The 57,671-nt window shown below is 70.8% G+C and carries 34 protein-coding genes and 2 pseudogenes (2 of these 36 only partly in view); 27 read left to right on the plus strand and 9 right to left on the minus strand.

Going from position 1 to position 57,671, the window contains the following annotated elements; all coding sequences use genetic code 11:
* Window positions 1-164, minus strand: the beginning of a protein-coding gene (locus ACZ4AA_RS13800) for an AMP-binding protein (protein ID WP_467600539.1). It extends 1,516 nt beyond the left edge of the window; only the first 164 of its 1,680 coding nucleotides appear in the window; it begins with the start codon at window positions 162-164; its stop codon lies beyond the left edge, outside the window.
* A gap of 102 nt (window positions 165-266) precedes the next feature.
* Here ACZ4AA_RS13800 and ACZ4AA_RS13805 point away from each other — a divergent pair, with 102 nt between their 5' ends.
* From ACZ4AA_RS13805 to ACZ4AA_RS13815, 3 genes are all read left to right on the plus strand, one after another.
* The gene (locus ACZ4AA_RS13805) at window positions 267-1,118 is read left to right on the plus strand and encodes a helix-turn-helix transcriptional regulator (protein WP_467600542.1); all 852 of its coding nucleotides are present in this window, start codon (window positions 267-269) and stop codon (window positions 1,116-1,118) included.
* A 151-nt stretch (window positions 1,119-1,269) separates the two neighbouring features.
* Window positions 1,270-4,116 carry a helix-turn-helix transcriptional regulator gene (locus ACZ4AA_RS13810; protein WP_467600545.1) on the plus strand — a complete coding sequence of 949 codons (2,847 nt, stop codon included), beginning with the start codon at window positions 1,270-1,272 and terminating at the stop codon, window positions 4,114-4,116.
* Window positions 4,117-4,498: 382 nt separating this feature from the next.
* Entirely contained in the window at window positions 4,499-5,290 is a 792-nt protein-coding gene (locus tag ACZ4AA_RS13815; RefSeq protein WP_467600548.1) for a S1 family peptidase, read from the plus strand.
* A gap of 153 nt (window positions 5,291-5,443) precedes the next feature.
* Here ACZ4AA_RS13815 and ACZ4AA_RS13820 read toward each other — a convergent pair whose 3' ends face one another.
* Window positions 5,444-6,550: a winged helix DNA-binding domain-containing protein gene (locus tag ACZ4AA_RS13820; RefSeq protein WP_467600550.1), complete on the minus strand. Its 1,107-nt coding sequence runs from the start codon at window positions 6,548-6,550 to the stop codon at window positions 5,444-5,446.
* Between the two features lie 145 nt (window positions 6,551-6,695).
* Here ACZ4AA_RS13820 and ACZ4AA_RS13825 point away from each other — a divergent pair, with 145 nt between their 5' ends.
* Entirely contained in the window at window positions 6,696-7,925 is a 1,230-nt protein-coding gene (locus ACZ4AA_RS13825; RefSeq protein WP_467600553.1) for a magnesium and cobalt transport protein CorA, read from the plus strand.
* A 121-nt stretch (window positions 7,926-8,046) separates the two neighbouring features.
* Here the strand turns inward: ACZ4AA_RS13825 and ACZ4AA_RS13830 are convergent, their stop codons facing one another.
* Window positions 8,047-11,043, minus strand: coding sequence for a helicase-related protein (locus ACZ4AA_RS13830; RefSeq protein WP_467600556.1), 2,997 nt, complete (start codon window positions 11,041-11,043; stop codon window positions 8,047-8,049).
* Window positions 11,044-11,201: 158 nt separating this feature from the next.
* Between ACZ4AA_RS13830 and ACZ4AA_RS13835 the strand changes: the two genes are divergently transcribed.
* Complete coding sequence (locus ACZ4AA_RS13835; RefSeq protein ID WP_467600559.1) at window positions 11,202-13,790, plus strand: DEAD/DEAH box helicase; 2,589 nt, start codon at window positions 11,202-11,204, stop codon at window positions 13,788-13,790.
* A gap of 111 nt (window positions 13,791-13,901) precedes the next feature.
* Here the strand turns inward: ACZ4AA_RS13835 and ACZ4AA_RS13840 are convergent, their stop codons facing one another.
* From ACZ4AA_RS13840 to ACZ4AA_RS13850, 3 genes are all read right to left on the minus strand, one after another.
* Window positions 13,902-14,504, minus strand: coding sequence for a hypothetical protein (locus ACZ4AA_RS13840; RefSeq protein ID WP_467600562.1), 603 nt, complete (start codon window positions 14,502-14,504; stop codon window positions 13,902-13,904).
* Entirely contained in the window at window positions 14,504-21,244 is a 6,741-nt protein-coding gene (locus ACZ4AA_RS13845; RefSeq protein WP_467600564.1) for an RHS repeat-associated core domain-containing protein, read from the minus strand. The genes ACZ4AA_RS13840 and ACZ4AA_RS13845 overlap by 1 nt, the downstream gene beginning before the upstream one ends.
* A 285-nt stretch (window positions 21,245-21,529) precedes the next feature.
* The gene (locus ACZ4AA_RS13850) at window positions 21,530-25,852 is read right to left on the minus strand and encodes a LamG-like jellyroll fold domain-containing protein (protein ID WP_467600568.1); all 4,323 of its coding nucleotides are present in this window, start codon (window positions 25,850-25,852) and stop codon (window positions 21,530-21,532) included.
* Between the two features lie 244 nt (window positions 25,853-26,096).
* Here ACZ4AA_RS13850 and ACZ4AA_RS13855 point away from each other — a divergent pair.
* The 22 genes and pseudogenes from ACZ4AA_RS13855 to ACZ4AA_RS13960 all read left to right on the plus strand — a co-directional run.
* A pseudogene (locus ACZ4AA_RS13855) lies at window positions 26,097-26,273 on the plus strand (transporter); the annotation flags it as partial.
* A gap of 591 nt (window positions 26,274-26,864) precedes the next feature.
* Entirely contained in the window at window positions 26,865-28,343 is a 1,479-nt protein-coding gene (locus tag ACZ4AA_RS13860) for a sugar transferase (RefSeq protein WP_467600571.1), read from the plus strand.
* 73 nt (window positions 28,344-28,416) lie between these two features.
* On the plus strand, window positions 28,417-29,733 hold the full coding sequence (locus ACZ4AA_RS13865; RefSeq protein ID WP_467600574.1) for a nucleotide sugar dehydrogenase: 1,317 nt from the start codon (window positions 28,417-28,419) through the stop codon (window positions 29,731-29,733).
* Window positions 29,723-30,990 (plus strand): annotated as a pseudogene (locus ACZ4AA_RS13870) (glycosyltransferase family 4 protein). Before ACZ4AA_RS13865 ends, ACZ4AA_RS13870 begins: the two are co-directional and overlap by 11 nt.
* A complete protein-coding gene (locus ACZ4AA_RS13875; protein WP_467600577.1) occupies window positions 30,987-32,354 on the plus strand; it encodes a Wzz/FepE/Etk N-terminal domain-containing protein in 1,368 nt (455 codons plus the stop codon). The pseudogene ACZ4AA_RS13870 and the gene ACZ4AA_RS13875 overlap by 4 nt, the downstream one beginning before the upstream one ends.
* Window positions 32,351-33,904, plus strand: coding sequence for a Wzz/FepE/Etk N-terminal domain-containing protein (locus ACZ4AA_RS13880; RefSeq protein WP_467600580.1), 1,554 nt, complete (start codon window positions 32,351-32,353; stop codon window positions 33,902-33,904). The genes ACZ4AA_RS13875 and ACZ4AA_RS13880 overlap by 4 nt, the downstream gene beginning before the upstream one ends.
* Before the next feature lie 3 nt (window positions 33,905-33,907).
* Window positions 33,908-35,842, plus strand: a complete 1,935-nt coding sequence (gene asnB / locus ACZ4AA_RS13885) for an asparagine synthase (glutamine-hydrolyzing) (RefSeq protein WP_467600583.1) — start codon at window positions 33,908-33,910, stop codon at window positions 35,840-35,842.
* Between the two features lie 25 nt (window positions 35,843-35,867).
* Window positions 35,868-38,051: a bi-domain-containing oxidoreductase gene (locus ACZ4AA_RS13890; protein WP_467600586.1), complete on the plus strand. Its 2,184-nt coding sequence runs from the start codon at window positions 35,868-35,870 to the stop codon at window positions 38,049-38,051.
* Window positions 38,048-40,003, plus strand: coding sequence for a heparinase II/III family protein (locus tag ACZ4AA_RS13895; protein ID WP_467600589.1), 1,956 nt, complete (start codon window positions 38,048-38,050; stop codon window positions 40,001-40,003). The genes ACZ4AA_RS13890 and ACZ4AA_RS13895 overlap by 4 nt, the downstream gene beginning before the upstream one ends.
* 13 nt (window positions 40,004-40,016) lie before the next feature.
* Window positions 40,017-41,537, plus strand: a complete 1,521-nt coding sequence (locus tag ACZ4AA_RS13900; protein WP_467600592.1) for a right-handed parallel beta-helix repeat-containing protein — start codon at window positions 40,017-40,019, stop codon at window positions 41,535-41,537.
* A 1-nt stretch (window position 41,538) separates the two neighbouring features.
* Window positions 41,539-42,771, plus strand: coding sequence for an O-antigen ligase domain-containing protein (locus ACZ4AA_RS13905; RefSeq protein WP_467600595.1), 1,233 nt, complete (start codon window positions 41,539-41,541; stop codon window positions 42,769-42,771).
* 2 nt (window positions 42,772-42,773) lie between these two features.
* Window positions 42,774-44,042 (plus strand): glycosyltransferase, encoded by a 1,269-nt coding sequence (locus tag ACZ4AA_RS13910; RefSeq protein WP_467600598.1) that lies wholly within the window; start codon window positions 42,774-42,776, stop codon window positions 44,040-44,042.
* A complete protein-coding gene (locus ACZ4AA_RS13915) occupies window positions 44,042-45,277 on the plus strand; it encodes a class I SAM-dependent methyltransferase (protein ID WP_467600601.1) in 1,236 nt (411 codons plus the stop codon). Before ACZ4AA_RS13910 ends, ACZ4AA_RS13915 begins: the two co-directional genes overlap by 1 nt.
* Window positions 45,274-46,104: a glycosyltransferase family protein gene (locus ACZ4AA_RS13920; RefSeq protein ID WP_467600604.1), complete on the plus strand. Its 831-nt coding sequence runs from the start codon at window positions 45,274-45,276 to the stop codon at window positions 46,102-46,104. The genes ACZ4AA_RS13915 and ACZ4AA_RS13920 overlap by 4 nt, the downstream gene beginning before the upstream one ends.
* Entirely contained in the window at window positions 46,101-46,751 is a 651-nt protein-coding gene (locus ACZ4AA_RS13925; RefSeq protein ID WP_467600607.1) for a PIG-L deacetylase family protein, read from the plus strand. Before ACZ4AA_RS13920 ends, ACZ4AA_RS13925 begins: the two co-directional genes overlap by 4 nt.
* A 3-nt stretch (window positions 46,752-46,754) precedes the next feature.
* Complete coding sequence (locus ACZ4AA_RS13930) at window positions 46,755-47,780, plus strand: NAD-dependent epimerase/dehydratase family protein (RefSeq protein ID WP_467600610.1); 1,026 nt, start codon at window positions 46,755-46,757, stop codon at window positions 47,778-47,780.
* Window positions 47,768-49,051 (plus strand): DUF4910 domain-containing protein, encoded by a 1,284-nt coding sequence (locus ACZ4AA_RS13935; protein ID WP_467600613.1) that lies wholly within the window; start codon window positions 47,768-47,770, stop codon window positions 49,049-49,051. Before ACZ4AA_RS13930 ends, ACZ4AA_RS13935 begins: the two co-directional genes overlap by 13 nt.
* 5 nt (window positions 49,052-49,056) lie before the next feature.
* Window positions 49,057-50,346, plus strand: coding sequence for a hypothetical protein (locus ACZ4AA_RS13940; protein WP_467600616.1), 1,290 nt, complete (start codon window positions 49,057-49,059; stop codon window positions 50,344-50,346).
* Window positions 50,343-51,290, plus strand: a complete 948-nt coding sequence (locus tag ACZ4AA_RS13945; protein WP_467600619.1) for a glycosyltransferase family 2 protein — start codon at window positions 50,343-50,345, stop codon at window positions 51,288-51,290. The genes ACZ4AA_RS13940 and ACZ4AA_RS13945 overlap by 4 nt, the downstream gene beginning before the upstream one ends.
* Window positions 51,287-52,519 (plus strand): polysaccharide pyruvyl transferase family protein, encoded by a 1,233-nt coding sequence (locus ACZ4AA_RS13950; RefSeq protein WP_467600625.1) that lies wholly within the window; start codon window positions 51,287-51,289, stop codon window positions 52,517-52,519. Before ACZ4AA_RS13945 ends, ACZ4AA_RS13950 begins: the two co-directional genes overlap by 4 nt.
* Window positions 52,516-53,067: a dTDP-4-dehydrorhamnose 3,5-epimerase gene (rfbC, locus tag ACZ4AA_RS13955; protein ID WP_467600628.1), complete on the plus strand. Its 552-nt coding sequence runs from the start codon at window positions 52,516-52,518 to the stop codon at window positions 53,065-53,067. The genes ACZ4AA_RS13950 and rfbC overlap by 4 nt, the downstream gene beginning before the upstream one ends.
* A 7-nt stretch (window positions 53,068-53,074) precedes the next feature.
* Complete coding sequence (locus ACZ4AA_RS13960) at window positions 53,075-54,400, plus strand: glutamate-1-semialdehyde 2,1-aminomutase (RefSeq protein WP_467600631.1); 1,326 nt, start codon at window positions 53,075-53,077, stop codon at window positions 54,398-54,400.
* Window positions 54,401-54,407: 7 nt separating this feature from the next.
* Here the strand turns inward: ACZ4AA_RS13960 and ACZ4AA_RS13965 are convergent, their stop codons facing one another.
* From ACZ4AA_RS13965 to ACZ4AA_RS13975, 3 genes are all read right to left on the minus strand, one after another.
* Complete coding sequence (locus ACZ4AA_RS13965) at window positions 54,408-55,154, minus strand: phosphatase PAP2 family protein (RefSeq protein ID WP_467600634.1); 747 nt, start codon at window positions 55,152-55,154, stop codon at window positions 54,408-54,410.
* A gap of 117 nt (window positions 55,155-55,271) precedes the next feature.
* A complete protein-coding gene (locus tag ACZ4AA_RS13970; protein ID WP_467600637.1) occupies window positions 55,272-57,593 on the minus strand; it encodes an FdhF/YdeP family oxidoreductase in 2,322 nt (773 codons plus the stop codon).
* 13 nt (window positions 57,594-57,606) lie between these two features.
* On the minus strand, window positions 57,607-57,671 hold the 3' portion of the coding sequence (locus ACZ4AA_RS13975; protein ID WP_465560540.1) for a 50S ribosomal protein bL37. The gene runs 13 nt beyond the window's last position; 65 of the gene's 78 nt are visible here — the last part of the coding sequence; its start codon lies off the right edge, out of view — the gene reads right to left on this strand; it ends in the stop codon at window positions 57,607-57,609.

A 57,671-nucleotide genomic window follows, 5' to 3' on the forward strand; every position in this document is an offset into this window, starting at 1 on the left:
TCGTTGTCCCGCGCGATGGCGTCGAACCAGTCGAGGGCCCAGTTGAAGTGCTCCGGGCGGGGCCAGCTGAAGCCCTCGTAGGCCGTGGTGTAGTCCGAGCGGTGCTCCAGCAGGAAGTCCCGTGCGGCACGGAACTCCCCCGCCCTGCCCGTTGTCGCCGTCATGTGTCCTCCTCGTTGCCGGACCGCCGCCTACCATCGTGTATTCCGTGATGCAGGTCTCACCACCCCCGAACGGGGGGTGCCCCGCGATGAAGGGACGAGCAGGTGGCAGCGGACACGGCGGAGTCGGTGGAAGTGCGGGCGGCGCTGGTGCGGCTGCGGCGTGCCACGGGGCTGCCGGTGGCCTTCGGCGGGCTGGTCGATTCCGGCGGCCGGCTGGTGCGCATCAGCGAGCTGAGCGGCACGGCGACGGCGGCGCTGAGCGCGCTGGCGGTGTCCTCGGGCAGCGGTCTGGGCGGCAAGGCGGTGGCCCTCGCCCGGCCCTGCGCGGTGAGCGACTACGAGGCCTCGCGGCAGATCAGCCACGAGTACGACACGGCGGTGGCGGCGGAGGGGCTGTGTTCCGTCCTCGCGGTTCCCGTCGTCGTACGGCGCCGGGTGCGCGGTGTGCTCTACGGCGCCCTGCGGACGGCCCGGCCGCTGGGCGACCGCACGCTGGGAGCGGCCGTGGAGGCGGCCCGGGACGTCGAGCAGGCCCTCGTCGTCCGGGACGCGGCCCACGAACTGCTGGAGGCCGTCCGTGAGCCCGGCCCGGTGCGGGGAGCGACGGGCGAGGCGGCCTGGGAGGAGGTGCGCGAGGCGCACGGGGCGCTGCGGGCGCTGGCACCACGGATCGCGGACCCGGGACTGCGGGCCGAGCTGCTCTCGGTGTGCGGCCGGCTGGCCGGCGCGGCAGCTCCGCCGCAGCGGGTGCCGCGCGATCTGGGGCTGGCCCCGCGCGAGGTGGACGTGCTCGCCTGCGTCGCGGCGGGGGCGACCAACGCGGCCGCCGCCGAGCGGCTCGGGCTGCGTCCGGAGACGGTGAAGGGGTATCTGCGGTCGGCGATGCGCAGACTGGGCGCGCACACCCGTCTTGAGGCGGTCGTCGCCGCTCGGCGGGCCGGGGTGCTGCCTTAGCGCACCGACCGCTTCGGCACCCTTCATTCAATCGTCCGGACCGCGAAATGACGTATGTGCAACATCTGTTATTTCCCTCACCACCCGGACTGTCCGAAATTCAAAGAGACCTTGCCTAATATTGGCCAGGACACGACACACGAGGGGAGCGGTGACCGTGCGAGGGGACTTCAAGGAACCTGCCCGACCGCGCCCCGAGCTGGTCATCGGCCGGGAGGAACTCTTCGCGGGGGCACGCGAGCAGCTCTCCGGCGGCGGCAGTGTGCTCGTGCACGGACCGGCGGGAATAGGAAAGTCGACCGTCCTGCGGGCGCTGGCCGCCGAATGCGCCGAATCGGCGCGGACCGTCTTGCGTTGCTCGGCCACCGAGTCCGAATCCCATCTCCCCTTCCTCGCGCTGGCCGACCTCCTCGGGCTGGTCGTCGACGACATAGCCGACCGCCTGCCCGCTCCGCAGCGCACCGCCCTGGAATCGGCGCTCACCGGACGCGGTGAGTCCACCCTCCAGCGCGACGGCCTGGCGCTGCGGCTCGCGGTGCTGTCGGCGTTCCGCGCCCTGGCCGCGCGGGGCCCCGTGTTGATCGTCGCGGACGACCTCCAGTGGCTCGATCCGGCCAGCGCCGAACTCCTCGGCTTCGCCGCCCGCAGGCTCGGCGGCACACCGGTCCGCATGCTGTGCGCGGTCCGCACGGAGACCGAGCCGCAGGCACAGGACCACGACCGGTTCCTGCGCGCGTCCGTGCCCGAGACCCTGGCCCTGCGGCTGGCCCCGCTGGCCCGTGCCCAGGTCGCCGAACTCCTCGCACAGCGCGGCTACACCGGTCTGCCCCGCTCCACCGTGCGGGACATCCACCGCACCAGCGGCGGCAACCCGCTCTTCGCGCTGGAGCTGGGCCGCGCCCTCGCCGAGTCCCCGACGCGGCCGAGTCCGGGCGAGCCGCTGCCCGTACCGACCTCGCTGCGCGCGCTCGTGCTGAGCCGTCTGGACATGCTGTCCGCCGAGGCCCGCCGCACCCTGCTGGTGGCGAGCGCGGGAGCCCGCCCGACCCTGGCCCTGCTGCACGCGGCGGGCCGGGAGAACGCGGAGGCGGAGACGGCCTCGGCCGCCGCCCTCGGGCTCCTGGCCACCGAACGCGACGCACCGGGCATCCGTTTCGCACACCCCCTGGTCTCGGCGGCCCTGTACGCGGAGGCCGACGCGCAGGAGCGCCGCGCGGCGCACTCGGCCCTGTCCCACGCGGCCTCCGACCCCATCGAGCGGGCCCGGCATCTGGCGCTGGCCACCACCGGCACGGACCCCGCGGTCGCCGCCCGGCTCGGCGAGGCGGCGGCCGCCGCCCGTGACCGCGGCGCCCCCTCCGTCGCCGTCGGGCTCGGACTGCTCGCCGCCCGCCACACACCGGCCGACACCCGGCCCAGCTCCGACGAACGGCGTCTCCAGGCCGCCGAGGACGCCCTGACGGCCGGGGAGACGGACCTCGCCCGGGACATCGCCCGCCAGGTACTGGCACGAGCCACCACTCCCGCCGAGCGGGTCCGGGCCTGGATGGTCGTCGTGGACTCGGCCGGCCAGGCGATGGCCGAGATCGACGCCGTCTTCCCGCAGGCCCTCGCCGACGCCGGCGACGACCCCGGTCTGGTCGCCCTCGTCCGCTACCAGCTCGGCTGGCGCGCCCTGCTGATGGACGGTGAGATGACCAAGGCCCGTGAGGAGGCCGCCCGGTCCGCGCGGCTCGCGGCCCGAGCCGGGGACCGGCGCACCGAACTCCTCGCCCTCGGCTTCCAGGCGCAGATGGAGACCCTGATGGGGCACCCGGACGCGCCCTCGACCATCCAGCGGGCGATGCGCGAGCCGCAGGACCCGCGGGTCGCCTGCGACCACAACGGGGCCGGCGCCGCCCGCTTCCGCTGGCTCATCATGGGCGACCGGCTCGCCGAGGCCCGTACGGCCATCACCGCGCTGCTGCGCGAGGTGCAACGGCGCGGGATGGTCGAGAGCGAACTGCACTTCCTGCGCGGCCTCGCCGAGACCGAACTGCGCTCCGGTCACTGCGGCCGCGCCCTCGACCTGGCCCGGGAGAGCCTCAGGCTGGCCCGCGACACCGGCATAGGCGAGGCGGCCACCGCCATGTTCACCTCGCTCGCCGAGGCGGCCGGCGGTGACGTGGACCGGGCGCTCGCGCTCGCCCACGAGGCCGTGGACCGCGCCGAGGAGGACGGCGACATGGTGTACCTCTCGCGGGCCCTGGGCGCCCTCGGGCACGCCGAGCTGGTCGCCGGGGACGCGTCGGCCGCGGTGCGCTCGCTGCGCCGGGTCCGGGAGCTGGAGGAGGCGCTCGGTGTCATCGACCCGGCCCGCGGCCGGTGGCACGGGGACCTCGCCGAGGCCCTGGTCAGGATCGGCGAGACCGCCGAGGCGCAGGACGTCATCGACGTGACCCGCCGACGCGCGCTCAGGCTGGAGCGCGAGAGCGTGCTCGCCGTGCTCGACCGCGCCGAGGCGCTCGTCCGGGCCGCGCGCGGTGAACAGGGTCCCGCGGAGCGCCAGTTGGCCTCCGCTCAGGACCGTCTCGGCAAGCTGGGCTACGGCCTGGAGGAGGCCCGTGCCGCGTACGCCCTCGCCGGGCTGCGCGTCCTCCCCACGGCTCCCGGCGCCCGGGCGGGCAGCCCGCACGTGCCGGGGCCCACCCTCTACGACGAGGCGGCCCGGCTGTTCCGCCGGTGCCGTGCGCTGCCCTGGCTCCGGCAGGTGGAGACGGCGGCCGCGCTCCCGCCGGCCGCGCCGCCCCTCGCCCCCGCCGCCCTCGACACCCTCGCGGCCACCGAACGCCAGGTCGCTGCCCTGGTCATGGAGGGCGCCACCAACCGCGAGATCGCCGGGCGGCTGTTCATCAGCGTCAAGACGGTGGAGGCCACGCTCACCCGGGTGTACCGGAAGCTGGGGATCCGCTCACGCGTCGACATCGTGCGCCTGGCGGCGGAGCGCCGGCCCGACTGACGCTCCCCCGGCCGCCGGGGAGAAGCGGCCGGACCGGTGAGACTGCGGGCCACAACGGTGACGCTCCGGCCCGCGGCGGTAGAGCTCCGGGCCAGGGCGGTATGGCTGCTGGGTGACTCCTTCGGGTGAACGTGCGCCGGACACGCGGGGCCCCCGGGCCGGGACCAACCGGACGGCGCCCCCGTCAAACACGGCCCGCGCCGTGCGAGGGTTTTCCCTCCCCCGTCTCCACTAGGGGGTTCCCTCATTGGGAGAGAGCGGTCACACCCCCTAGCGTGTGGGCGTGCCGTTCGCTCGGGTCCGCGACACCCCAACCAGGGGCGTCGTGACTCCCCCCACACACACCCGTGCGTCCCCCCACCGGCAACTTTCAAGGAGACCGATGTTCGGGCTCAACCGCGTCAAGAAGAGCGTCGCCGTGTGTGCGGCGACCGCCGCAGCAGCCGCGACCACGCTGCTCGGCGCCCACTCCGCCGCAGCCGTTCCCCAGCCCATCGTCGGCGGCACGACGACCACGACCAGCTCGTACCCGTTCATGATGCAGATCACCGACGCGAAGCAGAACCAGTTCTGCGGCGGCACGCTCGTCGCCGCCGACAAGGTCGTGACCGCCGCCCACTGCATGTCGGGCGAGACGACCGCCAGCATCCGGGTGGTGGGCGGAAGGACGTACCTCAACGGCACCGACGGCACGGTCAGCAAGGTCGGCCGGATCTGGATCAACCCCGACTACACGGACGCCACCGACGGCGACGACGTGGCCGTGCTGACCCTGTCCACGCCGATGCCCTACGACCCGGCGCCGTACGTCTCCGGATCGGACACCGGCCTGTACGCGGCCGGCACCACGGCCCGGATCGTCGGCTGGGGCACCACCTCGGAGAACGGCACCTCCTCCAACCAGCTGCGCACCGCGACCGTCCCGATCGTGTCCGACACGAGCTGCGCGAGCTCGTACGGCAAGAACTACGTGGCCTCCGACATGGTCTGCGCCGGATACACCGCCGGCGGCGTGGACACCTGTCAGGGCGACAGCGGTGGCCCGCTGCTCGTCAACGGGGTGCTGGCCGGCATCACGTCCTGGGGCGAGGGCTGCGCGGAGGCCGGCTACCCGGGTGTCTACACCCGCCTGACGACGTTCTCCAGCCTGGTGACCGATCAGGTCAACTCGTAGGAGAAGAAGATTTCCTGAGTACCCCTCAGGTGAAAGCCGAGGGGCGTTGCGGGCCTCCACGAGCGGCCCGCAACGCCCCTCATCCAAGGGTTCTGCCCCCGAGTACCTGCCGGCGGACGTCTTCCCCGCGTGCCTCAGCCGTCCGCCGGCATCTCAGGGCCCCGCGACCGCGCCGAACCGGATGTCATGCCCCTCCCCGGGGTGCATCGCCGTGAGCACGCGCTCCCCCTCCGCGGAGACCTCGTCCCGCCGCGCCTTCGTGAGCGTGCCGAAGGACTCGACGACGAGCACGCCCTCCTCCAGCTTCCACAGACCGGCGACGAAACCGTCGACGAGCAGGGTGCGGTAGGCCTGATTGCCCCGCCAGGTACGCCCCTTGAGATCCACCGGGACGACCCGGGAGCGGTCGGCGTGGGACAGCAGGAGGTTGTCGAACTCGGGCAGGAAACGGGGCGGGGCGGGGGTGTCCGGGTCGGGCCGCGGGGCGTCGGGGACGTCGAAGAGCTCCACTCCGTTCTCGTCGCGGAACACCGCCAGAGCGGGCCGCAGCCGCTCGAAGACCTCGCGGAGCCGGGTCAGACCGGCCCAGGTCTGCATGTCCTTCACCGAGGCCGGGCCGAAGGCGGCGAGATAACGCAGTACGGTCGCGTCGGGCGCGGGAGCCGGCTCGGCCGGGCGGCCCAGCCAGTGCTCGGCGGTGGTGAGGGCGACCTGGCCGCTGCGCCCCCACAGCCCGCGCGGTGTCACCTGGACCAGGGGCAGGGTGCAGCGGGCCGCGACGGACAGGGCGAACGGGTCGGCTTCCGGCCACACCGCGAGCAGTGCCTCGCGCAGCTGTTTCATGGTGCGCGGCTCGCTCTCGACCAGTTCCCGGCTGATCGCGGCGAGCCGGTCCAGGTCGACACCGGCGAGGCCCTCGCGGAAGTGGCCGAGCTCCCGGTCGCGGGCGGCCTGGACCAGGGGCCGCAGGGTGAGGGCGTCGGCGGCGGTGTGCGTGTGGATGGTGGAGCGCATGGTGACGATGCGGACGACGTCGCGTGCCTCCATGGCCGTCGACAGGTGCTCGGGCCCGAAGCCCTCCAGACGGGCCGCGAGGGCGTAGTACGGCGGCTTCACGTTCTGCGCCTGGAGGCCGAGGAGGTGCTCGACGGCGGCGATCGCGGACAACGGGGAGCGGCGCAGCAGGAGCTGACGGTCGAGGGTCGCGCGGTTGAGGGCGCGGGTGCCGAGCACGGGGGCCGTCGCGGTCGTCTTCGTCATACCCGGCACGCTAGCGCCGGTCGCGGACACCTTCTGTCCGCAACTCTCACCCGATACCCGTCCCGCCCACGGCACGCGGACCGTTTGCCCGTATATCCTGCTCGGAGATCGTCCAGACGTTCGTACGACCCTGGAGGCAGCCGCGATGCCCGAGCGACGCGCCCGCCCGGCCTCGGAGAACCGGCGGGGCCAGGAGGACACGGACGGCTCCACGCGGGCCAAGGGCTCCGGCGGCCCCGAGGGCGCGAAGGAGCGGAAGTCCCTGTGGCGGCGCGCCCTGACCCCGCCGTCCGCGCCGCCCCCGAAGCGCGCCGCGCCGCACGCCCCGCCTCCCTCGCCCGAACCCAGCGAGATCGTCAGCGTCGTCCAGTCCGCGCTGTACCGCGACGGGGTACGGGTGTCGACGCCCGGGTCGCTGGCCGAGACGTTCCGTGAGCTGCGCGAGCACCCGGACGGCATGGCGTGGATCGGGCTGGCCCGGCCCACGGCGGCCGAACTCCACTCTCTGGCCGCCGAGTTCGACCTGCATCCGCTGGCCGTCGAGGACGCGATGGAGGCGCATCAGCGGCCGAAGCTGGAACGGTACGGCGAGACCCTGTTCGTCGTCCTGAGCGCCGCCCGCTATCTGGACGCGGCCGAGGAGGTCGACTTCGGCGAGCTGCACGTGTTCGTGGGCCCGGACTTCGTGATCACGGTCCGGCACGGCGCGGCACCGGATCTCTCCGCGGTGCGCCGGCGCATGGAGGGGAGCCCCGAACTGCTGAGGCTCGGCCCGGAGGCGGTCCTGTACGCGATCCTCGACTCCGTCGTCGACGGTTACGTCCCGGTGGTTTCCGGCGTCCAGAACGACATCGACGAGATCGAGACCGAGGTCTTCCGGGGCGATCCCGCGGTGTCCCGCCGTATCTACGAACTCTCGCGCGAGATGGTCGAGTTCCAGCGGGCCACCCGTCCGCTGGTCGGCATGCTGCACAGCCTGATGGCCGGCTTCGCCAAGTACCGCACGGACGAGGAACTCCAGCGCTACCTCCGCGACGTCGCCGACCACGTCACGCACACCAGCGAGCGGGTGGACGGTTTCCGCCAGGCCCTCACCGACATCCTCACGGTCAACGCGACACTCGTCACCCAGCAACAGAACGCGGAGATGCGGGCGTTGGCGGAGGCGGGCTTCGAACAGAACGAGGAGATCAAGAAGATCTCCAGCTGGGCGGCGATCCTGTTCGCCCCCACACTCGTGGGAACCATCTACGGCATGAACTTCGAGAACATGCCGGAGCTGGGCTGGCGCTTCGGATACCCCTTCGCGATCGGCTTGATGGGTGTGGTCTGCGCCAGTCTGTACGTGATCTTCAAACGCCGGGACTGGCTCTGAACTCCTCGCGTCACTCGGCAGGCGGCGTCCACGCGGCGGATTCCCTGTCGCCCTGTCGACGTGGCCGAGCATCATCACCACCGCGCCGCCTACCCTCCTCGCGATCACACACCTACGCTCTTCAGTCGTAGAAGGGCAGATCGGAGACGCTCAGCACAAGCGCCGCGGTGAGGATCCGCGGCGGCTTCGTCGACATCAGCTGCTGCTGTTCGAGCAGGACGAGACGCTTTCGACGCCGTACATCGAGATCGGCGACCTTGCGGTGGAGGCTTTCGGAGGACTCCTTGGGCTTCTCACCCCTGCGCTCCTTCTCCGAGGCCGCCGCGGCGTCCAGGAGCAGTCGCTCGTTCTCCGAGGTCAGGCGCTCGGTCACGAGCTCCCGGGTCCGGATCAACTCTGCCAGGCGGCGGGGCTGGACCTCGGCCAGGTATGCGGGAAGCTGGTTGGCGATGATCCAGCTGGTCGCCTTGTCCTCGGCGTCCGCGAGCCAGGCGAGTCCGCCCACGATGCGGGTCGCCGTGCCGTCGGGCGCCGCGGCGCAGTCGAGGTAGGGCGCGGGACCGGCCGGGCGCACGGTGCCGTGGCTGTCGACGTAGGCGTAGGCGAACCGTCGGGCCACCGACTCACCGGTGGCGTCCGCGACCTCTTCGACGACCCCGACGAGGAGGTGCGGTTCATCGAGGGTGGCCGAGACGAGGACGGTGCCCCGGTTCAGGGCGCCCCCGAAGTTCCGGATGGTCTCGTCCATGACGGCGTCGTGCAGCGGGTGGCCGGGGGCGAGCAGGTCGGCACGGGCGCGGTCGTCGGGCTGGACGTGGCCGAGGTCGAAGGTGACGCGGTCGTACTTGGTGGCAATCGGTCCGCCGCCTGCCGAGCGGATGTGCTGGGGCACATGGGCGATCTCGTAGCGCCCCTGTTCGCGCCTGACGATCCGTCCACCGAGCCGGGCGAAGGCGTCTTTGAAGGTCGATTCGACGGAGTGCGGCTGAAGACGTCGAGCGCGGGCTTCGTCCATCGTGGCGCGCAGAACGCGAAGATCGGCGTCGGATACGTGCTCCGAAGCGAGCGCACGCTCGTCCAGAAGGCCCTTGAGGCCGTCTCCGACGGTGCTGTCGATGACTTCGTGCAGCCTTTCCTTGACATCGGGCCGTTCACCGTACTGGATGGCGTCGAGCAGTAGATCCCGCAACGGAGTCTCGGCGAACGCCTCCCCCAGGACATCGAAGACCTTCCCGCCGTACGTCTCGCGCATCTGGTCGAGCTTCTCCAGCAGGCGCGTGAAGACCTCGCCTTCACGGGTGTTGGAGGCGACGAGGTTCCAGAGCCGGCAGACCTCCTCCTGGCCGATGCGGTGGATGCGGCCGAACCGCTGCTCGATGCGGTTGGGGTTCCAGGGCAGGTCGTAGTTGACCATCAGATGTGCGGCCTGGAGGTTGAGTCCCTCGCCGGCGGCGTCGGTGGCCAGCAGGATCCGAACGTCGCGGTTCTTGGTGAACTCCTCGGTGATCTGCCGCCGCTCGGCCCGGCGTACGCCGCCGTGAATGGCCCTGACGGCGTCGGGCCTGCCCAGAAGCGACCCGATCTTGCCCTGCAAATACCGGAGGGTGTCGCGGTGTTCGGTGAAGACGATGAGTTTCCGAGGCCGGCCCTGGGCGTCTGTCACCAGTGCGTGGTCCCGGAGAAGGGCGGACAGCTCGGTCCACTTACGGTCCGTACCCGCTTCTCGGACCCGCTGCGCCGTCTTCACCAACTCCCTCAGCTCGGTGAGCTCGACGTCGAGTTCCTCGACCGTCTGCGCCGCCGTCGCGGCGTCGAGCAGTTCCTCCTCGGCTTCCTCGATCCCTTCGGCATCGAGGTCGTCATGGTCGAAGTCGGCGAGGTCGACGGTGGGCGTGCTCTCGCGCCACGTGCCGTCGAGGATCTCCTGCTTCTTGCGCTCCAGGCGCTCGGTGCGCCGCACGAGGCTCTTGTAGATCGCCTCGGGGCTGGAGGCAAGGCGTCGTTGCAGAACGGTGAGCGCGAAACCGACGGTGTTCTTGCGTTTGCCGCCGATGCGGTCGGCGCGGTTCATCCCCTCGCGGACGTAGTGGGTGACGTCCTCGTAGAGGTCGTACTCAAGTGCCGTGAGTTCGTAGGGGACGGTCTCCGCGATGCGCTCGGGGAAGAGCTTCCTGCCCTCGAAGGTCAGCAGCTCCTCCTTGATCATGCGCCGCATGATCCCGCTGACGTCGGCGCTCCCGTGCTGCCTGCCCTCGAACCGGTCACGGTCCAGGAGGGTGAGGAAGAGCTGGAAGTCCTCGTCCTTTCCCGAGTGCGGGGTCGCTGTCATCAGGAGCAGGTGGCGGGTGATCCCGCCGAGCATCTCGCCGAGCTGGAACCGTTTGGTCTTCTCCACCTTGCCACCGAAGTAGTGGCCTCCCATGCGGTGCGCCTCGTCGACGACGATCAGGTCCCACTCCGTCTCCTGAAGCTGCGCCTTCAGGTGCTCGTTACGAGAGAGCTGGTCCATGCGGGCGATCAGGAGCGGGTTGCTCTCGAAGGCGTTGAGATGGAGTTGGGAGTCGATGAGCTGGTTCGTGAGCAGATCGAAGCGGAGTCCGAACTTGAAGAAGAGCTCGTCCTGCCACTGGTCGACCAGGCCTCCCGGAGCCACGACGAGGCACCGCTTGACGTCATCGCGCAGGAGGAGTTCCTTGATGTAGAGCCCAGCCATGATCGTCTTTCCTGCGCCCGGATCGTCGGCGAGCAGGAAGCGCAGCGGCGTACGGGGCATGAGCTCGCCGTACACGGCGCGGATCTGGTGCGGGAGCGGCCGGACGTCACTGGTCGCCACGGCGAGCATCGGGTCGAACAGGCCCGCCAGCGAGATCCGTTGTGCCTCGGCGACCAGCTTGAAGTCACTCGCGTTCGCGTCGAAGGCGCGACTGCCGTTGCGGGCGACGCTCAGTTTGCCCTCGTCCTTCCGGAAGACGACGCGCTGGTCGAGACCGCCCGCGGCGGTCTTGTACGTCAGCTCGACCGCGTTCGCACCGTGCCACTGGGCGGCGATGACCGTGACGACCTCTGCCGGCATGAGTCCGTCGATCCGCAGACCCGGCTTGAGCTCCTCGAGCAGCACGTACGGAACCTCCTGGTCGGCAGCCTGTGAACACCACTCGGACGTTCCGGCGGTTGTGTGATCCCGTCGACTTCGTCAACCGGGGTCGGTAATCTTCGCAGAGGTCATGCGAGTCGGCGGGGGCAATGGAGCGAGAAGAACGTCAGCACCTTCGTGGTGTGGTGGAGGAAGTCGGAGGGTGGCGCAGGCTCGCGGCGGAGATCGTCGGGACACGTGATCCCGTCGAGGCCGCGGCGGAGGACGCCGCCAGGCAGTTCCTCGGCCGACTGGCTTCTCCGGGGACCGGAACCACCACCGCATGGCGCGCGGTGCAGGTCTCGCCGTCCGATGCCGGCCTGGTGACCTCCCTGGCCCGCCGTCAGGCCCTTCCGGCGCTCACGGCGAACGCCCAGCGGGGCATCCATCAGTTGACCGGCGACATCGGTCCGGCGCTGAAGGCCGTCCGGGCGCTGTTCGGTACCCGCCGGATCCTGTCGGGCAAAAGTCGCAAGGATGCGGCGGGGCAAGCCGCGGCCCACCTGACGTCCCTCCATGAATGGGCCGCGAGCATAGGACTCGTAGCCGAGTTGGAGGCCCTGGCAGCCTGGGACGGCAAGGCGGTCCCCGCAGTCGGTCCCTCGGCCGTCCTCGACGACACGGTCGGCTTCGCCCAGCGCCTCGGCGGCCGGGCCCAACTCGTCGGGCGGCAAGAGCTGGACGTCGCCCAGACCGCCATCGGCGCGATCGATCAGGCCCTCCAGCGCGAGGACCGGTTCAGAAAGGCCGTCGATCTCGCCGGCAACGCCGTCCGACAGGACGAGGCCCGCAAGCTGGTCGCCGAAATGCCCGTCGAGCGGCTCAAGGACGCGACCAGCGGCCAACTGCGCATCACGGCGCTGGTCGATGCCGGAATCAGGAACGTGCAGCAGGTCCTCGACCAGAAATCACGGATTCGATCACTCCCCGGCGTCGGTGAGACGACGGGCAAGCGCATGGTCGGCGCCGCCCGGACCATCTGGCAGACCACGCTGGACGAGATGCCGGTCCGCATCGACATCAAGAACCGATCCCGCGCCACTACGAAGCTCCTCCAGACGATGCGGGCCTGGGACGCGGCACGCTCGATCCGCAGCGCGACAGCCGACCTCGCCGCCGCCGACGCGGTTCGGCCGCTCCTCCAGAGCCTCGGATCCCAGACCTCCCACGTGATTGTCGTCCCCCAGGACCGGACCGTCGCCGAGTTGCGTACCGCGCTGGCTGCCGTCGAGCGCCGCGGAGCGGTGCTCAAGGGTGAGGGCGACGCCGCAGGCGGTGATCCTTGGGAGGATTTCATCGCCCGCCCGGCCGACTACTACGCGATGCTCGCGGAGCTCGGATTCCTGGCCGACGACGCCGAGAAGAGCCAAGGCGACCTACCGGCCGAAATCGTCGAGGCGATCAGGGAACTCAAGCTCGACACCAGCCATCTGAAGGCCTCCCTGCGCGGGTACCAGTCGTTCGGTGCCCGCTTCGCGATCGTGCAACGGAAGGTCATCATCGGCGACGAGATGGGCCTGGGAAAGACGGTCGAATCACTCGCCGTACTCACCCACCTGCGCGCCAAGGGCTCCTCCCACTTCCTGGTCGTGTGCCCGGCCGCCGTCGTGACCAACTGGGTGCGCGAGGTCCAGGCCAAGTCCGATCTGCGCGCGTACCGGCTGCACGGGCCCGGTCGCGACGATGCGCTGAAGTCCTGGACCCGCAACGGAGGAGTCGCGGTCACCACCTACGACATCCTCGGTTGGCTGGAAGGCCGGATCCCCGAACACGCCGGACCCGCATGCCTGGTGTTCGACGAAGCGCACTACATCAAGAATCCGGACGCCCGACGAACGCAGCGCTCCACGGCCCTGATCAAACGCTCCGAGCGAGCCGTCCTGCTGACGGGCACCCCGCTGGAGAACCGGATCGAGGAATTCCGCAATCTTGTCGGCTACCTCCGGCCGGACCTGTCGATCAGCGCCTCGGAAATCGCTCCTCGCCAGTTCCGGAAACAGGTGGCACCGGCCTACCTGCGACGCAATCAGGAAGACGTCCTCACCGAGCTCCCGGAACGCTTCGAGGTCGACGAGTGGACGCCGATGTCCGGTGCCGACGAGCAGCACTACCGAGCAGCCGTCATCGACGGCAACTTCATGGCCATGCGCCAGGCCGCACTCCGGGCCGGCGTCAAGTCCGAGAAGATGCGGCGCCTCATCGACATCGTCCAGGAGGCAGAGGACAACGAGCGCAAGGTGCTGGTCTTCTCGTACTTCCGTGACGTCCTCGACGAAGTGGCGTCGGTCCTTCCGGGGAAGGTGTTCGGTCCGCTTACCGGTTCCGTACCCGCCGCGAAGCGACAGAGCATGGTCGACGAGTTCTCCCAGGCCCACCACGGCGCGGTCCTCGTCGCGCAGATCGTGGCGGGCGGCGTCGGTCTGAACATCCAGTCGGCATCGGTCGTCGTGATCTGCGAGCCCCAGCTCAAGCCGACGACCGAATGGCAAGCCATCGGCCGCTCCCACAGGATGGGGCAGCTGGAGTCGGTACAGGTGCACCGCCTGCTCTCCGAGGAAGGCGTCGACCAGCGCATCGTCGAGATCCTGGCGCGCAAGAACCAACTCTTCGCGGAGTTCGCCCGCGTCTCCGCAACCGCCGACAGCGCACCGGAGGCGTTCGACATCACGGACGCCGAGCTGGCGCGGGAGATCGTGGCGGCCGAGCGCGAGCGCCTGCTCGCGGGCGGCTGACGGACCGGCACTTCCGCGGTTCACACGCCGAGGGTCCCGCCGGAACGTCCGGCGGGACCCTCGTTTCGTCTCCTCGCTCAGCCGGCCCCGAAGAAGCCGGCAACGAGGCGATCAGGCGCGGGCATCACCCCCGGGCCGGACGTCTGCCCCGACCACGAGTTCCAGGCCCGGGCCGAACTCTTCCAGCCGCGTACCCGCCGGGAAGCCCGGCGTCTCCCTGGCGACCGACGCCTCCAGGACCAGGATGTCCGGCAGTCGGTCCACTCCCGTGGAATATCCGCTCGCCACCGCGTCCCAGTCGAATTCGGCGGTCCGCCCGCTTCTGTCCACGACGAGGGCGACCGTGTCCGGCGGATTCGCCAGGGCTTGCCGGACGAGTGTCTCCTCGACCGTCTTCGCCTGCTGCTCCGTCAGTCCGTCCAGGTAGTAGGTCTGCTTCTCCCAACCCAGCGGTTCATAGCTGAACTGACACGTCAGGTCCGTGTCGGCGTCGAACCACCACTCGACGTTGAGGGCACCGAGCGCGAGGCCGACGAGTTCGGCGACGCGCCCGGCCGGCATCGGCACCTGGTTGCCGTCGGCGTCGAGCAGGACCGGCGACCCCAGGTTCGGATGCTCCAGCGAGATGCCGGATTCGGCGAAGACCCGCTCAAGGCCCTCAAAACACTTCTTGTCGGTCCGTGTCCGGTACCAGGCGATGAATGCGTCAGACATCACGAGCACATCGGGGGAAGACGGAACAAGTGCACATTTTCGGCTCCGAACGCTTTTCTGGCCTGCTTGATCGCGGATTCGGGGGTTCCCTCGTCAAGGTAGTAGATCGCCGGCACTCCGCGCTGATCGGCCTCGTACTTCGCCACCTTCAGGGCCGTGCCGAACTTCGAGGGGTTCTTGGCCTTGGCCGCGCCGCCGACGAACACGAGTTCGCCGTTGGGACCGATGACGTCCAGGCCCGATGAACCCACATTCGGCATGGTGATCGGAATGTCCTGACCGTTCGCGCCCTTGGCGAGCTCTCCGCCGATCAGGTTCGCGACATACTCCTCACGGCTGAGCCCGAGCCCGTCGCCGTCGTTGTGGACGAGGACGGAGGTACCGCCCTCCACCACGTAGTACGTGTGCAGTTCCTCGACGGTGAGGTTGTACATGTCCGCCGCGCCCGGGCGGTCCCGCGTCTCGACCACGGTGACCCGGCGGTCGTCAGCGGTGACGAGGCCGTGGCCCCGCACCAGTGCCGCAGCCGGAACCCAGGCCCGCAGGGTCTCATCCCGGAACGGATGGTCCGCGGTGGTGTGGAGGACGACCTTACGGTCCTTGCCGTCTCGGACCACGAGGTCGAGGAGGTCGTCATCGCGGTGGACGAGCCGGGCGGTCACCTTCCGGGAGCCCTTGTGCCGGCCGGTCCCCGGGTCGGCGGCCTCGACCTCGTCACCCGGCTCGATCTTGCCGATCGCCTTGGTGCGCCCGTTCTTCATGAGCACTTTGGTCGTCGGCGTGAAGCTGCAGAGTGCCCTTTGGAGCCGAAGCAGCATGCGGGCGATGCGTGACGTCCCGCGGGCCACGACCGGAACCTCGCCCCCGCCATAGGGCTGGGACATCACTTCACCGATGACGTCGCACTTGTCCCGATTGTTGTTGACCATGCACTGGTACGCGGGCTCGATGATGGTCATGTCGCCGAGTGCAGAGAGGAACTGCTTGTCGAGTTCCTTGCTGGCGTCCATCTCCGCCTGGGTGAAACAGCTCAGGGCGAGCGGAGTGTAGACGGTCACGTAGGGGTTGTAGCGGCACTGGTTCGCGGTGAAGAAGTAGTCGTAGAGCTTCTTCGCCTCCTTCTTCCGCTTCTTTGCGAAGTACTCCTGGGTTTCCCGGTTGGCCTTGTCGCCCTTTTCCTTGTTTTTCTTGATGCAGGCCGCTTTGCAGGTGTTGGTGTTGTCCTTCTTGCCGCACAGTTCCGGGTTGACGTCGCACTTGGTGCGGCCGGTCGGGTCGCTGAAGGTGACCGGGTTGTTCTCGGTGTAGCTGTAGCCGTTCATCTGCTGCGGGTCGGCCGTGTTCATGACCGGGTCGACGCTGAGGAAGCGGCCGGTGTCCGGGTCGTACTCGCGGGCGCCCAGGTGGGTGAGGCCCGTCGAGACGTCCTGGGTGCCGCCGATGAAGCCCTTCTGGCCGGGCCAGGAGGTCGGGGCCTTGCCGCGCGGGGCTCCGAACGGGGTGGAGCGACGCTGCTGCATCGACAGGTCGGCCGCGCTCACGGCGAGTTCGGAGGTGCCGTGGTGGTCGCCGAGGAGGAACGAGAGTTTGCCGTCGTCGGTACGGATGGCCTGGTTGCCGCCGCCGAGGTCGTAGTAGCGGGTGGCCTTGGGAGTGCTGCCGGAGGCCTTGGCCAGGGTGATCTCGGTGGAGCCGAGGTAGAGGGTGGTCTCGCTGTCGGTGCGCTGGATCAGGCGGTTGCCGTCGGCGTCGTACACGTACGACGTGCTCTTGGCGCCCTGGGTGACCTTCGCCAGGTAACTCTCGGCGTCCCAGTCGAGGACCTGCTTGTCGCCGCCGACGGTCCGGGTCTGGGTGTTGCCGATCCCGTCGTAGGTGTAGGAGTCGACGGCGGTGGCGTTCGGGGTGGTGGTGGTGACGGTGAGGAGCCCGTGCGGGCGGACGGCCTTGGCGTCGGGGTAGGCGTACTCACGGGTGACGTCCTTGGCCGCGTTGCCCGTCGAGTCGTGGAGGGTCTCGGTGTGCCGGTTACCGGTGACGTCGTAGCCGTAGGACGTCCAGTAGGGCGCCGGGCCGCCGAGCAGTGAGCCGCTGGGCGTCGCGGAACAACCCGTGGCGCCCTGGGCCCACGCCTCGGTGAGGCGAGTGAGGTAGTCGTACTGGAAGCACTGGTTGTCGGTGCCGTCACGGGACACGTCGCTGATGGAGGTGACGTTGCCGGCGTCGTCGTAGCCGTAGGTGGAGGACTTGTCGACACCGGGCACGCCCTCGCGGTCGACCCGCGAGTTGTCCAGGCGCTGGGTGCCCCACTGGTAGGTGTTGGTGACCTGGGTCTTCTTGGCGCCGCTCTGGTAGGTGAACTGGAGCGGCTTGCCCGTGTAGCTGTAGGAGGTGTTGGTGGTGTAGGTGACGCCGCCGGTACCGGTGAGGGCGACCGGTCGCATCAGGTCGTCGTACGTGGGGGTGATGACGTCCGCGGCGAGGCTTCCGGCGGCCGGGTAGCTGCTCGACTGCACGGTGCCGTCGGTGTTGTACTTGATGTTCGACTGGTAGGAGCCGGCCAGCGCGCCGTTCTCGGTCGTCGCCGGGATGCTGATGGTGCTCCGGTTGACCCGGTAGAGGGAGTCGTAGATGTTGAACGTCGTGGTGTAGGCGTTGCCGCTCGCCCCACCGATGTAGCGGGTCACCGAGGCCGGCTGCCCCTCGGCTCCGGACGGGTCCCAGGTGCGCTTGGTGAGCAGCGGTCCACTCGCGTCGCCGTCGTGGACCTCCAGCTCACGGCCGAGGTCGTCGTAGACGTGGGTGATCGTCTGCTTCGGGGTCCGGTCGTCGGTGGTGGAGATCAGCTGGTTGCGGTCGTCGAAGGCGTAGGTCGTGTCGCCCTTGTCGGGGTCGTGGACCTTCTTCGGGTTGCCGCGCTGGTCGTAGCTGTAGGTCCACCGGTTGCCGGCCGGGTCCGTCACCGCGGTGATCCGGTCCACCGGGTCGTAGTCGTAGTGGGTGGTGTCCGCCTCGCCGGTGGGCGTGGCTCCCTTGTACTGCAACAGGTCGGTGGTGCGACCCCTGGCGTCGGTGATCGTGGTGGTGGCCGTGCCGCCCGCCGGCGGGGTGACCGAGGTGCGGTCGCCGCCGTAGCTGGTGCTGGTGGTGGCCAGCACCTTGCCGCCGTCGCCGTTGCCCGCCACCTGCTGGGATTTCACGACGCGGCCCATGCCGTCGTAGGTGTTCCAGGTCTGGGTCTCCACCGCCAGCGCGTCGTCGAGCTTGAGCAGTTCGGTGGAGGGGGCCGCGGTGTTGTAGTACGGCGCGAACGCCTTCGCCGTCAGACCGCGCTCGTCGTAGAAGGTGTCGCTGACCAGCCGTCCGCCGCCTGGGCCGGGTGACTGGCTCTGCCGGGCCCGCAGGAACCCGTCGTACAGCACGAACGAGGCCCGCTGGGAACCGTCGCTCTTCAGCGTCTTCGTCGTGACCGCGACGGGCTTGCCGTCGGCGATGGTGTAGACGAACTCGTAGTTCGGGGTGTCGCTGTTCGCCTTGGAGCGGTTGGGCAACCAGATCTTGAGCTTGCGGCCCAGAGCGTCATAGGTGGTGTCGGAGCGCTTGGCATTGGTGTCGAGCACCGTGACCGGCAGGCCCCGCGTGGTGTCGTACGTGGTGGTCACGGTCTGCGCCGTGGTGCTGCTGCCCGCGGTGGCGGGCGGCGTGGTCACCTTCATCGTGGTCGGGAAGCCGGTCGTGGGCGTGTAGACCGTGGTGGTGGTCCGGCCGTCGGTCCGGTCGGTGCGCACCGGCGCGGTGCCCTCGGTGGCGGTGACGGTACCCGTGATGTCCGTGCTGGTCAGCTGGCGGCCATAGGTGGTGTCGTAGGTGGCTCCGGACTCTGTGTAGGTGGCCGTGGTGCCGTTGTGCGACTTCAGGGCGGTCAGCCTGGTGGGATCGCCCTTGGTGGGCGCCGCGTTGTAGGCCTGGCCGTCGTAGGCCGTGCGGATGTCGGTGATGACGTCGGCCTTGCGGTCCGGCGTGGCGTCGCACTTGACCGCGACGGTCTCCACCCGGGACGGCTTGGTCAGGATCCACGCGGTGGCGTTGTCGACGTACGTCGTGCGGGTGCACTGGTCGTCCGTCGCCGTCGAGATGTCACCGAGGTCCTCGCTCTGCACGACCCGGCCCGCGGTGTTCTCGAAGGTGCTCGACTCGGACGTCTTCTGCCACTTCTCGCCGGCGCCGTCGTCCAGCGAGGTCCAGGTACGGGTCGCGGCGGTGCCGGTCAGGTTGGCGGTGGTGGTGCCCCAGGAACGCACGCGCTTGGCCGTCTCGTGGTGCCAGGGCGTACTGACGGTCTTCTCCAGCACCCGGCCGCCCGGACCGCTGTACTGCTCGGTCTTGTACTCGAAACCGGCCGCGGAATCGTGGTCGGTGATCGAGCCGCCGTTGTCGTCGGACACCGTCACGGACTTGGTGCCGTCGTCGGGGGACGTGCCCTTGCGGTCGCCGTCCATGCCCCGCAGGAACCAGTGATCGTCCTGCGACTTCATCCCGACCGGGTCCTGACCGCCGGTGCGCACACGGACGTGGGCGTAGCCGCGCCACTGCGACCAGGTCTTGTACTTCTCCTTGGTCAGGCCGTCGTCGTCGGTGTAGTGCCAGGCCGCGCCGTCCAGGTAGTCGTAGCGCGTGACCTGGTCGGGGGAGGACTTGGTGCGGTCGGTCTGGGTGACCGCGTCGACCACGTACTTGTTGAACCACTGCACCGACGGGTCGGCGTCACCGGACTTGGTGAAGTAGACCGGGTAGCAGCGGGTGGTGTTGGTCTGCGGGGTCGGCAGGTTGCCGGCGTCGCAGGCCGAGGAGGAATAGGCGACGTCGAGCCGGCCGCCGGACTCGTCGGCGATGGTGGACAGCCGCTCCTTGATGAACGGGGCGGTGTCGTCACCGGCGATGTCGAGGCGGTTGGCCCGCTGGTCGTAGCCGAAGGTGACCTTCGGCAGCGTGATCGCGGGGGTGGCCGACTTGCCGGTGTGCTGGATCGAGTCCAGCAGCAGCTGGTAGTCGATGTCCGCCATGCCCCAGCGGTAGCCCAGGGCCCAGGTGTCGATCGGCGTGTAGGTGCCGTCCGACTTCAGCACGTCGGTGGTGACCGAGGACAGCTTCTTGCGGGTCCAGAAGCTGGGCGACGCGGACTTGGTGCAGTCCTCGCCGGACTTGCAGTTCAGGTCCCAGGGGGTGTCGTACCAGGAGAACTTCTTGTCGTCGATGGTCGACGGATCGCAGGTGACCCCGGTCTCGGGCAGGCAGCGCTCGGTGTTGGAGAAGTCCACCCGGGCCAGGGCCTTGGCCGAGTAGACCGTGTCCTTGCGCAACCCGTAGTCGATGTGGTCGACATAGCCGCCGCGGTCGTAGACCGTCTCGTCGGCGGCCTTGAAGTTGCGGGCGTAGTAGTTGGATTCCTTCTTGTAGTAGTACGCCATCGCGTTGCCGTGCACGTCGACGACGTAGTCGAGGTTCCAGCGCCACGCCTGCTGGCACCAGGAATCCTCGAACGACGCCTGGTGGCAGGGCTCGCCGGCGTCGTCGCCGTAGACCGGGACCGTCCAGGTGGAGTCGGTGGTGTCCTTGCCGGACGCCCAACCGGGGAGGCGGTTGTATCCGAAGAAGTACTGGGTGCCGTCGGTGGTCGTCACCTTCCAGTACTCGTCGTTGCGGGCACCGTTGGAGCGGACGTCGGTGGTGGAACCGTAGACCCGCTCGACCTTGGTGCCGTCGTCGCCCTTGATCCTGAACTTGTCGGTGCCGTCCGGGATCAGCTCACCCGCGTGACCGTTGAACGAGATCGTGGCGTTGTCGTACGCCCAGCACATGTCGCCGGGCTTCTTGCCGTCGGCGTTCTTGACGTCGTCGTCGGCGCACGGCTTGTAGCTGCGCTCCACCGAACCGGGCCACAGGGCGAAACCGTCGCCGGCCCACGACGACTGGTTGTTGGTCGCCGACGTGCGGCCGTCGATGCCACCGGAGGAGTACGACAGGCCCACCGAGGGGGCGAGCTTGCCGGGGACACCCGGCACCGGCATGTCGTAGGACCAGGAGAAGCTGCCCGAGTTGAGACTGGTCGACCAGGTCGCCGAGGCCGACAGCTCACTCGCGGCGTAGTCCCCGTGCTCGCTGGAGGTACCGCCCTCGGCGGCCGTGGTGGCTGCCAGCAGGGTCGGTGCGGCACCCACCGTGGCGGTGGCGGTGAGCGCCGTCCCGCTGTTGCGCGCGGCGATCGTCCGGCCGCCGCGGCACTTCGCGCGCTCCGGGGTCGTCACGGCGCACGCGGGCAGCTGCACCAGCTTCAGCCGCGACGCGTACGCGCCGCCGTAGGTCCGCGCGAACGCGGAGGTGTCCACGCCGACGCCGACCTTGTCACCGGTGGCCGCCGGATCGCGCCGCACCGAGAACAGCAGCCCGTCGACACCGGCCTTCTGCGCCGCCTTCCGGTCCAGGACCTCGACCGTCGCGGCACCGGTCAGCGATGCGGCCCTTGCCTTGGCGGCCGGCGTGATGAGGGAGACGGGAAGGTCTCCCGCCCGCCGGGTGACCGCCTTGGCCCCCGGCTTGAGGGTGACCGTCGCCGTCCCGGCGTGCGGCCAGGCATGCCGGGGCGCCTTCACCGGCACCCTCGGCTCGTCCTCCGTCCCACGCGGCGACGACTTCACGCCGTGCCCGGTGAGTGCCTTCTCCGACGCCGGGATGCCCGGCATGTCATCCGCCTGGGCAAGTGGCGTACCCGCCCCTTGCAACAAGGTACCGATCAGCACCGCCGATACGGCCCCGGCGATTCTGCGCCGGGGCCATCTGCCCGCTCTCAAAATGGTTCCTCTCATCCATGGGGTGATCCGCAGCTTCGGTGCGGAGGGGGCCGTTCGCGGCTACGGGGCGGGCCGGTGGACCCGCCCCGCAGCCGTGCGCTGTTCGGGCGGACCCGCGGCCCAGCCGTCGCCGGCCGGGCCGCGGGTCCGCGGGTGTCGACTCGCCTTGAGCGACAGCTACGGACCGGGGCTGGTGGCCAGGTCGGATCCGTTGGCCAGGGCGGCGATCTGCGCGTCGCTCGCCACGCCCTCCATGACCCAGACGTCGTCGATCGCGCCGGGCCAGTACTCGCCCCAGGTGCTCGCACCGGTCTTGACACGTCCGAGCTGAAGACCCTTGGCGGCGTCGAACGAGGTCACGTTGGAGTTCCACGAGACCTTCTCGGTGCACGTCGGGTCGTTGGCCGTGCCGTCGTCATCGTCGTCCGCGCACAGCGTCTGCCGGGGCTCGCCGTCCACGTACAGACGCATCTGGTCGGTGAAGGCGTCGTAGACGACGGCGATGTGGTTCCAGGGCGTGTTGTTCTGGAAGTTGTTGTGCTCGGCGGACACGGTCGCGGCGGTGGTGGTGTCCGCGCCGGCCATGGCCAGTTGCCAGTGGCCGCTGATCGAGTCGGTCTCGCCCGCCGGAGGCGCGTCGGGCACATAGCGGACGACGAAACCGCTGTTGTTCGCGCCCGCCTGGCTCAACACGGTCACCGGCTCCTGCGGGCGGGCCGCGGTGGTCACCCAGGCGCCGACCGTGAAACTGGTGTTGGTGTGCACCGGGGAGACGGCCGTCGCCGCGTAGTCGCCGTTGCCGTCCAGCAGCAGGCCGCCGCCGGTCCCGACGTAGGTGCTGTTGCCCGAGGTGTCGACCGTGGCGTTCCCGCCGAGGGTCAGGGCGTGCCGGTCGGCCGCCAGCGGCATGTCGTCCGCGGACACCGCGGGGGTGCCGGAAGCGGAATCGAGCTTCCAGCGGCCCTTCACCAGGGGCCGGGCCTTGTACAGGTCGGCGATCTCGGGGGCGGACAGCGCCCTGTCGTAGAGCTGGACGTCGTCGATCTGGCCGGGGAAGAAGCTGACCGGCGTCCCGCTGCTGAAGCTGGCGCCGATCTGTACGGCGCCACCCGCGTAGAAGGGCGTGGACCACTTGGTGGTGGCCACCCACTTGCCCTGAACGTACAGCCGCAGGTCGTCGGTGACGGCGTCGTAGGAGCCCACGACCTGCGTCCACACGCCGCCCGGTGCCATGGCGGGATCACCCTGCGCGGCGCGCACCGGGGTGCCGTCGGCGGTGTCGGCGGAGTAGTTGTTGAACGTCCAGCCGTAGGTGGGCGAGTAGTACAGCTCGAAGCCCGGCCTGACCGTGCCCACCTGGGTGGCGATGACCGCCGCCTTGGTGGGCTTGGTCGTCGACAGCTTCGCCCAGGCGGCGACGGAGAAGCTGCGCTGGTTGTTCAGCATCGGGCCGCCGGTGGTGGCGTAGTCGTCGACACCGTCGAGGGTCAGAGCCTTGCCGTCCGCGCCCACGCCACCGGCGGTGACGCCGCCCTTGAACACGGCCGGCTTCACATCGCCGCGGCCGTGCACCTGGGTGGTCGCGCTGCCGTTGTCCTGGAGCGCCGGCTCGTCCAGCGGGAACGCCGCCAGGGCCGGGCGACCCGCACCGAGCGGCTGCTTGTCGTACAGCCTGCCGACCTCCGTGGCACTCAGCGGCTTGTCGAAGAGGCGCACGTCGTCGATGGCGCCGGGGAAGAAGGACCCCGGAACGCCGTCGTACGATCCCGCGCCGATCTGGAGACCGCGGCGGGCGTCCCACGGGGTGGAGTAGGCGGTGGTGCCGACGGCGACGCCGTTGACATAGAGGGTGAGTGCGTCGCCCGCGGTGGTGTACGTGCCCACGAGGTGCACCCACTCGTTGGCCTTGGCTCCCCCGGCTGCCGCCTGCATGACCCGGACGGGCGTCGCCGTCGCCGTGTCGGCGGAGTACTGGTTGAAGGCCCACCGGTCGTAGGTCTTGGAGTAGTAGAGCTCGAAGCCCGGTGCGTGGTTGCCCGGCTGGGCGGCGATGATCGCGGCACCGGACGGCATGCGCGACAGCTTCGCCCAGGCCGACACGGAGAATCCGGCCGAGGTGTCCACGGCCGGGATGTCCGACTGGAGGTAGTCGTCCGCCCCGTCGAAGGACGCGGCGGGGCCGACGGCGCCCTCCGCGCCCAGGGTCGGTCCGCCCTTGAGGTCGAGGGTGCGCGTGCCCGAGATTCCCTCCGCCTGTGTGGCTCCGGCGGGCTCGTCCAGCTTCCACTGGCCACGGGCGGGCTGCCCGGCCGAGACCCTGAACTGGTAGGTGCGGATCTCGCTGCCGTTGCCCGCCTTGTCGAAGGCCTGGGCGGTGACCCAGTTGAGCCCCGAACGGGTGGGCCGGAACTTCATGGTCTGCGCGCCGCCACCGGTGGTGATCAGCTCGTTCTCGGAGGTGGGGTCGGTGTTGATGCCGAACCAGTACTTGGTGACGTCGGTGTTGGGCACGTCGAAGGTGAAGTTGGCGTATTTGCCCACGCCGTCGTACCAGGGGTCATTGGGATCCGACGGGTCCGAGGCGGGGTAGTCGCCGGAGATGATCGTCGGGCCGGCCGGCACGGAGGTGTCGTAGACGAAGTAGCAGGAGGTCGCGTCGCCCGACGCGGACCAGGGCGAGTAGCTGTAGTACTTGCCGTCCTCGTAGTCCACGGCGCGTACGGACCACGCCACGGTCTTGCCCTTGGGGACGGAGGAGGGAAGGGTGACCGAGAAGTTGTTGGAGCCGGACTTCTTGGGCGTGCTCTTCGCCGAGGTCCAGCGCGCGATCATGCCCTTGCCGTCACCGGTGTCCCAGATGGCCTGGAACTGGACGCTCACCTGGTCGCCGTCGGGGTCGGTCACATTGCTCGCGACGACCTTCGGCAGCGAGCGGACGTACGCCTTCTTCTCCGGCTTCTTGCACGATCCGCCCGGGTCCATGGCCAGCTGCGACATCGAGATCTGCGAAGGCGGGCGGTTGTACTTCACCCGCAGGTACGCGTCGTCGGTGAAGCGCTTCCAGCCGTAGGGGTCGGTCTCGCTGCCGGCGCGCAGGCCGAAGGAGGTGTACGAGTCGTCGTGCGCGGCCGCGTACTTGACCCCTGCCGCCGCGTCGAACTCCACGGTTCCACCGGGGCAGGAGGAGCTGAAGCCCTTGGCGACGTCCCGGCTGTCCAGCTTGTCCAGCCAGTTGTCCTTCGAGCTGTTCCACGTGGTGGAGGAACCGAAGCTCTTGGTCCGCCACAACTCGACCGACCGGCCGTCGCACGAGGCCGACCAGGACTCGTTGGCCACGAACTGCGCGCTGAGGATCGTCTTGCCCGCGAACTTCGAGGTGGGGAACTTGTAGAACAGCCGCTTGGTGTCGTACGGCGCGCAGTAGGACCACTCGCAGTCGCCGACACCCGAGTCCGAGTCGCCGTTGAAGCGCCACTGCGGCGAGTCCGCCCAGTACTTGGAGACCATCGTCCACTCCCCCGCCTTGGGGGTGTAGGTCTGCGGGTCGATGTAGATCGGGAACCGGGCCTTGGGGTCGGACAGCAGCTTCGCGTCCGGGGTCAGGCGCAGCTCACCGGCCTCGGCGTCCACGTCCACGCCGATCGGGGCCACCTTCGCGGCGTCTCCGGGCCCCTCGTCCGCCGTCCCGGCGGGGGCCGGGTCCGGGGAGGCCGCGTCGGCCGCGGAGGCCGACTTCATCGCGGCCGCCGCCGGGGCGCCGGTGTTTCCGGAGTCCCACATGATCGGCCTGGCCGCCTGGAAGACCACGCCGCCCGCGCTCGCGTCGCGCGCCTCAAGGCCGCCGCCCGCGGACTCCTTCAGGGTCAGCCCCGAGGTGTCGAAGCCCAGCTTGAGCTCCGCCAGGGCCGGGTTCTTCGCGGCCTCCGCGGTGCGCACCACCAGCAGCTCCGAGAAGCCGTCGGTGTCGGAGCGCACCTGTAGGTCGACGTCGGGGAGCACGTCCCGGTAGGTCGCGGTGTCTCCGTCGAGCACCGGCGCCGGAAGCACCCGGGGCCATTCGAAGGCCAGCGTGCGCCCGGCCCGCTCCAGCTCCACCAGCGGGCCCTTGCCGCCGCCGGAGAACGTCAGTCCCACGGCCGCGGCCTTCGGGGTGAGCCGGTCGCCGTCCCCCCGGACCAGCGTGTTGTCGATCTTGGCCCACTGGCCGTCGACCCTCGCCCGCACCGGCCGCAGGTGCTGCACCGACTCCAGCTTTCCGTCCGGAGTGGCGTACACCTCCTCCGACTCGTTGCGCAGCGCGGTGATCTCCGTGTTCTCACCGGTCGAACGGGCCCGCGCGAGTGCCGCGCTCTGCGACCGCGCCGTCTTCCCGGCCGACGATGACGAGGCGGCCGACTTCGCCGGCGCCTTGCTCGCCGACTGCGAAAGCGCCGCGGCAGGGCTGGCGTCCAGCGACGGCACGGCCCCCATCACCACCGCCGCCACAGCGGTCAGCAGCACCGTTCTGCTTCGGATGCGTCTGCCCAACAGACACGCCCCCTCGTGTTCGAGCCCCCGGACCGGGGCTTACAAGATCTTTACGAATTCAAGATCAAATCCGGACACGGTCATTACCGTCAACAGACTTTCCGGCCAACGCCCCTTGATTTCCGCCTAGTTGGCTGGTTCTCGTCGGAGCATCGCAACCGCCGGCTCGGGGTGGCACCCCAGTGACGGCAACCAGGTCGGCGCGGCCGAGGTACACGTCTCCGGCCGGGCCGCCACCCTCTTCGCGCCCACCCTGGCCTGGACCATCCACGGCATGAGTTTCAGTCACATGCCTGAGCAGCGAAGGGTGTTGGGCCACCCCTTCGCCATCGTCCTGATGGCCGTTGTCCGCACGAGTCTTTACGTCATCCTCAAGCGGCGGGATTGGCTCTGAGTGATCGCCGCGTCGATGACCGGGGTCAGCGACCCGATTCAGTCAACTCGGCGCCACAGAAAGCTTGTTGGGGCTTCTGGTCGCCATCGTGCGAGCATCGCGCCCGAGTGACGGGAGGGTTCACGGGAGCGCTCGGTGACGCTTTCGTACCCGTCAGTAGTCGTGGATCAGTGGATCCGCCCTCAAATCTTGAGCACAAATTCCACACATCCCCCTCTTCATCGCGGCCTCGATGGTCTAGATTGACCGTGCTTCAGCTGTTCGGACACGAGGCGACCAATAACGATCTATAGGTCCGGCGCCACGGGATGCGAGCATGAGCATCCTCGGCGCCAGACGTGGGGACGGTCGTTCCGGCGGCGACACGAGCAAGTCGACTGTCGTCGGGGGGAGTTGTTCATCTCGCTCTGGAACAGTCGGAGTGTCACAGTCGGGAGGCGGCGCCTCCCGGGGGGATGTACGGCGCGGCGCGGGAGGCGGGGGCCTCCCGGGGGAGGAACAGCGCGGCGCGGCCAGGGGGGCTGGGGTGCCTCCCGTTGCGAGGAACAGTGTTAGGCGAACACGTCGAACCACTGGAACCTGGGGGGTTCTGTGCGGCAAGGGGGACTAGTACGTCCGCTTCCGTCTGCGCGCGAGCGTCTGGCGGACGGGGCGATCAACCAGCCTGCGACCGACTGGGAGCAGCGGTATCGCCGTACCGTGATCACGAGCGACATGGTGGCCACCGCCGTCGTGGTGGCGTCGATAGGAAACTTCTTCGGGGCCCGGGACGCGGCCAACTGGCATGAGAAATGGGGCATTCTCGCGTTCGGTACCGAGCTGCTGGTGCTGGGGGCACTCGCGGTGAGCCGGTCATGGGCTCCGGCCGTGCTCGGCCAGGGGGCCGAGGAGTTCCGCCGGCTGGGACGCTCGCTGTTCGCGGCGACCGTCGTGCTGGCACTCGGCGGGATCGCCCTCACCTCACGCAACATCAAACTCTGGATCTTCGTCGCGATCCCAGCGATCGCCGTCGTCACCATGACCGTGCGGTATCTGCTGCGCCTGTGGCTGCACAAGCAGCGCAAGCAGGGCAGATGCCTGCGGCCGGTGCTCGCCGCCGGAAGCCTGGCCACCGTGCGTGACCTGGTCACCAGGACCCGCAAGTTCCCGCATCTGGGCTGGCGGGTGGAGGCGGTGTGCACGACGGACGGCCACGGGTTCGACGGTGACCAGCTGGACGGAGTGCCGGTCGTCGGCCGGCTGGCGGACGTCGCGGGTCATGTCCACCGCGACGGCTACCGTGTCGTCGCGGTCACACCGGACCCGCACTGGTCGCCGGACAAGCTCCAGCGGCTCGCCTGGAACCTGGAGGGCAGCGACGCCGAGATGGTCGTGGCCCCGGTGCTGATGGAGGTGGCCGGCCCTCGGCTGCACGTCGACGCGGTGCTCGGGATCCCGCTGCTGCGGGTCAGCATGCCGGCGTTCACCGGTGGCCGCCGTGCGGTCAAGGTGGTCGTCGACCGGCTGGGCGCGGCGGTCCTGCTCCTTCTGTTCGCGCCGTTGATGGTGGTCGTCGGGCTGCTCGTGCTGCTGGACAGCCGGGGCGGGGCGTTCTACCGGCAGCGCAGGGTCGGCAAGAACGGCCGCGAGTTCACGATCCTCAAGTTCCGCACCATGGTCTCCGGGGCGCACAAGGCGCGTGCGGAGCTGGCCGGACTCGACGAGGGCGCCGGCCTGTTGTTCAAGGTCCGCCAAGATCCGCGGGTGACCCGGGTGGGAGCGGTGCTGCGCCGGTACTCGATCGACGAACTCCCGCAGCTCTTCAATGTGTTGACGGGATCGATGTCGCTCGTCGGTCCGCGGCCTCCGTTACCGGAGGAGTCAGCCGCTTACGGCCCGGACATCCGGCGCCGGCTGCTGGTCAAGCCGGGACTCACCGGTCTGTGGCAGATCAGCGGACGCAGCGACCTGTCGTGGGAGGAGGCCATCCGGCTGGATCTGCGGTACGTGGAGGACTGGTCGCTCGCCCTGGACACGGTGATTCTGTGGAAGACGCTGCGTGCGGTGCTCTATGGGCAGGGGGCCTACTGATGCGCCGAGGGCGTCATGGGGCAGGGGCGCGGACGGCAGGCCGCAAGGGTCTGCCCTGGGGGAGGAACGGGTCATGAAGGTCAGCGTTTTCGGGCTCGGCTACGTGGGCTGTGTATCGGCCGCGTGCCTGGCCGGCATGGGTCACGAGGTCATCGGGGTGGACGTCAACCAGGTCAAGGTCGACCTGGTCAACGACGGCAAGGCCCCGGTGGTCGAGGAGGGGATCGGCGAGCTCGTCGCCGGCGTCGTGGGGAGCGGCGCCTTACGCGCCACCACCGACGTCCACGAGGCGATCATGGGCAGCGAGGTGTCGCTGATCTGCGTGGGCACGCCCTCGGAGCCCAACGGCAGCCTGTGCACCACCTACTTGGAGCGGGTCACCGAGGAGATCGGGGCCGCCCTGGCCGAGCGCGGCGGCCGGCACACCGTCGTGTTCCGCAGCACCATGCTCCCGGGCACCTGTCTGAACCTGCTGGTGCCGATCCTGGAGAAGTACGTCGGCGGCACCGCCGGCGTGGACGTCGGGGTCGCGGTCAACCCGGAGTTCCTGCGCGAGGGCACCAGCGTGCGGGACTTCTTCGACCCGCCCAAGACCGTCATCGGCGAACTCGACGCGGCGAGCGGCGATGTGGTGGCGGCGCTGTACGGGGACCTCCCCGGCGAGGTGTTCCGGGTGCCGGTCCCGGTGGCCGAGGCGATCAAGTACGCGGACAACGCGTTCCACGGACTCAAGATCGGCTTCGCGAACGAGCTGGGCGCGGTGTGCCAGGCGCTCGGGGTGGACTCGCACCAGGTGATCGACGTGTTCCTGGCCGACCGCAAGCTGAACATCAGCCCCGCCTATCTGCGCCCCGGTTTCGCCTTCGGCGGCTCCTGCCTTCCCAAGGACCTGCGCAGCCTGGTCCACGCGGCACAGCGGGCGGACGTGTCGGTACCCATCCTTTCCCATGTGCTGCCCTCCAACTCCGACCACCTGCAAAGGGCGGTGGAGCTGGTCGAACGCACCGGCAAGCGCAAGGTGGGCCTGTTCGGACTCTCCTTCAAGCCCGGCACCGACGACCTCCGTGAGAGCCCGCTCGTCGAGCTGGCCGAGAGGCTCTTCGGCAAGGGCTACGACCTCCGGATCCACGACGCCAACGTCAGCCTCTCCCGGCTGCTCGGCGCGAACCGCGAGTACATCGAGAACCGGCTGCCGCACCTCGCCCAGCTGCTCGCCGACTCCGTCGACGAGGTGCTGGAGCACGCCGAGGTGTGTCTGGTCGGGACCAAGGATCCGGCGGTCCTGTCGGCGCTGCCCCACGGTGACGGCCCGTTGATCGTCGATCTTGTCCGCCTTCCCGACGCCGAAACGCGCCGGACCGAACCGGGATACATGGGCCTTGCCTGGTAAATCGACCAGCGGTGACCGGACCGACCGGCGCGCGCTGATCCTTGTGGAAAACCTGTCGGTCCCCTTCGACCGACGGGTGTGGCAGGAATGCACGACCCTGCGCGACGCGGGCTGGACCGTGCACGTCATCTGTCCCCAGGGCACGAAGCGGGACACGGAGCCGGAGGCCGAGATCGACGGGGTGCGGATCCACCGCTACCCATTGCGCGCGGCCACCGGAGGACCGGCCGGCTATCTGCGGGAGTACGGATCGGCGCTGTGGCACACGCTCCGGCTGGCCCGCAAGGTCGGCCGGGTCGACGTGGTCCACGCCTGCAACCCGCCCGATCTGCTGTTCCTGCCCGCGCTGTGGCTGAAGCGACGCGGAGCGCGATTCGTCTTCGACCAGCACGACCTGGTGCCCGAGCTGTACCTCTCCCGGTTCGACCGCGGCGAGGACCTGCTCTACCGCGGTGTGTGCGCGCTGGAACGGATGACCTACCGGGCCGCGGACGTCGTCCTGGCCACGAACGAGAGCTACAAGGACACCGCGGTGCGCCGCGGCGGCCGGCGGCCCGAGGACGTCTTCGTGGTGCGCAGCGCCCCCGACATCGACCGGTTCCATCCCGTACCGCCGGAACCGGAGTTGAAGCGCGGCAAGCCCCATCTGCTGTGCTACCTCGGCGTCATGGGCCCGCAGGACGGTGTCGACTACGCCTTGCGGGCCCTCGCGAAGCTGCGCGACGAGGTCGAACGGAGCGACTGGCACGCGGTGTTCGTCGGCGGTGGCGACACCTTCGACGCGATGGTGGAGCTGTCCCGGGAGCTCGGGCTCTCGGAGCAGGTCCAGTTCACCGGGCGGATCCCGGACGCGGATCTGGTGCGCTATCTGTCCACCGCGGACGTGTGCCTCTCCCCCGACCCGCACAACCCGCTCAACGACGTCTCGACCATGAACAAGGTCCTGGAGTACATGGTGATGGGCCGGCCGCTCGTCTCGTTCGAGCTCCGGGAGGCACGCGTCTCCGCCGGGGACGCCGCCCTCTACGCGCCCGCCAACGACGAGACCGAGTTCGCGCGGCTCATCGCGCAGCTGCTGGACGATCCCGAGAAGCGGGAACTGATGGGCAAGATCGGCCAGGAGCGGATCAGCGGCCCGCTCTCCTGGCGGAACTCGCAGGCGGCGCTGCTCGCCGCCTATGCCGCGGCCTGCGGTGACGACGCCCCGGCGTCGGCCACCGGCCAGGACCGTGCACCGGGCGGAGGCCGCACCGTTGAACGATGACACGATACGCCTGGTCACCATCGGGCGGATTATCCGTCGGCGCTGGCGGCTTCTCGCCGTCCTCACCCTGGTGGGCGCGCTCGCCGGATACGGCGTCTCCCTGCTGTTTCCCGCGCAGTACACGACGTCCGCGTCGGTGCTGCTGCCGGGGGCGTGGGAGGAGCGTGAGCTGCTGACCCAGGAGGAGATCGCGACCAGTTCGGTCGTGGTCGACCAGGCGGCCGACACGCTCCACTGGGCCGGTGTCAGCAAGCGCGCGCTGCGCAAGCAGGTGAGCGCCAAGGCCTCCGACGGGAACATCATCCAGATCTCGGGCACGGCCGACACCCCGGAGCGCGCGCAGCAGCTCTCCGACCAGGTCGCCCAGCAGTTCGTCACGTTCGCCGCGCGCGTGGTGGACGCCAACGCCGATCCCGAGTCCGCGGCGCAGCGCGAGGCGCTTCAGCAGACGGTGACGCAGACCAGCCGCCGCATCTCGCAGCTGGCCGACGCCGCCGATCCGGGAAAGACCGTGGAGGGCGTGCAGGCGCGCACGGAGCTGGAGAAGCTGCGGACCACGCTCCAGGAGGCCATCACCAAGCTGAACCAGTCCGACCCGGCCGCGGGCAAGGCCAACATGGTCGTCATGGGTCCGGCGGCCCTGCCGACCGGCGAGACACCGCCGACGCGGACCCAGCTGATCGCCGCCGGGGCCCTGCTGTTCCTGCTGCTCGGGGTCGTCGGCCATCTGACCGCGGCCCGGATGAGCCGCCGGCTGCGTACCCAGCCGGAGATCGCCGCGGCTCTGGGTTCGGCGCTGCTGGGCACCGTCGACGTGGCCGGTGAACGGCCCCTGCGCCGGCCGGAAGGACGTGGCCCGCGGGCCGGTGTCCGCCGGCTGCTCGGCACCGACGTCCGCTGGGACATCCCGGCACCGCAGGCGTACGGCGACGAGGCCGGACGGCAGATCCGCTACCGGCGGGTGTGCGCCCGTCTGCGGGACCGGCTGCCCGCCCCGCGGCGGCTGCTGGTCCTCGTCCCGGACGGCGACGAGATCGCCCGCCTCGCCGCGGGAGAACTCGTCATGGCGGCGGGGAGCGATCCCCTGCTGCGGATGGTGGGGGTCTCGCCGGCCGGCCCGATGGTCCCGGACCGCGGCGAGGAGTCCGGTGCCGTGGTCGTGCTGAGCACGGGCAGCTGGACCGCGGCGGAGCTCTCCGGCATCGCCGAGGCGTGTGCGGACGCCAAGCACGAGATCGTCGGCATCGTCCTGGCCGGCATGGCCCGGGCCCTTCCGGCGCGGTCCGCCGGCCGCCCCCGGGACGCCGTCGCACCGGTGCTCGCGGTCGGACACGACGCGAAGGGAAGTTCAGGGTGACCACGAGTACGACGTCGGAGTCGTCGGCGGCCGTCCCGCTGGTCGACCTCCAGGCACTGGTGTCGGCGGTGCGCAGGCGGCGCCGCTTCTGGTGCTCCGCCGGCCTGCTGGGGCTCCTCGCGGGCACCGCGGTGGCCGTCCTGATGCCGGCCCCGCCGACCGCGGTGGCCAAGGTGCTGGTCGCGCATCAGGAGGACCAGCCGAACGACCCCGGGACGCTGATCCGCACCGACGTGGCGCTGCTTCAGACCACGCGGATCGCCGACCAGGCCCTCAAGTCCCTCCACTCTCCGGTGAAGCCGGAGGATTTCATGAAGGACTACTCGGGCATCGGCCTGACCAACAACCTGCTTCAGATCACGGTGACGGGTGACAGCGACGCGCAGGCGCGGGCCCGCGCCAAGGCGCTGGCCGACGCGTTCGTCGCGGACCATGTGAAGCGGATCAAGGACGCCGCGAACGCCGAGGCCAAGGCCCTGCTCGACCAGCGTGACCGTATGCAGAGCGAACTCGCCCAGGTCAACAAGGCGATCGGGGACGGGTCGCCGCAGACCGGGCCGAACGCGTCGGCGGACCTGGAGTCGCTGTTCGCCCGCCGGGCCGAACTCACCTCGCGGATCACCGACTTCAGCCAGCGTGCCGCGGACGCGCGCATCGGCACGCCCCAGCTCGTCTCCGGCACACAGATCGTGGACACCCCGAGCGCGGTGGACGACTCCCTGCCCAAGGCGGCCGCCACCAACGCGGCGGTCGGGCTCGTCCTCGGCCTCTTCCTCGGCCTCGCGGTGGCCGCGGTCGGCTCGGTGGTCGCGGACCGCCCCGTGCTGCGCCGGGACATCGCGGCGAACCTCGGCGCCTCGGTCATCACGGAGCTGCCCCGGCGCAGGGGCAGGCTGTGGCGGCGCCGGCGGATCCGGGCGGCACGCGAACGGCTCACCACGTCCCTGGCCCGTACCGCGCGCGGCTCCGCGGAACCGGTGTCGCTGCTCGAACTGGGCTGTGCGCGCAGCACGAGCGTGATCGCCCTGGACCTCGCCAGAGCGCTGGCGGCGGACGGGCCGGTGGCCGTCGTCGACGGTCTGCCGGGATCGCAGCTCGCCAAGTTCCGGCCCGGACCGGGAGACCCGGCCGTGGTCAGCGGTGAGCGTGCCGCGTCCCTGCCGCACCAGGAGCGCCGGATCGGTGTCGGTTCGGTGGCACCGGGCACGGCGTGGACCGACCTCCAGTACCTCGGCACCCGGACCGTGCTCGTGGTGCGGGCCGGGCACGGCAGTGCCGCCTGGCTGCACACCGTGGCACGCCAGCTCGCCGACCAGCGCATCGCCGTGATCGGTGTCGTGCTGATCGACCCCGATCCGCGTGACCGGACCGACGGCACGCTGTGGGACGGGCTGAACACCGCGCTGCGCGGCCAGAACGAACGTCCCGCCCGGCAGGGCGGTGGGGGTACCTCCCACGCCGTCCAGGCAGTGGGGGACGACCGGCCGCGGACGGAGCGGCTGTCGATGTGGGCGGCGCGGGTCCCGGACAGCGACCAGGAGGCACGGTAGGACATGTGTGGCATCGCGGGTACTTACCGATGGCCCGACGGGAAGGCCGTGGCCGACCGGCTCACCGAGACCCTCGCCCACCGCGGTCCGGACGGGGCGGGCCGCTACAGCCACTCCGTCGGTGACGGCGAGGTGCACCTGGGGCACCGCCGGCTGGCCATCATCGACCTGTCCGAGACCGGCGCCCAGCCGATGGTCTCGGACGGCCTCGTGCTGACGTACAACGGCGAGTTGTACAACGCGCCCGAGCTGCGGGCCGAACTGGAGTCCTCGGGCGTGCGTTTTCGCGGCACCTCCGACACCGAGGTGCTGCTGGAGGCCTGGCGGCGCTGGGGCACGGACTGTCTGCCCCGGCTGCGCGGTATGTTCGCGTTCGGGATCTTCGACGAGCGCACCGGTGAACTGGTGCTCGCCCGGGACCAGTTGGGCATCAAGCCGCTGTTCCTGCTGCGGCGCGGCCAGGGTCTGGTGTTCGCCTCCGAGCTGAAGTCGCTGGCCGCCGTGACCGGCGGGACGCTGGAGGTGGACCACGCGGCACTGGTGGCCTCGCTGCTCTACTACTGGGTGCCGGACTCACGGTGCGCGTTCCGCGAGGCGGAGAAGCTGCCGCCGGGGAGCTGGCTCAGGTTCCGCCCCGACGGCCGGGTGGACAGCGGCCGGTACTGGAACCTCAAGGACGTCGCCGCCGAGGGACGGGAGCGGGCCCTCAGCGGCGACCTGCCGGACATCGCCGCCGTCGTCGAGGAGTCGACCCGGCGTCATCTGCTGTCCGACGTACCCGTGGCGACGTTCCTCTCGGGCGGTCTCGACTCCAGCTATCTGACCGCGCTCGCGGCACGCGACCGGCCCGGGATCTCCGCCTACACGATCGGATTCCGTGCCGAGGACGCCAAGTTCGAGGCGATGCCCGACGACCTGCGCTACGCCCGGCAGGTCGCCGAGCAGTTCGGCGTCGACCTGCACGAGATCGAGATCGCCCCGGACGTGCTCGACCTGCTGCCGCGGATGACGCACCACCTGGACGAGCCGATCGGCGACCCCGCCGCGATCAACACGTTCCTGATCTGCTCGGCCGCCCGGGAGGCCGGGGTCAAGGTGATGCTCTCGGGGATGGGCGCGGACGAGCTGTTCGCCGGCTACCGCAAGCACCTGGCCAATGTGCTCGCGCTGCGCTACCAGCGCGTCCCCCGGCCCCTGCGGCGCGGTGTGTCCGCGGCCGTGGACCGGCTGCCGGTCGCCTCGGCGCGCCGCGGGTACCGGTCGGTGCGGTTCGCGAAGCGGTTCCTGTCCTTCGCCGACCTGCCGGAGGAGACCGCGTTCCGGCGCAGCTACACCATGTACGACCGGGAGGAACTGCTCGCCCTGATCGATCCGGACCTGGCCGGGACCGTCGAGGACGTGCTGACCGAGCACGCGGACGTCTACGAGGACAACGACCTCGACGACTTCGTCAACCGCATGTGCCTGGGCGATGCCCGGATGTTCCTGCCGGGCCTGAACCTCGCGTACACGGACCGGTCGAGCATGGCCGCGTCGACCGAGGTGCGGGTGCCGTACGTGGACGTGGAGGTGGTCAGGGCGGCGTTCGCCGTACCCGGTGACCGCAAGATCGTCGGCCGGCAGGGCAAGGCCGTCCTCAAGGAGGCGGCCACCTCGATCCTGCCCCGCGAGATCGTCTACCGGCCCAAGGGCCTGTTCAGCGCACCGCTGCGGGCCTGGATGAGCCGGGACCTCGCCCCGCTGGTGCGCGAGGTGGTGAACGACGGCGAGCTCGTCCGTTCGGGGCTCCTGCGCCGCGACGCGCTGGCGCGCATGGTCGCCGAGGACGCGGCCGGGCAGCGGGACTTCTCCAAGCATCTGTGGCACGTGCTGACCCTCGAGTACTGGTATCGCGGCGCGACCACCGGTGCCGGCCAGCACTCTCCCGTGACGGCGTAGAGACAGTAGAGACAAGAGGACTTCGGTGAAACAGGTCGTACAGAACTACAAGAGCGGCGAGTTGGCGCTGCTCGACGTGCCGGTGCCCGGGTGCAAGCCCGACGGGGTGCTGGTACGGACCGCGTACTCGCTGATCTCCACCGGCACCGAGCTCATGAAGGTGTCCGAGGCCGGCATGTCGATGCTGGGCAAGGCGCGCTCCCGGCCGGACCAGGTGGCCAAGGTCGTGCAGAGCGTGGCCACCAACGGGGTGCCCGCCACGTACCGCAAGGTGATGGGCAAGCTCGACTCCTACACGCCGCTGGGCTATTCGCTGTGCGGGGTGGTCGAGCAGGTCGGCGCGGGGATCGACGACGTGAAGGTCGGCGACCTCGTGGCCTGCGCCGGCAACGAGCACGCGCTGCACGCCGAACTGAACTGGGTGCCGAAGAACCTCTACGCCCCGGTGCCCGACGGCCTCGCGCCGCGGCACGCGGCCTTCGGCACGGTCGGGTCGATCGCGATGCAGGGGGTACGCCAGGGCGAGTCACGGCTCGGCGAGGTGGCGCTGGTCATCGGCCTCGGGCTGATCGGGCAGCTGGTGGTGCAGCTGCTGACCGCCTCGGGGGTCCGGGTCGTCGGTGTCGACCCCGACCCGGCGCGCTGCGAGCTCGCCGAGAGCCTGGGCGCGGCGGCCTGCGGCGACCCCTCCTCCGCGGCCGTGGAGAACTCCGTCGCCGAACTCACCGGCGGCCACGGCGTGGACCAGGTGTACCTGGCGGCGGGCGGCGGCAGCAATCAGCCCGTCGAGCTGGCCGCGCGGCTGTGCCGGGACCGGGGCCGGGTCGTGGACATCGGCAAGTGCCGCCTCGACCTGCCGTGGAACGCGTACTACGAGAAGGAGCTCGACGTCCGGTTCTCCCGCAGCTACGGCCCCGGGCGCTACGACCCGGCGTACGAGCTGGAGGGGCGGGACTACCCGATCGGCTATGTGCGCTGGACCGAGCGCCGCAACCTGGCGTGCTTCCTCGATCTCGTCGCCCGCGGCAGCGTCGACGTGGAGCCGCTGGTGTCCCACGTCGCCGACTTCGACGACGCCGTCGATACGTACCAGAACCTGAAGGACGGCAGTCTGAAGGCCGTGGCCGTGCTGTTCCGCTACCCCGGGCACACGGCCGAGGCGAAGGCCCCCGAGGTGGCCGTGCCCGCGGTGCGGCGCGGGGGCGCCGAGGTGTCCGCCCCGGCCCGGGGCGCCAAGACGCCGGTGCGGCTGGCGTTCATCGGCGCGGGGAACTACGCGACGTCGATGCTGCTGCCGCACCTGGCCCAGCGGGACGGCATCGAGCTGTCCACCGTCGTCACCACCACGGCGCTGTCCGCGGCCAACGCGCAGCGGAAGTTCGGCTTCGCCGAGGCGACCACCGATCTCGACGCGGTGCTCGGCGACAAGTCCGTCGACGCGGTGTTCGTGGTCACCCGGCACAGCTCGCACGCCGAACTGACGCGCCAGGCGCTGCTGGCGGGCAAGACGGTGTTCGTGGAGAAGCCGCTGGCGCTGACCGAGGACGAACTGGCGGGCGTGCTGGCCGCGGTGGAGGAGTCCGGCAACGACCGGCTCCAGGTGGGCTTCAACCGCCGCTTCTCGCCGCTGCTCCAGGAGGCCAGGAAGCGGTTCGGCGCCAGGACCGGCCCGGCGAGCCTGCGCTACCTCGTCAACGCGGGGCAGCTGACCCAGGGCAGCTGGTACCTCCAGCAGGGCACCGAGGGCTCGCGGTTCGCGGGCGAGGGCGGGCACTTCGTCGACACGGCGAGCTGGCTGCTGGGCGCCGATCCGGTCTCGGTGTACGCGGTCGCCCCGTCCGGCAACGAGGACCTCCAGATCGTCCTGAGCTACCCCGACGGCTCGACCGCCTCCATCAGCTATGTCACCACCGGCGCGCCCGGCTTCCCCAAGGAGACGCTGGACCTGGTCGCGGACGGCAAGGTGCTGCGGCTCGACGACTTCGTCCGTGCCTCGGTCTACGGCCGTAAGCGGTGGGTCAGTTCGCGGCTGCCCAAGGCCCGCGACAAGGGCCAGTCCGCCGAACTGGCCGCGTTCGTCAAGGCCGTGCGGACCGGCGGTCCGATGCCGGTGCCGCTGGAGTCGCTGGTCGCCACGACGGCGGCCACCCTCGCCGTGCAGGCCGGCCTGGCGGCCGGTGCGCCGGTGACGCTGGCGGGGCCCCGATGACGATGAGCGCGGGCTGGTACCTGCGGCGGCTGTCCCGGATGGGGCCGCGGGAGGTCGGCGGCCGGGTGGGCGACACCGTGCGCAGACGGCGGTGGCGCACGGCGCTGCCCGTCGCCCCGGAGGTGACCGGCGCCCGGTTCACCGCGTTACTGCCCTCCGGGACGGTCGCCGCGGTGCCGCCGGACGCCGCGAAGCGTCTGGTCGCCGCCGCGGACCGGCTGATGGACGGGCACGGCGAGTTCTTCGGCGTGGACCGCGACGATCTGGCCGACCCCGACTGGTGCCACGACCCGAAGACCGGGCGCCGGGCGCCGCTGGTCTACGCCTTCGACGTGCCCTACCGCGACGAGGAGGCGGTCGGGGACATCAAGCAGATCTGGGAGCCCTCCCGGCACCAGTACCTCACCGTGCTCGCCGCCGCCTACGCGGTCACCGGCGACGAGCGGTACGCCGAGCGGGTGGCCGCGCATCTGCGGTCGTGGTGGGCGGCCAACGCGCCGCTGCGCGGCGTGCACTGGACCAGCGGCATCGAGCTGGGCATCCGGCTCGTGTCCTGGGTGTGGGTCCGCCGGCTGCTCGACGGCTGGACGGGGGCGCCCGCCCTGTTCGAGGACAACCCGGTGGCGCGCGAGCAGATCTGGCACCACCAGAGCTGGCTGGCCGCCTTCCCCAGCCGTGGCTCATCGGCGAACAACCACGTCGTCGCCGAGGCCGCCGGTCAGCTGGCCGCGGCCTGCGCGTTCGGCTGGTTCCCCTCCTCGGGGCGCTGGCGGGCCGAGGCGATGCGAACGCTCGACCGGCAGCTGCGCGGCAACACGTTCGGCTCCGGGCTCAACCGCGAGCTCGCCACCGAGTACCACGGGCTGGTGCTGGAGCTCGGCCTGGCCGCGGTGGCCGAGGCGGACGCCGCGGGCGTGCCTGTCCCGGCGACGGTCCGGCTGGTGCTGCTGCGGATGACCGACGCGCTCGCGGCGGTGGTGGACAACCGGCTGCGGCCCCCGCGCCAGGGGGACGCGGACGACGGGCACGGTCTGGTCGTGGACGGCGCGGGCACCGACCGCTGGGGCTCGCTGCTGGCCACCGGGGACGCCGTGTTCGGCGGCCTGGACTGGTGGCCTGCGGTGACCGGCACCGATGTGCGCACCACTCTGCTGGCCGCGCTCGTCCGCCCGTACGGGAAGCAGGGGACCACACCCTCCGTGTCCCGTCCCCAGAGCAGGCCGGACCATTTCCCGGACGCCGGTATGACCGTCCTGCGTGGTCCGAAGGAGATCTGGGCCCGCTGCGACGGCGGTCCGCACGGATTCCTGTCCATCGCGGCGCACGCCCACGCGGACGCGCTGTCGGTGGAGGTCCGGCACGACGGGGTCGACGTGCTCGCCGACCCTGGGACGTTCTGCTACCACGGGCAGCCCGAGTGGCGGCGGTACTTCCGCTCCACCCTCGGCCACAACACCCTGGAGCTGGACGGCGCCGATCAGTCCGTCTCCGGCGGCCCGTTCCTGTGGACCCGGCACGCCCGCACCCGCGTCCTGGTCGCGGACACCTCAGGCGAGGTGACCCGCTGGTGCGCCGAGCACGACGGCTACCAGGACTCCACCCACCGCCGCCGGGTGGAACTGGCCTCCGCGAGCCGGGAGTTGACGGTGACGGACGAGGTCCTCGGCCCGCGCCGGAAGGTGCGCCTCGCGTTCCACCTCGGCCCGCTGATCACGGCCGAACTGGAGGGGAACAAGGCCCGGCTCAGCTGGACCCGGGACGGCGAGGAGCGCTCCGCGGAACTCGACCTGCCCGGGCGGCTGGAGTGGCGGGCTCACCGCGGCGAGAGCGAGCCGCCGCTGGGCTGGTATTCCGCCGGCTTCGGACGCAAGGAACCCGCCACCACGCTGGTCGGCACCGGTGTCACCGACGGCACGCAGGGGTTCACCACCGTACTCAGGTTCCACGGCTAGGGAGGAAGGACGCGTGGGGATCAAGTGGCGGCACTGGGCGCTGCCTGCCGCACTGCTGGCGCTGGCCCTGCCGGCGGCGACCGGCTGCGACAGCTCGCAGGACGCCCGGCTGAAGCCGACCGCCGTGCCGTCCGCGTCCTTGGCGCGAGTGTGCGCCAAGCCCGCGCGCGGGCCGGCGAAGGCGCCGGCGGGCGCGGTGACCGTCGACCCCGCGGTGGCCGGTGACCTCGCCGCGAAGACCAGGAGCCACCCGCCACACACCACGTTCTGGCTCCGGCCGGGCAAGCACCGGCTCGACCGGGACCGCTACGCCCAGGTCGTCCCCAAGAAGGGGGACGTCTACCTCGGCGCGCCCGGCGCGGTGCTCGACGGCGGGAAGACCAACCAGTACGCGTTCGCCGGCACCGCCCCGGACGTCAGCATCCGCTATCTGACCGTGCAGGGGTTCGTCCCCCCGCAGAACGAGGGCGTGGTCAACCACGACTCGGCCGACGGCTGGGTGATCGAGCACGCGACGGTCCAGGACAACTCCGGCGCCGGGCTGATGGCCGGTGCCCGCCAGCAGGTCCGCGCCAGCTGTCTGCGTGACAACGGCCAGTACGGGATGAACGCGTACAAGGGCAGCGGGCGTATCACCGGCCTGGTGCTGGAGGGCAACGAGATCACGGGCAACAACAAGGACGACTGGGAGCGGCGGCAGCCCGGCTGCGGCTGCACCGGAGGCGTCAAGTTCTGGGCCGTGGACGGCGCCGACGTACGGGGCAACTGGGTGCACGACAACCGCGGAACCGGCCTGTGGGCGGACACCAACAACAACGACTTCCTCATCGAGGACAACGTGCTCGAGGCCAACGACGGGGCCGCGCTGATCTATGAGACCAGCTACAACGCGGTCATCCGCGGGAACACGATCCGGCGGAACAACTGGGTCGAGGGCCGCAAGTACGCGGACCGCGGCGACAACTTCCCGTTCGCGACGATCTACCTGTCCGAGTCCGGCGGCGAACCCCGGATCCGGGCCCGTACGGACAGGATCGAGGTCGACCGGAACCTGCTGGAGGACAACTGGTCCGGCATCACCCTGTGGGAGAACGCGGACCGGTTCTGCAACAGCCCGGCCAACACCTCCTCCGGCGACTGCACGCTGCTGGTGAAGAACGCCAAGCGATGCGCCCGCCCGGCGATCGCCGCCGCACCGCTGTACGCGGACTGCCGGTGGAGGACCCAGCGGGTGGACATCCACAACAACCGGTTCGTGCTGGACAAGTCCGTCGTCGGCTGCACGGTGCGGTGCGACCGCATGGCCGTGCTGTCCAACTACGGCACCTACCCGGACTGGTCGCCGTACCAGGGCGAGCGGGTGGCCGAGGCGATCACGCTCAAGCAGCACAACCGCTGGCACGACAACACCTATGTCGGACCGTGGAGTTTCGTCGCCCACGACCCGAGCCGGGTGCTCGACCCGGTGCAGTGGCAGGCCGCGCCGTACCGGCAGGACGCGGGCAGCACCTTCCGCGCCCAGGACGGTGGTTGAGATGCCCACCGACCACACGCCGAAGATCGTCGCGACCGTCTGGGGACTGCTGATCCTCAACACGCTCGGCTCCGCCGGGGCGAAGACCATCGTCCCGCTCCCCCGCTCGCTCATCCAGATGGTCACCATGGGCGCGCTGGTCACGGCGTTCGCGCTGGCCCTGACGGTCAACGCCCGGCTGCGGATCCGGGCCGGCGCCTATCTGTTCCTGCTCACCCTGATGCTGGTGCTGAGCGTGATCTCCAGCGTGCATCTGGAGTCCGGGTTCGGGGCGCTGTTCCGCTGCTTCCGGCTGGCTCTCTTCGTCGGCACGCTGTGGCTGCTCAGCCGCTGGTGGGACGGCGGGACGACCTTCGTCCGGCACCACATCCGGATGTACCTGGCGGTGCTCGGTACGGTGGCCGCCGGGCTGATCGCCTCACCGGGGGCGGCCCTGCCCGATCTGTACGGCGGACGGCTGGTCGGCGCGCTGTGGCCGCTCACCCCGCCGCAGATCGGACAGTACGCGGCCGTGATCATCGGGCTGACCGTGCTGCTCCTGCTGGGCGGCCGCACCGACCGGACCAGCGCGGCCGTGGTCATCGTGCCCTCGCTCGTCCTGCTCGCGCTGACCCACACCCGTACGGCCACGCTCGGTCTGCTCGTCGGACTGGTGCTGGCGATCGGTTCGCTCATGCTGACCAGCGCCGCCGCGCGCCGGTTCTTCACCTGGGCGGTGGCGATCTCCGCGGTGGTCGCGGTGGGCTTCGCCTCCGCGCTCCAGACGTGGTTCCTGCGCGGACAGAGCCAGGAGAACTTCTCCAGCCTCACCGGCCGGGCCAAGGTCTGGCACGCCCTGCTGACAGCTCCCCGGAGCACCACCGAGTACCTGTTCGGCCACGGCCTGGGCGACAAGTCCTTCGACGGGCTCCCCATCGACAACAGCTGGCTGGCCGTCTACAACGAGCAGGGCGTGATCGGTGTCGGTCTGGTGGCCGCGTTCCTCGTCGTGCTCGGCGCGGTCGCGCTGCTGCGGCCGCCGTCGCTGTCGCGGGCCTGCGCGATCTTCCTGATCAGCTACTGCGCGATGGCCTCGTACACCGAGGCCGGGCTGGGCGACGCCTCGCCGTATCTGCTGCATCTGGCCGTGGCCGCCTCCCTGTTGGCGACCCCCGCGCGGGTCACTCCGCTGACGGTGCCCCGGATCCCGCGCCGGCGTGTCCCGCGCTGGGCCCAGCGATCGGAGGTGGTGTGAGCATGCGCGTCCTCGTGGTGCACAACCGCTACGCCTCGGCGCAGCCGAGCGGGGAGAACAAGGTCGTCGACCAGGAGGTGGCGCTGCTGCGCGACGGCGGCCACCAGGTCGAGCTGTTCGAGCGGCGCAGCGACGACATCGCCTCCCTGCCCCTGACGGGCAAGGCCGCGCTGCCGCTGCTGGTGCCGTGGAACCCGGGGGTGCGCAAGGAGCTCGCGGCCCGGCTGCGCGCCGAGCGGCCGGACGTGGTGCACGTCCACAACGTCTTCCCGCTCCTGTCGCCCGCGGTGCTGGCCGCCTGCGCCGACGCCGGGGTGCCCGCCGTGGCCACGCTGCACAACTACACCCAGATCTGCCCGCCGGGCACGCTCCAGCGGGACGGCCGGCCGTGCACCGACTGCGTCGGATCCTCGCCGCTGCCCGCCGTCCGGCACGGCTGCTACCGCGGCTCCCGGCTGGCGACGGTGCCGCTCGCGGTCAGTCTCTCGGTCAACCGGCGGCGGTGGTGGACCGGTGTGGAGCGCTTCTTCTGCATCTCCGCGGCCCAGCGTGACGTCCTGGCGGGGGCGGGCATGCCGGCCGAACGGCTGGCGGTGAAGCACAACTTCGTGCCCGAGCCGGGGGTCGTGCGGGCGGGCGCCGGCGAGCATGTGCTCTTTCTCGGCCGGCTCGCGGAGGCCAAGGGTGTACGGCTGCTGATGACGGCGTGGGACGAGATCGCCGCCGGCGGCGGAGTCGGCGTGCCGCTCGTGATCGCCGGCACGGGGCCGCTGGAGGCGGAGGTGACCGCCTGGGCGGCGGGGCGGGACGACGTGCGCTATGTCGGCCTGTACGACCAGGAGGAATGCCGGCGGGCCATCGCGCGGTCGGTCGCCGTGGTGGCTCCGTCCACCTGGCTGGAGGCGTTCGGTCTGGTGGTCGTGGAGGCGATGGCGGCGGGGGTCCCGGCGGTCGCCGCCGGTCACGGCGCCTTCGTCGAACTCGTCGAGGACGGGGTGACCGGGCTGCTGCACCGGCCGGGCGAGGCCGCCTCGCTCGCGTCCTGTCTGCGCCGGGTCACGGCGGAGCCGGACGGCAACCGGGAGATGGGACAGGCGGCCCGGCGACGTTACGAGAAGGACTTCAGTCCGGCCGTCGGGCTGGAGCGACTCCTGGAGGGGTACCGCACCGCGATCGCGGGGCGGTCCGGCGGCGGGGACGGCCCGCCGCCGGTAGGGGAAAGAACGGGCTCGTCGCGGGTACACCCGCGCGAGCGGAATGGGGGAAATTGATGTCACGTTGCCGACTCTGCGGCGCGGCGTCGCTCGCGAGCGTCGTCGATCTCGGGGCGACCCCGCCGTGCGAGAGCTTTCTCGCCGCGGACCAACTGGACCAGCCGGAGCCGGCGTACCCGCTGCACCTGCGGGTGTGCACCACCTGCTGGCTCGCGCAGATCCCGCCGCTGATCACACCGGAGGAGACGTTCAGCGAGTACGCGTACTTCTCCTCCTTCTCGACCTCCTGGGTGGAGCACGCGCGCACGTTCGTCGAGGGCGCGGTGGAGAAGGCCGGTCTCGGGGCCGACGCCTTCGTGGTCGAGGTGGCGAGCAACGACGGCTATCTGCTCAAGCACGTGGTGGACCGCGGGATCCGCTGCCTGGGCGTCGAGCCCTCGGTGAACGTCGGCGCGGCCGCACGGGACGCGGGCGTACCCACGCTGACGGCGTTCCTGAGCCCGGAGACCGGTGCCGCCGTCCGCGCCGAACACGGCCCGGCGGACCTGGTCGTGGCCAACAACGTGTACGCGCACATCCCCGACGTGGTCGGGTTCACCCAGGGGTTGCGCGCCCTGGTCGCCGACGACGGCTGGGTCTCCATCGAGGTGCAGCACCTGCTGACCCTGATCGAGGAGAACCAGTACGACACGATCTACCACGAGCACTTCCAGTACTACACGGTCGCCTCCGCGATCCGGGCGCTGGCGAGCGGTGGGCTGACGCTCGTGGACGTCGAGCTGCTGCCCACGCACGGCGGCTCCATCCGGCTGTGGGCGCGGCCCGCCGAGGTGGCCGGTGAGCCGTCCGCCAACGTGGCCGAGGTCCTCGACCGGGAGAAGGCCGCCGGGCTCCAGGACCTGTCCGGGTACACGGAGTTCTCCGCCCGGGTGGCCAAGGTGCGGCGGGACCTGCTGCGGTTCCTCATCGACGCGGCCGAGCGCGGCGAGAGCGTCGTCGGCTACGGCGCCCCGGGCAAGGGCAACACCCTGCTCAACCACTGCGGTATCCGGCCCGACCTGCTCGCGTACACGGTCGACCGCAACCCGTACAAGCACGGCCGGTTCACCCCGGGCACCCGCGTCCCGATCCTGGCGCCCGAGCAGATCGCCGTGGACAAGCCGGACTACGTCCTCGTCCTGCCGTGGAACCTGCGGGCCGAGCTGACCGAGCAGCTGTCCTTCGTCCACGAGTGGGGCGGCCGGCTCGTCTTCCCCATCCCGGAACTGAGCATTGTCGAGGTCAAGGCATGAAGGTCGTACTGTTCTGCGGCGGCTACGGGATGCGCATGCGCAGCGGGGCCTCCGACGACGTGCCCAAGCCGATGGCGATGGTCGGCCCGCGCCCGCTGATCTGGCATGTCATGCGCTACTACGCGCACTTCGGGCACACGGAGTTCATCCTGTGCCTCGGGTACGGGGCCCGCCACATCAAGGACTTCTTCCTCAACTACGAGGAGACGACGTCCAACGACTTCGTGCTGCGGGGCGGGCGCACCGAGCTGTTGTCCACCGACATCTCCTCCTGGACGATCACGTTCGTGCAGACCGGCATCGAGTCGCCGATCGGCGAGCGGCTGCGCCGGGTGCGTCCCTACCTGGACGGCGACGAGATGTTCCTCGCCAACTACGCCGACGTGCTCACCGACGCCCCGCTGCCGGAGATGATCGACAACTTCGCCCGGCGCGACGCCGGCGCGTCGATGATGGTGGTGCCGCCGCAGTCCTCGTTCCACTGTGTGGACCTGGGTGAGGACGGCCTGGTGGGGGGCATCACCGCGGTGAGCGACATGCCGCTGTGGGAGAACGGCGGTTACTTCGTGCTCCGCCAGGAGGTCTTCGACCACATCCCGGAGAACGGGGACCTGGTCGCCGACGGTTGCGCCCAACTGGCCAAGCGGGGACGGCTGGTGGCGCATCAGCACCGCGGTTTCTGGAAGCCGACCGACACGGTGAAGGAGCGGGCCGCGCTCGACGAGGCCTATGCCCGCGGTGAGCGCCCGTGGGCCGTGTGGGAGCACGGCGGTACCCGGGCGCTCGTGCCCGGAAGCCGGACCGGTGCCGGGGCGGGGACCGCGTGATCGGGCTCCGCGCCGGACGGCGTCCGGACCGGATCGTCGCGGTGGGCGCGCACTGCGACGACATAGCCATCGGCGCCGGCGGCACCCTGCTCGCGCTGTGCCTGGCGCGGCCGGGCATCCGCGTCGACGCGCTGGTGCTCTCGGGCGGCGGGAGCGATCGGGAGCAGGAGGAGCGGGCCGCGCTCGCCGCCTTCTGTCCGGGCGCCGACCTGCGGCTGACCGTGGACAAGCTGCCGGACGGCCGGCTGCCCGCGCACTGGGACGAGGCCAAGGCCGCGGTCGAGGAGCTGCGCGCGCGGACGGAGCCGGATCTCGTCCTCGCCCCGCGCACGAAGGACGCGCATCAGGACCACCGCGGCCTGGCCGAGCTCATGACCACGGCGTTCCGCGACCATCTCGTGCTCGGCTACGAGATCGTCAAGTGGGACGGCGATCTCGGCCGTCCGGTGGCCTACCAGCCGCTGTCGCCCGAGATCGCCGAACAGAAGGTGCGGCTGCTTCAGGAGCACTACCCCTCGCAGCGGCACCGGTCCTGGTACGACCGGGAGGCCTTCCTGGGGCTCGCCCGGATCCGCGGTATCGAATGCAACGCGCGCTACGCCGAGGCGTTCGCCGTCACCAAACTCACTCTCGACCTGGGGGAATGAACCTTGCGCGTACTGCTGACCGGGCACCAGGGCTATCTGGGCACCGTCATGGCCCCGGTCCTCACGGCCGCCGGGCACGAGGTCGTCGGTCTCGACTCGGGCCTGTTCGCCGACTGCGTGCTCGGCCCGACGCCCGCCGACCCGCCGGGGCACCGGGTCGACCTGCGTGATGTCACGGCCGAACACGTGGCCGGGGTGGACGCCGTGATCCACCTGGCCGCGCTGTCCAACGACCCGCTGGGGTCGCTGGCTCCGGAGCTCACCTACGACATCAACCACCACGCGTCCGTGAAGCTGGCCCGCCTCGCCCGCGAGGCCGGGGTGGGGCGCTTCCTGTACGCGTCCACGTGCTCGGTCTACGGCGCCGCGGGCGGCGACGAACTCGTGGCCGAGGAGGCGCCGTTGCGCCCGGTGACGCCGTACGCGGAGTCCAAGGTGCGGGTGGAGGACGACCTGCACGAGCTCGCCGACGGCGACTTCAGCCCCGTGTACATGCGCAACGCCACCGCCTTCGGCTACTCGCCCCGGCTGCGCGCCGACATCGTGCTGAACAACCTGGTGGGCCACGCCCTGCTGTCCGGGGAGGTCCTCGTGCTGTCCGACGGCACGCCCTGGCGCCCGCTGGTGCACGCCGCCGACATCGCCCGGGCCTTCACGGCCGCGCTGGCCGCTCCCCGCGAAGCGGTGCACGACCGGGCGTTCAACATCGGCAGCGAGACCAACAACGTCACGGTCGCCGAGATCGCCGAGCAGGTCGCCGAGGCGGTGTCCGGCGCCAAGGTGGTCATCACCGGGGAGAACGGCGCCGATCCGCGGTCCTACCGGGTGGACTTCTCCCGGTTCCGCACGGCGATCCCCGGCTTCGACTGCGAGTGGACGGTGAAGCGGGGCGCGCTCGAACTCGCCGACGCCTACCGCGAGCACGGGCTGACCCGGGAGACCTTCGAGCGGCGCTTCACCCGGCTCGCCGTGCTGCGCGCCGCCTCCGAGGCCGGCACCGTCGACGACACCCTGCGGTGGCGCCGGTGAGCGGGCCGGGCGAGGAGATGCACGCGCTGGTGGAGCGGTTGTACCCGCTCTGCCGGAGCATCACCGGCGACGGGGTGCGCGCCACCCTGGACATCGTCGGGGAGTACATCCCGCTCCAGGTGCACGAGGTGCCGACCGGGACCCAGGTGCTCGACTGGACGATCCCGCAGGAATGGAACATCAGGGACGCCTACATAGCCGACGGCACGGGCAGGCGGGTCGTCGACTTCACCGCGTCCAGCCTGCACGTGCTCGGCTACAGCGTGCCGGTGTCGGCGACGATGCCGTTGTCCGAGCTGCGCGGCCATCTGCACACCCTGCCGGACCACCCGGCCTGGGTGCCGTACCGCACCAGTTACTACAAGCCGGAGTGGGGGTTCTGCCTGGCCCAGGACACCCTGGACGCGATGCCGGACGGCGAGTACGAGGTCCGCATCGACTCCACCCTCGCCGACGGCCATCTCACCTACGCCGAGCACGTCGTCCCCGGGCAGGTCACCGACGAGGTGATCGTCTCCTGCCACGTCTGCCACCCGTCGCTGGCCAACGACAACATGGCCGGCGTCGCGGTGGCGACGTACCTGGCACGGGCGCTGGCGGAGGAGAACCCGTACTACACCTACCGGTTCATCTTCGCGCCCGGCACGATCGGGGCGATCACCTGGCTCGCGCGCAACGCGGAACGGGTGGAGAGGGTCAAGCACGGGCTGGTGCTCGCTTGCGCGGGCGACCCGGGCAACCTGACGTACAAGCGGAGCAGGCGCGGGAACGCGGAGATCGACCGCGTGCTGGAGCATGTGCTGAAGGACTCCGAACGCCCGCACCGGATCGACGAGTTCACGCCGTACGGCTACGACGAGCGGCAGTACTGCTCGCCCGGGTTCGACCTCGGTGTGGGCTCGCTCAGCCGGACCCCGTACGCGGGCTACCCCGAGTACCACACCTCGGCGGACGACCTGGACTTCGTCTCCCCCGCGGCGATGGCGGACACGCTCGCCCTGTGCCGCGAGGCCTTCGGCGTCCTGGACCGCAACCGGCGGTACGTCAACCTCAGCCCTTACGGCGAGCCGCAGTTGGGACGGCGCGGCCTGTACGACGCGCTCGGCGGCCGCAGCGACACCAAGCAGGCGCAGATGGCCATGCTCTGGGTGCTCAGCCTCTCCGACGGCGACCACACGCTGCTGGACGTGGCCGAGCGCTCCGGGCTGCCGTTCGACACCGTCGCCGCGGCGGCCGACGCCCTGCGCTCCGCCGAACTGATCAAGGCGTGAGGCGGATGACCACGGAGGAGGAGACGACAAGGGCACCGGCCGGGTCCGCCAGGCGTGCCCTCGTCGGCCGGCTGTCCTGGGGACTGGCCGACCAGGCGGCCTCCAGCGTGAGCAACTTCGCGGTCGGCCTCTACGTGGCCCGCTCGCTCGGGGTGACGGCGTTCGGCGTGTTCAGCCTCGCCTGGGTGACGTACGGCGTGGTGCTCAACGTCTCCCGCGGGCTGGCCACCGATCCGCTCACGGTGCGCTTCAGCGGCCCGCCGGGCCCGGCCTGGCGCGCGGCGGTGGGCCGTTCGACGGGCACCTCGCTCTGCGTCGGCGCCGTCCTCGGCGTGGTGTCCCTGGCGGCCGGCCTCGGCCTCGGCGGCCGTGTGGGGCCCGCGTTCGCCGCCCTCGGTGTCATGCTGCCGGGACTGCTGCTCCAGGACGCCTGGAGGTACTCGTTCTTCGCCGCGGGCACCGGGCGGAAGGCGTTCCTCAACGACGTCGTGTGGGGCATCGCCCTGATCCCGGCCATGGTGGTGGCCGCCCGTGTGGGCAGTGTGGCCGCCTTCGTGCTCGCCTGGGGCGCGTCCGCCACGGTGGCGGCGGGCTACGGCTGCGTCCAGTCCGGCATCCGGCCCCGGGTGGCGGAGGCGCGCGGATGGCTGCGCGAGCAGCGCGACCTCGGCTACCGCTACCTGGTCGAGAACGTGAGCCTCAGCGGCGCGAGCCAGTTGCGGGCGTACGGGGTCGGCGCGATCGTCGGGGTGAGCGCGGTGGGGGCCGTGCGCGGCGCCGAGCTCCTCATGGGCCCGTTCCTCGCCGTACTGATGGGGCTTTCCCTGGTCACCGTCCCGGAGGCGGCACGGGTACTGCGCAAGGCCCCGCACCGGCTGGCCAGGTTCTGCCTGCTCCTCGGCGGAGGACAGGCCGCCGGCTCGCTGCTCTGGGGCGCGGCGCTGCTGCTGATCCCCGGCCGGCTCGGCGAGATGGCACTCGGCGACGTCTGGCACTCCGCTTCCCCGCTCATCGTGGCGATCAGCCTCGGCGTCGCGGGCGCGGGCCTGGGCACGGGTGCGGCGGCCGGGCTGCGCGCGCTCGGCGCGGCCCGGCGGAGCCTGCGCTGCCAGTTGTTCGCCTCCGTCTGCTACGTCGGCGGCGGGCTCGGCGGCGCGGCCGCCGCCGGCGCGGTCGGCTCGGCCTGGGGCGTCGCCGCCGCGACCGTCAGCGGCTCGGCCGTGTGGTGGCTGCAACTGCGCTCCGCCCTGCGCGAGCACGCTCAAGAACCGATCCGCGAAGTGAGGACGTCATGACCGCGCAACCCAGGCTGAGCATCGGCCTGCCCGTGTACAACGGCGAGGAGTACCTGGCCGAGTCGTTCGACGCCCTGCTCGGCCAGACCTACGAGGACTTCGAGCTGGTCGTCTCCGACAACGCCTCGACGGACGGGACCGAGGACATCTGCCGCCGGTACGCGGCGAAGGACTCGCGGATCCGGTATCTGCGGCTGTCGAAGAACATCGGCGCCACGCCGAACCACAACCACGTGTTCAACGAGTCGCGGGGCGAGCTGTTCAAGTGGGCCTCGCACGACGACCTGTACGGCCGGGACCTGCTGCGGCTGTGTGTGGAGGCACTGGACGAGCGGCCGGAGATGATCCTCGCGCACACCGGCCAGGCCGTCATCGACGGCGACGGCAAGGTGAAGGTCCCCTACGAGTACACCCTCGCCACCGACTCGCCGAGCGCGCCGGAGCGCTTCCGCAGCCTGCTGTTCGAGCCCGGCGGCGACGACTTCTACGGGGTGTTCCGGGCCGACAGGCTGCGCCGGGTGAAGCCGATGGACAGCTACCACCACGCGGACCGCACCTACGTCGCCGAGATCACCTTGCACGGCCCCTTCCACCAGGTGCCGGAGCTGCTGTACTTCCGCCGCGACCACCCCACCCGGGCCGAGCGGGCGAACCCGAGCAAGCGGTCCCGGTGCGTCAACCTGGACCCGCGCCGGGCGGGCCCGCTGCACCCGACGCCCCGGCTGCTCGCCGAGTACGTCTGGGGCTTCGCCTCGGCGATCCGGCGGGCGCCGCTGTCCCCGGCCGACCGGCGCGCGTGCTACCGCCATCTGGCCTCGTGGATGACCAGCCGGGTCCGGCCGGGCGCGGGCGAGCGGGTCGAGGACCGCGCCCCGGTCGACCCGGACCGGCTCGCCGTCTCGGTGGACGACCTGGTCGCAGGGCGCGAGGGGAGGCGGTCGTGACGGCCACGGACAAGACCCCGGTGCGCGCCGGGGTGTTCGGCCTGCTCGGCTCCGGCAACCTCGGCAACGACGGGTCGCTGGAGGCCGTGCTCGGGTATCTGCGGGACAGGCACCCGGAGGTGGCCGTGGACGCGCTGTGCGGCGGCCCCGAGGCCGTCACGGCCCGGTACGGGATCCCCGCGACGCGACTGCACTGGTACCGCGGGGAGTACCGGACCGCGTCCCGGGCGGCCGCGGTCGTGGGCAAGGGCCTGGGCAAGTTCGTCGACGCGTTCCGCACCGCCTCCTGGGTGCGGAGGCACGATGTGGTGATCGTCCCCGGCATGGGCGTCCTGGAGGCCACGCTTCCGCTGCGGCCCTGGGGCTTCCCCTACGCGCTGTTCCTGCTCTGCGCGGCCGGCCGGCTGTCCGGCACCCGGGTCGCGCTGGTCGGTGTCGGCGCCGCCCCGATCGGCAACCGCGCGACCCGGACCCTGGTGCGCTGGTCGGCGCGGATGGCCGCGTACCGGTCGTACCGGGACGCCCCGTCCCGCGACGCCATGCGGGCGATGGGGGTGGACACCTCGCGCGACGAGGTCTACCCGGACATCGCGTTCTCCCTGCCGGCCCCGTCGGCGGGCCCGCCCCCTGACCCGCGGGGCCGTGTCTGCGTGGGCGTCATGGCCTTCCACGGCAGCGACGACGACCGCGCCCGGTCCGAGGAGATCCACCGGCGCTACCTCGACGGGACGACCGGGTTCGTCCGCGCGCTCGTCGAGGAGGGCAGGCCGGTCCGGCTGATCACCGGGGACGGCGTGGACGCCCCGGTGGTCGACGCGATCCTCGGCGCGGTGGACTCGCCGCTGGTCACCGTCGCCGAGGCGGCCTCGCTGGCCGACGTGATGCGGGAGATGGCGGCCGCCGACAGCGTCGTGGCGACCCGCTACCACAACCTCATCTGCGCGCTGAAGGCCGGCACCCCGACGATCGCGCTCAGCTACGCGGCCAAGAGCGACGCGCTCATGTCCCTGATGGGGCTCGCCCCCTACTGCCATCCGGCCCGCGAGGTCGACACCGGCCTGCTGCTCGAACAGTTCAGGACCCTGGAGAAGAACGCGGCGGACGTCCGCCGGACCCTCTCCGAGCGGAACGAGGACGCCGTCCGGCGCCTCGACCACCAGTTCACGGCCCTGACAGCGGTCCTGTTCCCGGCGACCGACCACGCCCACGCCCCGCGGGAGACTCCATGAAGGCCACCGAAGTCGCGGCGATCGCCGGCGCGTACCTGTTCGAGCCGACCCCGTACGCCGACGAACGCGGCTTCTTCTGCCGCACGTTCGACATCGACGTGGTCCGCTCGGTGGGTCTGGACCCGCACGCCTTCGTCCAGGACAGCCTGTCCCGTTCGGTGGGAGGCGTGCTGCGCGGTCTGCATCTGCGCTCCGGCGCCGGCGAGGCCAAGCTCGTGCGGTGCTCGTACGGCAGGATCTTCGACGTCGTCGTGGACCTGCGGGCGGACTCGCCGACCTACCGCAACGTGGCCACGTTCGAACTGTCCGGCGAGACACAGGTGACCCTGTACATCCCGGCGGGGTGCGCGCACGGCTTCCAGGCCCTGAGCGAGACCGCCGACACGTCGTACCGGATCGACCGTCCGCACGATCCGGCCGAGGACGTGACGATCGCCTTCGACGACCCGGAGCTCGCCGTCCCCTGGCCGCTGCCGGTCACATCGATGTCCCGACGGGACCGGGAGGCACCGAGCCTCGCCGAGGTCCTGAAGCACGAAGAGAGTTGAGGTCCGCGTGGACACCGAAGAGCTCACCCTGCCCCTGTCGCGGAGGGCGAACGAGCGACTGCACGCCATGATCCCCGGTGGCGCGCACACGTACGCCAAGGGCGACGACCAGTACCCCGACAACCTGGCCCCGGTCATCAGCCACGGCAACGGTGCCCACGTGTGGGACGTCGACGGTAACCGCTACATCGAGTACGGCTCCGGCCTGCGGTCGGTCAGCCTCGGTCACGCGCACCCGCGCGTGACCGAGGCTGCGCGGCGGGAACTGGACCGCGGCAGCAACTTCGTCCGGCCGTCCATCCTGGAGGTCGAGGCCGCGGAACGCTTCCTCTCCACGGTGCCGACCGCCGACATGGTGAAGTTCGCGAAGAACGGCTCGGACGCCACCACCGCGGCGGTGCGCCTCGCCCGCGCCGCCACCGGGCGTACGCGGGTGGCCCTGTGCGCCGACCATCCGTTCTTCTCGGTCGACGACTGGTTCATCGGCACCACGCCGATGTCCGCCGGCATCCCGGCGGCGACCAACGAGCTGACCCTGACGTTCCCTTACGGGGATCTGGCCGCCACGGAGGAGCTTCTCTCCCGCCATCCCGACGACGTCGCCTGTCTGATCCTCGAACCGGCCACGCACACCGACCCCCCGGCCGGCTATCTCGCCGGTCTGCGCGAACTGGCCGACCGGTACGGCTGTGTCCTGGTCTTCGACGAGATGATCACCGGCTTCCGCTGGTCCGAGGCGGGCGCCCAGGGCCTGTACGGCGTCGTGCCCGACCTCTCGACGTTCGGCAAGGCACTGGGCAACGGATTCGCCGTCTCGGCGCTGGCCGGGCGCCGTGAGCTGATGGAGCTCGGCGGGCTGCGTCACTCCGGTGACCGGGTGTTCCTGCTGTCCACCACGCACGGCGCGGAGACGCACTCGCTGGCGGCCGCGATGGCCGTGCTCACGACGTATGTGGAGGAGGGCGTCACCGCGCGGCTGCACAGCCTCGGCGAGCGGCTGGCCGCCGGTGTCCGCGAGGCCGCGGCCACCATGGGCGTCGGCGACCACATCGTCGTCCGGGGCCGGCCCAGCAACCTGGTCTTCGCCACGCTCGACGAGCACGGGCAGCCCTCGCAGGAATACCGCACCCTGTTCCTGCGCCGGCTCCTCGCCGGCGGGGTGCTGGCCCCCTCGTTCGTGGTGAGCAGCGCGCTCGACGACGCCGACATCGACCGGACGGTGGACGTGGTGGCCGAGGCCTGCGCGGTGTACCGCAAGGCACTGGACGCCGGCGACCCCACCCCCTGGCTGGCCGGGCGGCCGGTGAAGCCGGTGTTCCGACGCTCGGCGTGACATGACGTCAGCCCCGTTCCCCGCGACCGGCGTCGGCCATGCGCTCGGCCTTCCGGTCCGGTGTCCGGTCCGACAGCCGTTCGGCCCGTCGGCCATCGGTGCGGCCGGTGATCCGGTCGGCCGTGCGGTCGACCAGCCACGCGGTGGCCGGTGACACCGCGAGGCCGGTGCACCAGCCGCCCAGGGCGTCGGTCGGGTAGTGCGCGCCGAGGGCCACCTCCGCCCAGCCCATGGCGGCCCCGGCGGCCAGCGCCGCCGCGAGCACGAGGGACAGGGCGGCCGTCCTGCCGAGGCCTGGACGGTCGGTCGCGGCCAGCGCCATCACGAGGGCGAGCGTGGTGGCGAAGGCGGTGTGTCCGCTCGGGTAGGACAGGTTGTCGCCGTGAATGGTGCGTCCCACCAGGGACTTGAGGAGCGTCGCCGTCCCCACGGCCAGGGTGGGGGCGGCGACGACGAGCACCGCGGCGCGGCGGCGGCGGTGGAGCAGCAGGCCCGCGACGAGGGCCGTGACCAGGGCCACCGAGCCCGCCGGCTCCCCCAGGAAGTCCAGGGTCAGAGCGATGTTCCGCCACGGCGCCCCCACACCGTAGGCATCCGTCCCGAGGCGGGCGTCCAGCCTGCCGGGCGTGCTGTCACCGGTGTACAGGAAGCCGACCACGAGGACCACGAGCGCGGCGAGGACGGCGGACGACCCGAGCCACAGGCGGAGCCGCGGGGGTAACGCGGAGGCTTGCGCCTGACGCCAACTCCCCACCGAAGCACCCCCGTTGTGTCCGATTCGGCCCGCGCGCGAGCCTTTGTCACCCTAGCCAACGAAGCCGTCGGGCGACACCGCCGCCGACCGGACGGCGGGTCAACACTTCGCGAAATCTCAACTGGACGGCTCGATGGTGACGTTGACGTGTTTCATCAACGGCTGGTCGCTCTGGAGGCTGTAGTCGCCGATCGCGCAGAGGACGTTCATCTCCGGCATGTAACCGGCCGCGCAGCCGCGGGGGATGTCGTAGGGGATGGCCAGATAGCGGTCGAGTTCGCGGTGGCTGCCGTCCTTGGCGGTGCTGACGATGTGGACCGGGGTGAACTCGGAGATGCCGCGTTCGCGCATGTCGTCCTCGTTCATGAAGACCAGCGTGCGCAGGTTCTTGACGCCCCGGTAGCGGTCGTTGTCCGAGTAGATCGTGGTGTTCCACTGGTCGTGGGAACGCATGGTGCCGAGCGTCAGGGTGCCGGGGGCGGGGACGACGTCGGGCAGGGGCGCGGCGGAGAACTCGGCCAGGCCCGAGGGGGTGAGGAAGACCAGTTCGCGGGCGGGCTGTTTGATGCGGAACCCGAGTGGCAGGCGCACCCGCCGGTTGCAGTCCTCGAACCCGTCGAGGACCCGCGCCATCGTGTCGCGGATGCGGTCGTAGTCCTCGATGTACCACTCCCAGGGGGTGCCGCTGTCGGGGAGCGCGGCACGTGCGATGCCGGCGATGATCGCGGGCTCGGACAGCAGGTCCTTGGAGGCGGGGCGCTTCATGCCGACGGACAGATGGACCATGCTCATCGAGTCCTCGACCGAGGTGCTCTGGACGCCGCCGCGCTGGTGGTCCTTCTCGGTCCGGCCCAGGCACGGGAGGATCAGCGCCCGGCGGCCGTGCACGAGGTGGCTGCGGTTGAGCTTGGTGCTCACCTGGACGGTGAGCTCACAGTTGCGCAGGGCCGCGTAGGTGTACGGGGTGTCGGGCGCGGCGAGGGCGAAGTTGCCGCCCATGCCGACGAACACCTTCACGTCGCCGCCGTGCATGGCCCGGATGGTGGCGATGGTGTCCTTGCCGTGCTCGCGCGGCGGGTCGATCCCGCAGACCTCGCCGAGCCGGTCGAGGAACTCCTCGCTCGGCCGGTGGTCGATGCCGCAGGTCCGGTTCCCCTGGACGTTGCTGTGGCCGCGCACCGGTGAGGGGCCGGCCCCCTCGCGGCCCAGATTGCCGCGCAGCAGCAGGAGGTTGACGATCTCGCGCACGGTGTCGACGCCGTGTTCGTGCTGGGTGACGCCGAGGCACCAGCTGACGATCGAGCGGTCGGCGTCGCGGTACACGCGTGCCGCCTTGAGGATGCCGTCCCGGTCGATCCCGGACTGGAGCTCGATCGCGTCCCAGGAGGTGGCCTCGCACACCGCGCGGTACTTGTCGAAGTACGCCGTGTGCCGGTCGATGAACTCCTGGTCCAGGGCCTTGGGATCGGTCTCGGACTGCTCCAGGATCGCCTTGGCCATGCCCCGGATCAGTGCCATGTCGCCGCCGATGCGCGGCTGGAGGTTCAGGGTGCTGGTCCGGGTGGACTTGAACACGGCCATGTCCGTGAAGTCGTGCGGGACGATGGTCCGGGTGGCGGCCGCCTCGACCAGCGGGTTGATGTGCACGATCTGGGCGCCGCGATGGTAGGCCTCGGCCAGGGCGGTGAGCATCCTGGGCGCGTTGGAGGCCGCGTTGACGCCCATGATGAACAGGGCGTCGGTGGTCTCCCAGTCCTTGAGGTCGGCGGTCCCCTTGCCGGTGCCGAGCGAGGCCGTCAGGGCCCGGCCGCTGGCCTCGTGGCACATGTTCGAGCAGTCGGGCAGGTTGTTGGTGCCCAGTTCGCGGGCGAGCAGCTGGTAGAGGAACGTGGCCTCGTTGCCCAGCCGGCCCGAGGTGTAGAAGGAGGCTCGGCCGGGATCGTCGAGTTCGCGCAGGGTGCGCCCGGTGAGCTCGAAGGCGTCGCGCCAGCTGATCGGGACGTAGTGGTCGGACTCCGGGTCGTAGACCATCGGTTCGGTCAGCCGGCCCTGGTCCTCCAGGTCGTAGTCGCTCCAGCCGGACAGCTCGGTCACCGAGTGCGCGGCGAAGAACTCGCGGCCGACCCGCTTGCCGGTCATCTCCCAGGTGACGTGCTTGATGCCGTTCTCGCAGATGTCCAGGTGCAGACCCTTGGTGTCGTCGGGCCAGGCGCATCCGGGGCAGTCGAAGCCGGTCCTCTCGTGGTTCATGCGCATGATCGCGCGGGGGCCGTCCACGAGGGTGCGTTCGCGCACCAGGAACTGGCCCACGCTCTTGGCCGCACCCCAGCCGGCGGCCGGGTGGTGGTACGGATGGAACTCGGGTTCGCCCCGTGGGTCGGGCCCTACATGGGGTTCCCGGCCGTCCTGTCCGTCCTGTCCGTTCTGGGATGCGTTCAAGAGTCTCACCGAGCTAGCACTGGGGTCGTCGTCCGTGGTTCGCGGCGTGCTTGCGGCGGCCCTTCTTCTTCCGGCGTC

The sequence above is a fragment of the Streptomyces sp. NPDC024698 genome (assembly GCF_055559015.1).

Excerpts from the sequence above, each read along its gene's own strand:
- ACZ4AA_RS13815 (WP_467600548.1), top strand. The coding sequence starts at position 4,499 with ATGTTCGGGCTCAACCGCGTCAAGAAGAGCGTCGCCGTGTGTGCGGCG.
- ACZ4AA_RS13820 (WP_467600550.1), bottom strand. The coding sequence starts at position 6,550 with ATGACGAAGACGACCGCGACGGCCCCCGTGCTCGGCACCCGCGCCCTC.
- ACZ4AA_RS13825 (WP_467600553.1), top strand. The coding sequence starts at position 6,696 with ATGCCCGAGCGACGCGCCCGCCCGGCCTCGGAGAACCGGCGGGGCCAG.
- ACZ4AA_RS13840 (WP_467600562.1), bottom strand. The coding sequence starts at position 14,504 with ATGTCTGACGCATTCATCGCCTGGTACCGGACACGGACCGACAAGAAG.
- ACZ4AA_RS13845 (WP_467600564.1), bottom strand. The coding sequence starts at position 21,244 with ATGCCGGGCATCCCGGCGTCGGAGAAGGCACTCACCGGGCACGGCGTG.
- ACZ4AA_RS13865 (WP_467600574.1), top strand. The coding sequence starts at position 28,417 with ATGAAGGTCAGCGTTTTCGGGCTCGGCTACGTGGGCTGTGTATCGGCC.
- asnB (WP_467600583.1), top strand. The coding sequence starts at position 33,908 with ATGTGTGGCATCGCGGGTACTTACCGATGGCCCGACGGGAAGGCCGTG.
- ACZ4AA_RS13895 (WP_467600589.1), top strand. The coding sequence starts at position 38,048 with ATGACGATGAGCGCGGGCTGGTACCTGCGGCGGCTGTCCCGGATGGGG.
- ACZ4AA_RS13905 (WP_467600595.1), top strand. The coding sequence starts at position 41,539 with ATGCCCACCGACCACACGCCGAAGATCGTCGCGACCGTCTGGGGACTG.
- ACZ4AA_RS13910 (WP_467600598.1), top strand. The coding sequence starts at position 42,774 with ATGCGCGTCCTCGTGGTGCACAACCGCTACGCCTCGGCGCAGCCGAGC.
- ACZ4AA_RS13915 (WP_467600601.1), top strand. The coding sequence starts at position 44,042 with ATGTCACGTTGCCGACTCTGCGGCGCGGCGTCGCTCGCGAGCGTCGTC.
- ACZ4AA_RS13920 (WP_467600604.1), top strand. The coding sequence starts at position 45,274 with ATGAAGGTCGTACTGTTCTGCGGCGGCTACGGGATGCGCATGCGCAGC.
- ACZ4AA_RS13940 (WP_467600616.1), top strand. The coding sequence starts at position 49,057 with ATGACCACGGAGGAGGAGACGACAAGGGCACCGGCCGGGTCCGCCAGG.
- ACZ4AA_RS13945 (WP_467600619.1), top strand. The coding sequence starts at position 50,343 with ATGACCGCGCAACCCAGGCTGAGCATCGGCCTGCCCGTGTACAACGGC.
- rfbC (WP_467600628.1), top strand. The coding sequence starts at position 52,516 with ATGAAGGCCACCGAAGTCGCGGCGATCGCCGGCGCGTACCTGTTCGAG.